Origin of the sequence: Dickeya chrysanthemi NCPPB 402 (genome assembly GCF_000406105.1) — a bacterium.
Lineage (GTDB): Bacteria > Pseudomonadota > Gammaproteobacteria > Enterobacterales > Enterobacteriaceae > Dickeya > Dickeya chrysanthemi.
In genome coordinates this window covers 2,324,270-2,381,940 of sequence record NZ_CM001974.1, presented here as the reverse complement: position 1 = coordinate 2,381,940, position 57,671 = coordinate 2,324,270, and the positions used below count along the sequence as shown (strand labels likewise).

Here is a 57,671-nt window from a genome sequence, read left to right as displayed (position 1 = left end):
ATCCTGATAAAGCAACGGTATATGTGGAAACGGAACGACGAATATTTATCGATTCATTAAAGGAGTAAAACCATGACATCAGCACAACAACAGGCGGCACGCTTGCTGCAACATTTCAGCCAGTTCAACAAAACCCGCCTGACGCTGAATAACGGTATCTGTGTCCTGAACGGCGCCGACGGGCAAGAGGCGGCGGTGATTGAAGTGCCGGCGCAGAGTGACAATCTGTTGCTGCACTGCCAGTTGGTCAACCTGAAAGGGGAAGACCGTGTTGCCATCTATCGGCTGATGCTGTTGCTCAATTTCGAGATGGCGGCGATGCGCGGGTGCTGGCTGGCGCTGGATGAGTTCGACAATCTGCGCCTGTGCAGTCAGTATCCGCTGGATAAGCTGGATGAACCGGGCTTTAGCGCACTGCTCAATGGTTATATTCGGCAGGTAGCGGAAACACGTTCATTTATCGAGCAGACGCTGACGGAAGTCAACGCCGCCTGAGTCGGGCTGTTGACGTAACGGCTCCACCGGTTTCAACAACGCACTGTGCGATGGGGTAAAAAACCTGTCGCTTGTGCGTTTTTTACGCGCGCTGGCGTGATGCCAGTGAAAATAACCGCCAGACAACCCGCCATTCTGCATCGGCACATGCCCACCGAATCCTCTTGAATGCTAAGATATTTGCTGACTGTACCGAAATTCGGTACACCGTTGCGGCAACGAGCAGAGATATCGATGAGCGAAAACAGGTTAAACCCCGGTTTGATGGCGATCCACGGCAACCATCCTGAAGATCTGCGCGACGTGCTGGTGTCGTGGATGGCGTCCAATCCACTGGACGGGCTGGAAAACGAGCTGATTCTGGTACAGAGCAACGGCATCGGGCAGTGGCTGAAGCTGGCGCTGGCGCGCGATCCCCGCGAAGGCGGATGCGGTGTGGCGGCGGCGCTGGACATCCAGTTACCGTCGCGTTTTTTCTGGCAGGCCTACCGTTCGGTGCTGGGTCACGATCAGGTGCCGGAAACCTCGCCGTTCGATAAATCCTTGTTGGTGTGGCGGCTGTTGCGCCTGTTACCTGATCTGCTCACGCAGCCGGAATTTGCCGCGCTGGCGCGCTTTCTGCATCAGGACACCGATCTGCGTAAACATTACCAACTGGCCGAGCGGCTGGCCGACCTGTTCGACCAATATCAGGTATATCGCGCCGACTGGCTGGCCGACTGGACCGCCGGGCGTGACGTGCTGACCAGCCACCGACGCGGCGAGGAGACGCTGCCGGAAGAGCAGCGCTGGCAGCCGTTGCTGTGGCGGGCATTGCTGGCGGATATCGGCGAGGCACTATCCGGCACCAGCCGTGCGGCGCTGCACCAGCGCTTTCTGGATGAGCTAAAACGGCGGGGCGATAGCGAACGTCCGGCCGGTTTACCTTCGCGTGTTGTCGTGTTCGGTATTTCGTCGTTGTCGCAACAGGCGCTGGAACTGCTGGCGGCCATCGGGCGTTGGACTCAGGTGTTCATGTGTGTGCATAACCCGTGCCGGCATTACTGGGGCGATATTATCGCCGATAAGGATCTGCTGCGCGCCGAGCGCGCCCGTCAGCGGCGCAAACCCGGTATGCCGGATGTCCTTGCACTGGAAGAATTGCATCAACACGCCCACCCGTTGCTGGCGGCGTGGGGTAAACAAGGGCGCGATTACATCGGGTTGTTGGATGAATACGACCAGCGCGAGCATTACGCCTCATTGATTGAGCGTAGCGACCTGTTTTTCAGCAACGACAACGACAGCCTGCTGCATCAGTTACAGGACGATATCCTGGAGTTGCGCCCGCTGGCGGAAAGCGGCGCGCGCTGGCCCGCCGTCGATCCGCAGCGTGATCGTTCGATCCGTTTTCATCTGGCGCACAGCCCGCAGCGTGAAGTGGAAGTGCTGCATGACCAACTGCTGGCGGCGTTTGCCGCCGACCCGACGTTGCGCCCGCGCGATGTGATCGTGATGGTGCCGGACATCAACGGCTATGCGCCGCATATTCAGGCGGTGTTCGGGCTGGTCGACCGGCAGGACCCGCGCTACATCCCGTTCAGTGTGGCGGATCGCGGGCCGCGCCAGAATAACCTGTTGCTGGCGGCGCTGGAAAAACTGCTACATCTGCCGCAATCGCGCGTGGCGGTCAGCGATGTGCTGGATTTGCTGGACGTACCGGCGGTACGTCGGCGTTTTGCCATCGACGACGAGCACCTGCCGTTGCTGCAACGCTGGATCCGGGCCGCCAACGTGCGCTGGGGGCTACACGCCCGCCAACGTCAAAGCCTCGACTTGCCTGATGCGCCGGAACAGAACAGCTGGTTTTTCGGGCTGCGCCGCATGTTGTTGGGGTACGCGGTGGGCGCCGGCAGCGCCTGGCGAGATATCGAGCCGCTGGATGAAGTCGGCGGGTTGGATGCGGTGCTGGCCGGCCAACTGGCGCTGCTGCTCGACCGGTTGGACTCTGGCTGGCAACAGCTTTGCCAGCCGGCGACGCCGTCGCAATGGGGCGAGCGGTTGCGGGCATTGCTAAGCACGTTCTTTGCAGCGGATGAGGGGGAAGACGGCTTTATGCTGCTGCAACTGGACGACGGGTTGCAGAGCTGGCTGGAGGCGTGCGAGTCGGTAGCGCTGGATCAGGCACTGCCGCTGTCGGTGGTACGGGAGCACTGGCTGGGATTATTCGAACAATCCAGCCTGACGCAACCGTTTTTTGCCGGCACCGTCATTTTCGCTACGCTGATGCCGATGCGCGCGATTCCGTTTCGCCACGTCTGCCTGCTGGGCATGAACGATGGCGATTATCCCCGCAACCGGGTGCCGCTGGATTTCGACCTGATGGGGCAGGACTATCGCCCCGGCGACCGTTCCCGTCGCGAAGACGATCGTTATCTGTTTCTGGAGGCGCTACTGTCGGCGCGTGATCAGTTCTACATCAGTTGGGTGGGGCGCAGCATCCACGACAACAGCGAACGTCCGCCCTCGGTGCTGGTGGCGCAATTACGTGACCATCTGAGCAATGGCTGGCGAGCCGTCGACGGGCAGGACGTGTTGCCCGCCTTGACGGTGGAACACCGGTTGCAGCCATTCAGTGCGGATTATTTTATCGCCGACAGCCCGTTGTTCAGCTATGCCCGCGAATGGCGCGCCGGATTGGTGGCGCAGGATGCTCCGGCGACGGAAGCCGCGCTGAGCGAGTATCAGCAGGATGGCGTGCTGACGCTGCGCCAACTGGCGGATTTTATCCGTGACCCGGTGCGCAGCTTTTTCCGGTTGCGGCTCAATGTCTGGTTCGAGTTGGAAGACCCCACCAGCCAGGATCAGGAGCCGTTTGCCATTGACGCGCTGGAAAACTGGCGGCTGCAACATGAGCTGATTCAGGAACAGAAAGCGGCGTTGAATCGGCAGATTCCCCGAGAGCAGGCGCTGGCGGCGCAACTGGATCGCATCGCCCGACGCGGCGAACTGGCGCCCGGCGGCTTTACCTCGGTGTTGGCGCAGGCGTTGGCGGAACCGATGGCGGATCTGTTCACCCGTTACGCGCAGGAGCAGGAAAAATGGCCGCGATCATTGCCTGACGAAGCGCTGTCGCCGCCCGATTTACCACTGGAAGACTGGCTGAACGAGCTACGCGCCGATGAGCAGGGTAACCGCTGCCGTCTGGTGCTGGAAAGCGGCGGATTGCTTCACCCTGTGCGCCGCAGTTACCGACTCGACAAGCTGTTGCCGTTCTGGGTGACGCACCTGGCCGGGCACCTCGACGGGCTGCCGCTGCACAGTACGTTGGTCAGCAAAAATGGTACTGTTCACCTGCCGGCGCTGGCGCCGCAACAGGCGACGGCATACTGGCAGGCGTTGATGGAGGCCTGGCAGGCAGGTATGCGTTACCCGCTGCCGCTGGCGGTGAAAACCGGATTTTGCTGGCTGGAGGCGGGCGGTGAGCCGGATCAGCCGCCGGACGGCGAGGCAGGCAAAGCGGCGCGCCAGTGCTATGAGGATCATGACCCGGACAACCGCAAGTTTGCCGAGTCGGCGTCTAACCCTTATCTGGCGCGGGCTTTCCCGACGTTCGAACACCTGTGGGCCGACGGCGAGTTTGCCCGCTGGACACAGCAGTTGCTGGCGCCGCTGTACCTGACGCTGAAAGCGGCATCGGCGAAACAGAAAAAATCAGGAGGCCAGTCATGACGGCGCATTCGTTACCTTCCCCGCTGGATGTGCTGCGTTTTCCGCTTTCCGGCAGCCGCCTGATCGAAGCCAGTGCCGGCACCGGCAAAACCTTCACCATCGCCATGCTGTATGTGCGGCTGGTGCTGGGGCACGGCGGCGAGCAGGCGTTTTCCCGGCCGCTCAACCCACCGGAGATTCTGGTGGTGACCTTTACCGACGCCGCCACGCGCGAGCTGCGCGACCGTATCCGTGCGCGGCTGGCGCAGGCGGCCGCCTACTTTCAGCCGGACGGCAACGATAAACAAGATGACCCGCTGCTGCATGAACTGCGCGCCGATTACCCGCCGGAGCAGTGGCCGGGCTGCGCACGCAAACTGCAACTGGCCGCCGAATGGATGGACGAAGCGGCGGTCTCCACGATTCACAGCTGGTGCAACCGGATGTTGGGCGAACACGCCTTTGACAGCGGCAGCCTGTTTAACCAGACGCTGGAAACCGACCAGAGCGACTTGCTGCTGGAGGTGGTGCGTGATTACTGGCGCACGTTCTTTTTCCCGCTCGATGCCCGCGATGTGCTGGAACTGCGCGACAACTGGTTATCGCCGGAAAGCTTTTATCGCAGCGTGACGCCGTTACTGGAGTATGCCGATGAGATTGGCATCGACGAGCTGCCCGCGCAGATTTTCAGCGCGGTCCGCGACGAAAAAACGCACCGGCTGGCGGCGCTGAAAGCACCCTGGCCGCAGTGGTGCGGCGAATTACGCGACGTGCTGCATGATGCGGTGGCGCAGAAAAAGGCGGACGGCCGCAAGCTGCAAGCCCGTTATTTCGAGGCATGGCTGGATAAACTGTACCACTGGGCCACCAGTGACGAGACGACGCTGGATATCGGCACCGGCTGGACGCGGCTGACCCCGCAAGGGTTACGAGAGTGCTGGAAAGTGCCGGAAGAGGCGCCGCAGCACCCGGCATTGACCGCAATGGAGACGCTGGCGCAGCAGTTGAGCGAATTGCCGGAACCGCGCAGCCGGCTGTTACGACATGCCTGCCGTTGGGTCAGCCAGCGTTTTCACCACGAGCAGGAAAGCCGGGCGCAAATGGGGTTTCAGGACTTGTTGACCCGGTTGGACGCCGCGTTGCGCGGCGATAACGGCGAACGGCTGGCGCAACGTATTCGCCGCCAGTTTCCGCTGGCGATGATCGACGAATTTCAGGACACCGACCCGCTGCAATACCGCATTTTCGATACCCTCTATCGGGTGGCGGACAACGACCCGCAGCAGGGATTGATCCTGATCGGCGACCCGAAACAGGCGATTTATGCATTTCGCGGTGCCGATATTTATACCTATTTGCGCGCCCGCCGCGATACCGATGGGCGACATTACACGCTGGGCACCAACTTCCGCTCCACGCAGGCGATGGTGGATGCGGTAAACCAGGTGTTTATGCAGGCGGAGAACCGCGCCGACGGCGCGGGGGCGTTTCTGTTTCGACAGCCGGACGGCGATAATCCGGTGCCGTTTTTGCCAGTGCAGGCCAACGGCCGCGATGAAGTCTGGATGCGGGAAGGCGCAAAGGCGGCGGCGCTGACCTGCTGGACGCTGGAAACGGATGAACCGATATCGTCGGCGGAATACCGCCAGCGGATGGCCGCGGGCTGCGCCCGTGAAATAGTGCGGCTGTTGCAACTCGGCGTACAGGGGCTGGCCGGTTTTGCCGCGCCGGGTCAGGCGCTGCGCCCGGTCAGGCCGGGGGATATGGCGGTGCTGGTGAATACCGGGCGTGAAGCGATGGCGGTGCGGGCGCAACTGTCCGCTCGCGGTGTGCGCAGCGTGTATTTGTCGGATCGGGAATCGGTTTTCGACAGCCCGCAAGCCGGTGAGTTGCGCTGTTGGCTGGCGGCTTGCGCCGACCCGGAGAACGATCGGTTACTGCGCGCCGCGCTGGCGACGCCATTACTGGGGCTGAGCTGGCAGGCGCTTGACTGTCTTAACCACGACGAGCGGGAGTGGGAACGCCGGGTGATGCAGTTTGTCGGCTACCAGAACTGCTGGCGACAGCAGGGGGTGCTGCCGATGTTACGGCGACTATTGTGGGAGTTCGATGTACCACGCCGGTTGCTGGCTGCCGACAATGCCCGCGCGCTGACCGATGTGTTGCACCTGTCGGAGTTATTGCAACAGGCCAGTGTGCATCTGGACGGCGAACACGCGCTGATCCGCTATCTGGCGGAGCAGTGTCAGGCAGAAAACCCTGGCGGCGACACGCTGAAACTACGGCTGGAAAGCGATGCCGATCGGGTAAAAGTGGTGACCGTTCACAAATCCAAAGGGCTGGAATATCCGCTGGTGTTTTTGCCGTTCGCCTGTGCGTTTCGCGCCGTCAGCCAGCGGGATGTGCCGCTGAAGTTTCATGATGATGACGGGCAGCCGCACCTTGAGCTGACCGCCAGCGACGCGGCGGTGCAGCGTGCCGACCATGAGCGGCTGGGCGAGGATTTGCGTAAGTTCTATGTGGCGTTGACCCGCGCCCGCTACGCGCTGTGGCTGGGCATCGCGCCGTTGAAAGAACTCGAAAAAAGCGCGCCCGGTTACCTGCTCGGCGCCGGCGAGCCGTTGGCGCCGGGACAACTGACGCAACAGTTGGCGGTCTGGTGCGGCGCGCACAGCCGGATAGCGCCGCTGCCGGAGACCGATGAGGCGAGGTATCGCGCTGTGCAGGCGTCGCCGTCGCTGGGTCAGGAACCACCGTTGCCGGATATCCGTCGCCATCGCTGGCGCATCACCAGTTACTCGGGATTGCAACGGGCGCCGGAAGGGCAATTCCAGGCGCAGCGCGAACCTTCTGAAAACGAGGCCGCCGAGGTACAGAGTGCGCGGCAGGAAACCTTCAGCGAACCGCAGGACGTTGCAGAACGTCTGCCGCCGTTGCCGGCCGGCTACGATATGTACAGTTTTCCACGCGGGGCGGTGCCGGGCAGCTTTCTGCATGGCTTGCTGGAGTGGGCGGGGGAGACGGGCTTTGCGGCGCTGGCGGCGGATCGCGACCGGGTGGAAGATCAGGTGGCGCGGCGTTGTAACCGACAAGGCTGGACGCCGTGGATACCGATGCTCACCGACTGGCTAATGGCCTTGCTCCGTCAGCCGCTGACCTTGCCGGGATCATCCGGCGGCGCGGTGTCGCTGGCCGGGTTGACGCAGTATCAGGTGGAAATGGAGTTTTGGTTTGCGCTCAATCAGGTTGATACCCAGGCGTTGGATAATCAGGTCCGGGCCGCCACGCTGGCGGGTGAGCCACGGGCAACACTGATGCGTGAGCAGCTTAACGGCATGCTGAAAGGGTTTATCGATTTGGTGTTTGAACATCAGGGGCGCTATTACGTGCTGGACTACAAATCCAACTGGCTGGGGGCGAATGCCGCTGACTATGACGGGTTACGGATGGCGCACGCCATGCTGGAGCACCGTTACGACCTGCAACTGGCATTGTACCTGTTTGCGCTGCACCGCTTACTCAAGTCCCGCCTGCCGGATTACGACTATGATCGTCATGTCGGCGGGGCATTGTACCTGTTTCTGCGTGGTAGTCAGGCACCGGGCGGCGGCGTATACGCCGAGCGGCCGGACCGATCGCTGATTGAGGCGCTGGATCGCCTGTTTAGCGGCGACACGGAGGCGATGGCATGAACATGACCCGTCATGACGAATTAACCCGGTTGCTGGACCAATGGGTTGACTGCGGCTGGCTGCGAGAGCTGGATCGGGCGCTGGTGCGCTTTCTGCATCAGGAGTGCCCGGAGGCGTCGCCTTTATTGTTGCTGGGTGCGGCGCTGGTCAGTTATCAGCTTGGGCGCGGACATGTGTGCCTCGATCTGGCCGCTACGCTGGCCGACAGCGGATTCTCGCTGGCGTTGCCGCCGGAAGGCGATCGCAGCGAAAACAGCAAAATAGCACGCCCGGCGGAGGTGCTGGCCGGGGTGACCCTGGCGGCCTGGCAGGCGGCGCTGCAACAGCCGGCGCTGGTATCGTCGGGGGAAGGCAATACGCCGCTGGTGCTGGTAGGCTCGCGTCTTTATCTGCGTCGCTACTGGCAGTACGAGCAGGATGTGCATCACGCCGTTATGCAGCGGTTGCAGCAAAATGCGGCGTTACGCGCGGCCATTGCGCCTGCGGCGCTGCGCCGACGGCTGGAGGCGCTGTTTCCTGCCGCCGGGAGTAACGCGACCAACTGGCAGAAACTGGCCTGTGCGCTGGCGGCGGGCAGTGCGTTCAGCATCATTACCGGCGGGCCGGGCACCGGGAAAACCACCACCGTGGTAAAACTGCTGGCGCTGTTGCAATCGCTGGCGCTGGAGCAGCAGGGCAAACCGCTGCGTATCCGGCTGGCGGCGCCCACCGGCAAGGCGGCGGCGCGGCTGAACGAGTCCATCGCCGGGGCGATTGCCGGTTTGTCGCTGGACGGGCTGGCGCAAGGCGATGCTATTCGTGCGCACATTAACAGTGAGGTGGTGACGCTGCACCGTTTACTCGGGAGCCGCCCGGACAGCCGACATTTCCGTCATCACGCCGATAACCCGCTGCTGCTGGATGTGCTGGTGGTGGATGAGGCCTCAATGGTGGATTTGGAGATGATGGCGGCGCTGCTGGCCGCCATGCCGGCGCGTTCCCGCCTGGTACTGCTGGGCGATAAAGACCAACTGGCGTCGGTTGAAGCGGGGGCGTTGATGGGCGAGCTGTGCCAGCGCGCCGCACAAGGGCACTACCTGCCGCTGACCTGTGACTGGCTGCGCGAGGTAGCGGGAGACGCGCCGGCCGATGACTTGCTCGATCCGTACGGCACCGCGCTGGATCAATCGATTGTTATGTTGCGCCACAGCTACCGTTTTGGCGCGGACAGCGGCATCGGCAAACTGGCTGACGCGGTGAATGCCGGTGATAGCGCGGCGCTGGCGTCTGTCTGGCAGCGTGGGTTTGCCGATTTGGCGCAATTAACCCTGAGCGCGAACGATGACAAGACGTTGCGCGAATGGGTGATCGACGGTGCCGCCGGCCGCTTCGGTACGCAGGTCGGTGCGGCGGCGCCGGTAGGCTACGGCGACTACCTGCGCCGGATGGTGGCGACGCAACCGGATCTGACGGCGCCGCAAAGCGAGTTTGATCACTGGGCGTCGCACATTCTGGCGGCGTTCGGTCGCTTCCAACTGCTGTGCGCCTTGCGCAACGGCCCCTGGGGTGTCGATAACATGAATACGCGCATCGCCCATCTGTTGCATCGCAATGGGTTGCTGGCGGCCTGGCAAGGCTGGTATCCGGGGCGACCGGTGATGGTGACCCGCAACGATTACGGCCAACGGCTGATGAACGGCGATATCGGTATTACGCTGGCGGTGCCGCAGCGCCAGCCGGACGGCGCCCTCAGTTGGGTGAGCCGGGTGGCGTTTCCCGCAGGGGATGGTACGTCCGGTATTCGCTGGGTTATGCCGGGGCGCTTATCGGCGGTGGAAACGGTGTTCGCCATGACGGTGCATAAATCGCAGGGGTCGGAATTCGCCCATACGGCGTTGCTGCTGCCGGATACCTTAAGCCCGATCCTGACGCGTGAGCTGATCTACACCGGCATCACCCGCGCTAAACACGCCTTCAGCCTCGGTTGCGCCGGAGAGCACAGTACGGTGTTGGCTGAGGCGGTCGGCCGGCGGGTGTTGCGGGTAAGCGGATTGTCAGGGTAAATCGCGGCGGGGCGGCAGGCGGCAGGGCAAGCTACCTGACGTCAACGCCCGGCAGGCCTGATGTGTCAGACGTGGCCACACAACGTATCTGTTGTCCTGGATATCACTAATTAGCCGGGCCAGAATAGTGAAGTGAAAACTCCTCACGGCGCGGCGGGAAAGGGATGGTATCATTGCCGACTTATTTCATCTGGAATTCTCACCGTGACCTCATTTGCTGAACTTAACGCGCTTCCTGCCGCACAACTCACCACGCTTAACGAACTGGGCTATCTGACGATGACCCCGATACAGGCCGCGGCGTTACCGGCGATCCTGGCCGGAAAAGATGTGCGTGCGCAGGCGAAAACCGGCAGCGGTAAAACCGCGGCTTTCGGTCTGGGGCTGTTACAGCACCTTGATGCCGGGCGGTTTAACACGCAGTCGCTGGTGCTGTGCCCGACCCGCGAACTCGCCGATCAGGTTGCCAATGAACTGCGCCGTCTGGCGCGCGGTATGCCGAACATCAAGGTGTTGACGCTGTGCGGCGGCGTACCGTTCGGTCTCCAGCGAGACTCGCTGACCCATGCGCCGCATGTGATTGTCGCCACACCGGGCCGACTGCTGGACCATCTGAAAAAAGAGACCGTCAGCCTTGATGACTTACGGACACTGGTGCTGGATGAAGCGGATCGGATGCTTGATATGGGGTTTGCCGACGCCATTGACGAGGTTATCGCCCAGGTGCCGACACCATGCCAGACGCTGCTGTTTTCCGCCACCTGGCCGGAGGCTATCGCCGCCATCAGCCGACGCATCCAGCGTGATCCGCTGATCATTGAAATCGACACGGTGGATGAACTGCCGGCGGTTGAACAACAGTTCTATGAAGTGTCTCGCAGCGGCAAACTCGATCTGCTGCAAAAGCTGCTCAGCCGCGAACAGCCGGCTTCCTGCGTGGTGTTCTGCAATACCAAAAAAGATTGTCAGGCGGTGTACGAGGCATTGACCAACAGCAATCAGAGCGTGCTGGCGCTGCATGGCGACATGGAACAGCGTGACCGCGACCAGACGCTGGTACGCTTCGCCAACGGCAGCAGCCGTGTGCTGGTGGCAACCGACGTTGCGGCGCGCGGGCTGGATATCAAAGCGCTGGAGATGGTGATTAACTACGAGCTGTCGTGGGATCCCGAGGTGCATGTTCACCGTATCGGCCGTACCGCGCGTGCCGGTGAAAGCGGGCTGGCCATCAGTCTTTGCGCGCCGGAAGAGGCCCAGCGTGCCAATGCGCTGGAAGAAATGTTGAAGATGAAACTCAACTGGCATCCGTTGCCCACCGGACTGCGCATCACCCCGCTGGAGGCCGTCATGGCAACGCTATGCATCGACGGCGGTAAAAAAGCCAAAATGCGCGCCGGCGATATTCTGGGGGCGTTAACCGGCGACATGGGGCTGGATGGGGCGGATATCGGTAAGATTGCGATTCATCCGATGCACGCCTATGTGGCGGTGAAGCAGGCGGTGGCGCGCCACGCGTGGAAACAGTTGCAACAGGGGAAAATCAAAGGAAAAACGGTGAAAGTCAGGCTGCTGAAGTAACTCCGGCCAGCAGCAGACCCGTCTGGCGCAATCGCAACCGGATGTCTTTGGATACTGACGGGCCATCCGGCCGTTAACAGAATACGCCGTCCCCAACGCCCGGCCGCGATGGGGACGGGATCATTTACTGGAGACTGGCCAGATCCCTGGCGATATCGCGGCGACGCCCGCTGTCGGCAATTTCACGTCCGGGGCGGGCGGGCGCTTTAAGCGCTTTTTCCAGATAGCGTTTCGCTTCGTCGGTTTTTTTCTCTTTCAGCAGAAAATCACCATAAAAGTAGTTGGGATCAATCCCCTCGGGATTGAGCGCCAGGGCCTTTTTCAACATTTGTTCCGCTTTTTCTTTATCGCCAAAACCAATCGGCCAGCCGGGGACTTGATAATACAGCGCGCCAAGACTGGTCCAGGCCGAACCCTGTAACGCGTTCGGATCCCGCTCAATCGCCTTTTCCAGGTTATCGCGCGCCTGTTTGACGAGGCTCAGCGCACCCAGGCCGCCTTTAGCGCCCGCCCAACTGCTGTCGATAATCGCCGACCAGATGAGCAGCGGCGCATCGGTATTGTTGCTCGCCTGGCTGGCGTCATGCGCCTGCTGGCTGAGCGTGCTGAAGCAGCGCTCTTTCGCGGATTCAAGCGTCTGGTACTGGCAGATGGACCAGCTTTGCTGCAAATTCTCCAGCGAGAGGTTCGCCAGCGCTGAAAAGGGGACGGCTGCGGTAAGGACAAGTGTGTACAGGATTTTCATTGATCTTCACCTTTGTTTGTGCCCCGGGCATATGCCTGAATGACGGATAATTTTTTACCTAATGCCCCATCGACAAGGGTGGGAAACCAGGCGTTGATCTTGACGAACAGACGTTCCATCACGCCGAAACGGTAGCGCTTTCGCTCTGTTTCAAGCTGGTGGACGAGCCGTGAGGCGACAAAAGCGGGAGAGTCGCTGCCGTTGCCGAGCTTGCGGTTCAGCGCGTATACCGCATCGCTGTTTAAGGTCGTTTCCGTGGCACGTGGGGCGGCATACAATACGTTGATGCCGCTGCCCTGTAATTCGCGCCCCAGCGCTTCGGAAAAGCGGTGCGCGGCGGCCTTGGTCGCGCTGTAGACGCTCCAGGCAGGGTGGCCGATTTCGCCGAAGATAGAACCAATATTGAGCACGATGCCTTGTGGATTAAACTTTTCGAGCAAGGTCCGCGTCAGCAGGACCGGTATTTCGATATTGGTTCGAATCTGCTCGCGAATGTCGTCAAAAGACTGTTGATCAAACAGCGAAAAGCGGCTGCTTCCGGCGTTGTTGATCAGCACATCCAGCCGGTTCTCATCGTTAAACTTGGCGGCAAGGGTGACGATTTCGTCGTCGGAATAGGTGTTCATCAGCACAATATGGTGCTGTTCCGGGTGCGGCAGGTTTTGTTTCAACTGCGCCATCGCCTGCTCATTGCGCCCGACAAGATAGAGCCGCGCCCCCTTTTGCGCCAGCGCGTGCGCCAGCGCCTGCCCAATACCGCCGCTGGCGCCGGTCAGCAGAATGGTTTTGTTATTCAGGTTCACGCGTGTTTTGCCCCAGTTGATTAAGCATCTCGCCGTACAGACGATAAACGCGACGGGCGGTATGGATAATAGCGGCCTGATCGCCTTCGTCAGTGACCGTATCCATTAGCGATGCGAAAAACTTCAGGTGTTCCTGGTCGAGCTCGCCGTGAGAACGCAGATAGGTTGTCGCCTGTTCCGGCAACCCCAGCGTACGCTCAACCTGCGCGGCGACGGCAGAGGCAATCGACACGCTGGTCCCTTCCAGTACCAGTACCATGCCGAAGATACTCATCGGGTTTACCCGCTCGATACGGTAGTAAAGGTAGGCGATCATCATCTCGATCGGCATGCCGGGCGTGCCGTCTCGGACTTTTTCCGCATCGCCGCCACCGGTGCGGATATCGTTGAGGATCCACTCCTGATGCCCGTATTCTTCATCAATATATTCCGCAATCGCGCCCCGAACCGCTTCATGCGAGGCGGGCAGACGACCGCCTGCACACATCAGCAGCGGCACGGTATGGCTGACGTGATAGTACGCCTGGGTCAGAAAATCGAGGTACATCTCGCGGGAGATGTCGCCTGCCTGGCAGCGGGCGATAACCGGGGAAGAGAGTAAGCGCTGGCGATCCACCGCAGTTTGACGTTGTAATTCCTGATAAAAACCCATGATTATTCCTCCTCACTGCTGGTGAGTATGTGTTGCTCCAGAGATTGCCAGATGGCATTCCGGCGTGGTCGTCCATTGGCTGTTAACATGCCGGGCGATGAGATTTCCGAGGTGAACAGCAAGCGGTGAAACTGCGCGTAGTCCGGCAGACGAGCGGAAAGGGCCTGTAGTTGTTCGCGTGCCTGTTCCTGTTGTCCTTCAAACGCATCGACCAGCGCAACATTGCGTCTCAACCCTTCACCGAAAATGACGATGCGGCGTACCGCCGGGCAGGCCATTGCCTCCGCTTCCGGCCATTCCGGCGAAAAATTGCGGCCAAAGGCGTTGATCTGCACATTTTTCAGCCGCCCCTGAATATGGAGAAAACCGTCTTCATCTATCCGGCCCAGATCCCCGGTCGCTACCGTCGGCGGCGCGGGTTCGGCACCCAGATAGCCCAGCGCGTTGGCCGGACTGGTCACGCACAACTGGTGGTGGTCATCGACCGTCACCCGAATACCGGGCAACGGCCTGCCGACACGGCTCTCTTTGGCGGCACCGGGAAGATTCAGCGCGACGACGGAGCCGCATTCAGACAAGCCGTAACCTTCAAATACGGGTAAACCGCTGTGCTCCGCCATTGTCAGCAGCGAGGCTGAAATTTTGCCGCCGCCGGCGGCGATAAAGCGCAGGGATTGCGTGCTTTCCGGCGCCTGTCGATGCAGCAGTAACAATACCCGTAGCAGTTCCGGCACCAGCACCAGACTGTGCGGACGCCAGTGGGTCAGCGCCTGGAGAAAGGGTCCGGGAGTAAACCGGCTGGAGCCTTCAAAACCAATACGAGAAGGCGGCAAAACTACCGTCTCTGCGCCGAGCAGGAGCGGGATATAGAGGCCGCACACATTCTCCAGCAGGATGCTGAGCGGAAGCAGAACCAAATGCTTATCCAGATTCAGCGTGTGCAGCGCGGTGGCCAGCGTTTGCGCCGTCCAGAACATGCCGCTCTGGCTCAGGCAAACACCTTTTGGCTCGCCGGTCGTGCCGGAAGTATAGGTGATTTTGGCCGTGCCGACGGGCAGGAGAACCGGGTCCGATATCGTACGCGTTTGCATTCTGCCGAACGGGAAGTGGTGTTCCTGCCAGCCCGCCAGTAACTCGCCGCCGATTTGCGCATCGATAGAGGCTGATGCCCGCACCCAGGTTTTTTGAGCCTCGGTGAAAAACGGCGGTACCGGGATAATCACCACCTCACCGGCCAGACAGGCGAGATCGATAATGGCCCACTCCGGGCTGTTATCCGCTTCAAGCGCCAGCCGTTTTACCCCGAGCGAGCGTAAGCGCGCCGCAACAGTGATGACGGCTTCATGGTATTGCTGCCAGCTCCATGTTCGGGTTTCCCCGTGCAGGGCAATGGCGTGGGGGCGGCGGCGAGCCTGTTGCTCAAGCATGTCCAGAAACATAGGGTTCTCCCGATGAGGTGATCCAGGGGGCGTCAGGCGAGGAGCTAAAAAGACTCAGTAGCAGGCTGGTGTGGCTTAACGTGGTGTGCCCGCCGATCAGTTCACCGGCCATCACCTGCGGGTCATGCTGGTAGTAATCACCCCATTCGAGGGCGGCGTCGCCCAGTTGTTCAGGCCGTGCCGACGTCAGTAATAGCGGTTGCAGGTTCAAACGATAAAAGATGTTGCGGATTTTTTTGGTACCGGTAAATACGATCCACGAAAAGCGGTATTGATTGAGAAGCTGACAAACAGCGGCATACATGACGCGGGCGGACGCACCGTCCTGCGCGGCAAAGTTACCGACTTCCACAATCGCGGCGCGTGACACCGGAGCGGCGAAACGTGACGACAATTCCGCTTCAACGGGGTTTTCGAGGTAATGCTCAAGGTAGAGTGGCCCGTGGGAGGCCGGCTGGATGCCGCAGGCTGCTTTCAACTCACCGTTTGCGTCGTACATACCGAGTAGCCAGGGCATACAACGAGAAAGCGTGGCGTGGTAAATCTGGTGATAACTGGAATGTATTAACGCGGAAATATCGCTAACTTCACTTCCACCGCGCGTCCATTCTAATGAGTAGGGTGACGTTATTCGCATAATTAACCTCATCTGTGATGAGGTTATCCTGATCTTTTATTATTATGCGAACCTTAAGACCGGGCGATTTTCTTCGCCCCTGGCATGAATTGCTTAATTTATTACTCTTTCCCATCAGGTGGTTGACGTAGTGCTGATTTGGTAGGCGCTTAAGCGGTTAATGCCGGATGCGCGGCCCGAGCCCCGTAACGCGGTTGCTTTTCATGCAACGACTCTCGCCTGCGCGGACGATGGAGAGGCGTTCGCGCGTCTCTCCATCGTGGTAATCCGTCAGGCTGCGACGCTTTCACCTTTCGCTTCCAGTTTCGCTTCCAGCAACGCAATTTGCTCGCGCCAGCGGGTCTGCTCGGGTTCGCCTTCACGGCGTCGGCCGTACAGTTGGGCTATCTGCGTGCCGTCGGCGGCATACAGTTCCAGGCTGGTGACCACCCCGTCTACCGTCGGTTTGCGGGTAATCCAGCTTTCGTCGATATCGCTGTCGTTCAGGTGCAGCGTGAAGTGACGGTTAAAAATATTCAGCCAGCCTTGCATCGGTTCTACGCGTTCCAGTACGCCGGTGAAGATCTGCACACAGCCACGATTACCGACAAACACCATAATTTCGTTGCCATCGACATGGGCCTGATGTAACAGCGCGGCCAGCGCCTGGTTATCCACCTTGCGCGCCAAATCGTCGCTGACCAGCTTAAACGCCTGTTGGCGCGACAGGTTATAACGATGCAGCAACAGATAGAACTGATGCACATCGGTCATCGCACGCCACTCGATTTCCAGCCGGGCGACATCAACGCTTTCGGCATAGAGAGCGGGAGTGGCTGCGGTGATTGTCGGGGCGGCCGTTTCATCGCTGGCAAAGCGCGCCACAATCTCGTGCCACACAGCCATATCGGTGGTGTCGGTGGCATAAACTTTGTGCACCGCGTCGCCCTGCGGATCGAAAAATTGCAGGCTGTGGCGCACGCCGCGTGCCGTCTCTTCTTCCAGTGCGAAAGCGCTGTGCCACTGATTCATAAACAGGCGCAAATCGATGCCGCCGGGGTTGAGGATAAGCCCCGCATGGCCTTCCAACTGTTGATTGCCGTACACCCCGACATGCTCATGTACCGCATGTTGATTACGGGTAATTGCCTTGAGTGTGCCGGCCTGTTGCAGCGCCGCCAGTAAGGCGCGCGGTTGATCCTGCAACCGGCGGGCATCATGGCCGACGCGCGCCGCGGTCAGTTCGGCTTCGCTAACGCCCAGATGCCCGGCGAGATCGCGTGCATAGAGCTTCGGATGGCTGGTTTTAGCCTCAAGATAACGATTGTACAGCGCATTCAGCATAATTATTTTCCCTTCGAGATGGTGGGCGCCAGTATGGACAAGCTGAATTCGCGCTAACAAGATAAATCCTGAAACATGAAATCAATTTAATTTTCCGGATAACGCGGATGAACGGGCTAAGCGGCGTAACCAAATAAATAAAAAGAAAATTGCGGATAACCATGCGCACTCTCGCAGAGGGGCTGGATTAAATTTTATTAAGGTTGCCGGCTTTTTCTTGTCAGCCGGTTTTTACTGTGCCGCGCCGGACAACGCGTCCCCGGCAGGGCGCAACGGAAAAGGCGTTGTAACCCTCTTGTAATCAAATGATAATGATTGTTATTATCTGTTAAGGCGAGGTGATGGAACCGGTTTGTCTTCCTTGGGATACGACGACGCGGTCACTGAGTGATGTGACTCAGCATCATGTGCATTCAAAAAATAACGCCAAAGACAGACTGACGATAACGTTTGCGAGCCGGCCTGAAAACCGCGATGGGTTGAAAACGGCTTGCCAACAATTTCAATAAGCGTGCATTTCAATCAGCGCGCATTTCAATAAGCGTGCATGAATTGAGTTCAGGGGAAGGGTTATGCGTGTTTTAGTGGTTGATGATGATTCCGCGCTGTGCCATTGGCTGGGTGCGAAGTTACATGCCCACGGACACTCTTGCCGGCTGATCCACGATGGGGCGGAGGCATTACAGGCGATTGAACAGGAAGTGTATGATGTGGTGCTGCTGGATCGGATGCTGCCCGGCATGGATGGTTTCAGCGTGTTGCGTGCGCTACAGGGGCGTCCGCATCCTCCAGTCATGTTGCTGTCCGCATTGGATCGCGACGTCGACCGCGTGATGGGGCTGGAGCTCGGCGCGGAAGATTATCTTGGAAAACCCTTTAATCTTAATGAATTGCGTCTGCGGCTGGATATTATTGTCGGGCGCGACAAACGTCGTCATGAACAACGCCAGGTGCTCACTTTCGCCGATCTGAAAGTCGATTGCCTGCAACGTTCCGTCTGGCGCGGCGGCAAACGCATCGAACTGACGGATAAAGAAATCAAACTGTTGATGATCCTGATGGAACATCCCGGCAAGGTGATCAGCCGCACGCTATTGCTGGAGCGGGTATGGGGTTATCAGTTTGATCCGCAGACTAACCTTATCGACGTACACCTTTCCAAACTACGCGCCAAGATTGATAAAGGCTTCTCGCTGCCGCTGATCAAAACACTGCGTTCGGTAGGTTATTGCCTCGGCGAGATTGAGAAGAGGTAGCGGCGTGTCAGCCAGGGTAAACGGTCTGCGCAGGTTGCTGCGTCAAATGCAGATAAAACTGCATCAGTGGCAGGCGATCGGCGTCAGTTATGACCCGGGTTTTCTCTCGAGTACCCATTTTCGTCAGTCGATCACCATCGTCTATCTGTTTATGATCGTAATGTTGGGATGCATCCTGGGATTCAGCGTGCTGAGTGAATCGCTGCTGCGTAGCCATGTACACGATATCATTATGAACGATATCTATAATTACGCGGCAAAATCCCGTCTGAAAGACAGTGCGGGTTTATCAGCGCACTTGCGTCAGGAATACCATGAACCGAGCGATGAATTACCGATGGTGATAGTGATGGCGGATGATGGTCGCCTGATTTATCACAACATGCCGTTCGTTCCTGCCGCCGGCCGGTGCCAGTTGAATGTCGAGTGTCTGAAAGGGTTGCTGGGTGTCGGCGGCAGCGACAACGTGATGGGTCTTGCGGTTCGTCTGGAAGACGGCGCTATCTTGTTTCGTGCCTATAACATCGTGCCGATGCTGGAACGGGTGCGGACCATTCCGCTGGTGGCCGGCGCAGGATTGTTTCTCGTGCTGATGTTTTGCCTGCTGGTCAGCCGCCACTTTAGCTTGCGCAGCCTGAACAGCGTGCGGCAGATCCGTGAAGCGCTGCATCGCTACAGTACCGGCGAGCAACATGTGCGTATGCCGGTTTCTCCCTATGGCAATGATTTCGACGGCCTGTGCGTCGATATTAACCAGAACCTGGAACGCATTGATCGCCTGATGACGCAAGTGCGTAGTACCGCCGGGCATGTCGCCCACGAGTTGCGCACGCCGCTGACGCATTTGCAGAATCGGCTCTATACGCTGGCGGAACGCGATGATCTCAGCGACGGCGTGCGCAGCGAGATCGATGGCGCATCAAGTGACGTGCAATCCGTGCTGACGTTGTTCCGCAATGTGATGCGCATCGGCGAAATTGAAAGCGGGCGTTGCGTCCATCAGTTTGACCATTTTTGCGCCCAGCGGTTGTTACACGACCTGGAAGAGTATTACCAGCCGCTGGCGGAAGCGCATCAGTGCTCGCTGGTGGTGGAGCTTAGTGCGCCCATCCCGATGTTCGGCGATCGCGCGCTGGTGTTTCAGGCGATGGCCAATCTGATTGAAAATGCATTGAAATATGCCGCAGGGACCGGACGCATTACCCTTGGCGTGCACCTGTATCACGGCTGGCTGGCGTTGTGCGTGCGCGACCACGGACCGGGGATTCCCCCCGCGTTACATCAGGCGGCGACGGAGCGTTTCGAACGTCTTGATCAGGCGCATAACCAGAGTGGTTATGGTCTTGGTTTATCGCTGGTGAAGGCGATTGCCGAACTGCACGGCGGAAAACTCGTTTTGGACTCCGCTGAACCGGGTCTGGCGGCGTATTTATGCCTTAATCGCAGCTAACTTAAATCGCAGTTAACTTAAATCGCAGTTAATTTACGTGCGTGCTGAAACCGCTATACCCGTCATACGTTAAGTCGCCGGAACGCCAATGGGGTGATTCGCCTTGAAACGCCGACGGACCAAAAACGGTTTGTCGGCCATCTCAGGATGTTAATGCTTTCCGTACTGCCGCTGTTAACCAATACGTACAAAAAAAGTAAGGTATTTGCAGCAAAAATAATGGCGAAAATTAACATATCTTAATCTTCCGCATCTTGTCGTTTATGATAATAAGTCTCATTATTATCACTTCCTGATGGTGCTGTGCGATGTGGCGCAGTCCACCCCTGTAACCTGATAGAGAGAGCGGATAATGAACCAATTGAAAGCAAAAATGCGTGCATTTTTCCAGGATGAAAGCGGTGTGACCGCGATCGAATACGGCATTCTGGCGGCGGCGATGGCGGCGGCTATCGGTGCGATTTTCGGCGGCGACGGTATCTTCGTGAGGGCGTTAAACGAGAAATTCAGTGATATCGCCAACCAGATTACCGGTTCCGGTACGACTGGTTCTTCTACTCCAGCCAAGTAATGGCCGGGCAGTTTGGCGTGCAGTATGCGTATAACCTGTTGCTGGTGGTGTGTCTGGTCTGGTGCATCGGCAGCGACCTGTTGCTAAGACGTATCCCGAATCGTGCGGTATTGGCGCTGTTGCTGGGCTGGCTGGCGTTGAGCGCGCTGGCGACAGTCGGGGTGACGGGGCCGTTGCCGCGCCTTTCCGGCTCCCTGTTGCAGGCATTGCCGGGGGCGCTGCTGGTGTTTGTGGTGGGGTTTCTGCTGTTTCTCACCGGACGTCTGGGGGCCGGCGACGTCAAACTGATGAGCGTGCTCTGTTTGTGGGTGGGCTACGGCCACCAGATCAGTTTTGTCATGATGACGGCTATTGCCGGCGGGATACTGGCATTATCGCTGCCGTTGCTCAATACCTGCTCGACAGGCGTGGCATTGCTGATTGAACGGATGAATCACCTGCTGAAAATAAATATTACGCCGCCGCCAATGCTCTCTGCCGAATTATCACAGGGTATTCCCTATGGCATCGCGATTGCCTTTGGGGCGGCTTATATCCTTATTTGGCCTCAGTTCTGAAATATAAAAGAATCTGGCCGGTAGAAATAAAAAATGAAAATAAACTCGACGCTTTTATTGTCCGTGGCGCTGATTGCCGCCGGGGTCGTGGCGCTGATTGTTCGCAGTCAACTCCCCGGCACGCCTGTTGCACAGCAGGCGCCGGCGGCGGCACCGACACCCGTGGAGAAAACGGCGGTGCTGGTGACCGCGCGGGATCTCTCGCCAGGCGATTTTATTGATGGTTCCGCCGTGCGCTGGCAGGAAACGGACCAACCGGTTTCACGAACCTTCTATTTTATTCGTGGTAAAGATCAGGAAAGTCAGTTATATGGCGCGACGCTACGGGGTAAAATCCCGGCGGGCACCCCGTTAAACAATAACAGCGTGGTTCGCCCCAATGAGCCGGGCTTTATTGCCGCCGTACTCCGTCCGGGGATGCGCGCCATCTCCATTCCTACCAGCGTGGTCGCCAGCAATGCGGGTCTGGTCAGCGCCGGCGATTATGTCGATATCATCCTCAGCCTGCGCCGTGATGATGAAGTCTCGCTGCAACCCACGTCTCAACAACCTGTCCCTCCGCCGGTGGTCGGCGCGCAGACCGTAGCGCGCAATCTGCGGGTTCTGGCGCTGAATAATCAAACGGATGCGATTACCTCTATGCGTCCGCGTCAGGACATCAACGGCGCTGAACCGGCACAGAATACTCCGCAGGGACGCCAGCGTACGCCTATCTATCAGTCTATCACGCTGGAAGCGACGCCCAAACAGGCGGAAGTGCTGACCGTCGCCAAAGAAGTGGGGCTGTTGCAGATGGCTCAGCGCAGCGCGCTTGAAACATCCGATGACGCCGAGGCGCAAACAACGGTGACCACCCTGAAAGATACCACCGGTATTTACAGCAAGATGGTCAGCAGTGGACATCAGGTGAAAATGTTCCGTGGCGACAGGGCCGAGGTGAAGCAATTCCCTGCCCGATGACAACGTCGCGCCACGCCTGCCCGCGCGGGTCGCGTGGATGAATCAATCCCAGTCATGGATACCCATAAATGAAGATGAGTTTTACGCCCGACTTCGGCTATCGCCTGGCCGCGAAACGCCTGTTGCTGGTCGCCTGTTGTCTGCTGTCGGCAACGACGCTACCTGTCGCCGCGGTGACGCAGATCGAAGCCACCAGCGAAATCCGCCTGAATATCAATCAGGGACGTATGCTGCAACTGGACCAAATCCCGGATAGCGTACTGATCGCCGACCCGGCGATCGCCAGTTTTGAATTGCCGTCGCCGGGCAATGTGTTCGTGTTTGCCAAAGGCGTGGGGAACACCACGCTGTATGCAATGGATGTTGACGGGCAGGTGGTCAGCGCCATTCACCTGGTGGTCGAGCATGATCTGGATGCGCTCAAAGAGCGCCTGCGTCGTGAATTCCCCGATGCGCAGATCCAACTGGAAGCCTCGGTGCCAAACGGTGTGATTGTCCGCGGCAGCGTGGAAACGCCGCAGGACGCGAAAAAAGTGATCGACAGCGTGCAGGCGTGGATTGGCGCGTCCGCTTCGTCACGCGGCGGCGCAGGCGGGGGCGGTGGGGGCGGGGGCGCTATGCCGGCGTCCAGCAGCACCTCGCCGAATGTGGTGAACCAACTGAAAGTGCGCACGCCATCGCAGATCAACATTCGTGTGCGGGTGGTGGAAGTGTCGCGCAAACTCACCCATGAGCTGGGCTTTAACTGGGATTCATCGCTGAACCGGGGCCGCAATACCATTGGTTTTGGTTCGGGGGCGCTGAGCAATTTCTTTAGCGCCACCAGCAACACCTTCAGTCGTGAGGCGGGCAGCGCCTCGCTGGGTTACAACTACACCGGCAGTGATGGTTCGCTGAGTACGCTGCTGTCCGCGCTGAATTCACAGGGGATGGCCTCGGTGCTGGCGGAGCCGAACCTGACGGCGATGTCCGGTGAAACGGCCGCCTTTGCTGCCGGCGGCGAAGTGCCGATTGTGTTGATTACCGGTAACAGCGTCAGCATCGATTACAAATCTTACGGCGTGATCCTGCGTATGACGCCAACCCTGCTGTCGGCGAACCGCATCAGTTTACATATCGCACCGGAAGTGAGTGAACTGACGTCGGTCGGCTCGGTACAACTGGAAGGCGGCTCCACCATTCCGGCGCTGACTGTACGCCGCGCCGATACCACGGTGGAACTGGCCAGCGGTCAGAGTTTCGCCCTGGCGGGCATGTTGCGCAGCAGCAACAGTCAGACGGTGGCCGGTGTACCGGGACTGTCGGGTATTCCTTTGCTGGGCCGCGCATTTGAGCGGGAATCCACCAGTTCGGAAGAGACTGAGCTGGTGATTATCGCTACCGCCTATGTGGTCGCGCCGGTGAGCGCCGGCACGCTGCAAACTCCAGGCCAGGGCGCGAAGATGCTCGATGCCAACACGCCTCGGTTCGGCGCGGCAGGCTACCTCTACTAACCGGCGAGATAATCATGAAAACCACACAACCTTACCTGATGCCTGCCCGCCTGACTGTCCTGGCGCTGGCGCTTATCGCGCTGGCAGGCTGTAGCGATCGCAAGATAAGCGCAGAGCGTATGACGCGTTTTAACCAGCCGGATGTCGAGCGCATCGAGGTGAAGCCCTCTTCGCTGGCGGTCAATTTACAGGTGGATCGCAACGGCCACGGCCTGGATGCCGACTCGCTGGCGTCGTTAAACCAGTTACTGAACCAGCAAGGACGCTTGTCGAAACAGACGCTGACCATCACCCCGTGGACGGCCCGCGGCGAGCAGATCGCCAGCCGTCTGGCTAACGCGCTGGAGAACGCCGGCGCGGATAAAAGCCGTATCCGCGTGATGACGCGCGTACCGGCGGTGAACCAGAGCGGCGATTTGCAGGTGCAGTCGCAGGCGCTGGCCGTCAAGGCGCCGGCCTGTCAGGTCAATGACGCGGGCTTGCTGATGGTTAAACCGTTTGAGGCCGTGGGTTACCTCGGCTGCGCCAACCAGAGCAATCTGGCGCAAATGGTGGCGGAGCCGCGTGATTTGATTCAGGCGCGCAGCCTTGATGCGGCGGACGGCGTGAACATGGTGAACAGCATTGAGCGCTACCAGCAAAACGAGGTGAAAGACCTCATCGATATTAACTTCGACGAAGACTAACGGAAGGTTAAGCGGATGAGTGACGCAACGGTATCTCCGGCTCAGGAAGCGGAAGAGTGGAGCGCGGGGCTGGCGGCGTTTGTGCAAGATGTCGGTCAGCAAACGCAGCTGCGTGAAGACCTGGCTCGCCTGCGACGCCCGGGCGTACAGGTCCATGCCGGCGGTCTGGCCGCCGCCAGACAATGGTGTGAGCTGAATCTGCCGCCGCAGATCTTGCTGGTGGATCTCGACGGCGAGCCGTGGCCGCTGCCGGAGATGGAAACGCTGCTGGCGATGTGCGGCCCCGGCACGCGGGTGATCGCCCTCGGCAAAACACAGGACGTTGATTTGTACCGTGCGCTGTTGCAACTGGGCGTGACGGATTATCTGGTCAAGCCCTGCACGCTGGATTTGCTCTCCGCCACGCTGGCGAAGTGTGATGGCCAGCAGTCCGGCCCGGAGTACGCGCGGATGGGGCGTACCGTGGCGGTGGTCGGCGCCAGCGGCGGCGTGGGAGCCAGCACCGTGGCGGCAAGTCTGGCGCGGTTGATGTCTCTGGAACGCCATCTGCCCGTCGCGTTGGTGGATTTCGACCGTCGGCATGGCGATCAACTGCTGTTGCAGGGGATGGATGACGACGCCGGACTAACGGCGGTGCTGGACAGCGAACAACTGGATACCCGGTTGTTGCAACGCGCCATGTTGCAGGTGGATACCCGCCTGCATTTGCTGGCGCAGAAGCCGCAACTGGGCGAATTGCCGGATGTCGATCCCGATGCGGTGCTGAATCTGGGCGGTACGCTGTGCCGTATGTTCAACCAGGTGATATGGGATTTGCCGGGCTATCTGCCCACCGGCGCGCTGGATGTGATCAGTTGCGCCGATCTGCGCATTCTGGTCACCGAACTGACGGTGCAGGATGCGCGTAACGTGCGTCGCCTGGTGCAGGCGATTGGCGATGAAAGCGAAGGCCAGCGCTTGTTGCTGGTGCATAACCAGAGCCACTTCAGCGGCAATGCGCCGTTAAGCCGCGCGCAATTCGAAAGCCTGATCGAACGACCGCTGGATGTGGTGTTGCCGCACGCCGGCACCGCGCTGGGGCAAAGCCTCAGCCTCGGCGCGCTGGATCTGGCCGCCAGTGCGCCGTTCCGGCAGGGGATGCGCCAACTGGTGGATAGCGCTTGCGGCGTGCGGCCGATGCCGGCGAAAAAGCGCTGGCTGAGTTTGTTAAAGCGTGCCTGAACCGTGTTAACCCGTAAGGAGAACCCCTGTGCTGATGCGTAAACCCCTTGCCCCGCGGCGTGAAGAAGCGGCCAGACAACCCGAACCCGCGCCGCAGGCCACGCCCGTCAAGGCAGCGGAAGCGGCGCCGACCGAGACGCGTCAGGCGATGGCCGCCGCCCGTCAGCCGGTGGAAAACCGTAACAGCCATCGTCGTCTGATTCGTACCCAACTGTACGACCTGATCGATGCCGGTCGTGCGGCGGCGATGTCGCGCGACAAACTGTTGTCGCAGATTCAGGCGGCAATCCGTCAGTTGTGCGACGAGCAGCGTTTACAACTGTCGCGCCAGGAAGAAGAGAACATCGCCGGCGAAATGCTGGATGAAATGACCGGTATCGGGCCGATTCAACCATTGCTGGCGGACGATACCGTCAACGACATCCTGGTGAATGGCGCAGGCCAGGTATTTGTCGAGCGCTTCGGCAAACTGGAACTGTCGCCGGTGACTTTTATTGATGAAGAGCATGTGTTTAATACCGCGCAGCGCATTGCCGCCGCGGTGGGGCGCCGTATCGACGAATCCAGCCCGATGGTGGATGCGCGTCTGCCGGACGGCAGCAGGGTGAATGTGATCACCTATCCGCTGGCGATCGACGGCACCACTATTTCGATCCGTAAATTTATGCGCCGCAACCTATCGCTGGAGACACTGGCGTCGCAGGGGTGTATCTCCCCGGCGATGGCGGAGGTGCTGACGCGCGCGATGCAAGCCCGCCTGAACGTGGTTGTTTCCGGCGGAACCGGTGCGGGTAAAACCACGCTGCTTAACGCGTTGTCGCAAAACATCGATACCCGCGAACGCATTATCACCATTGAAGACGCGGCTGAACTGCAATTACAGCAAACCCATGTGGTGCGGCTGGAAACCCGTCCGGTCAGCGCCGAGGGCGGCGGCAAAGTGGACCAGCGCGATCTGATGCGTAACGCCCTGCGTATGCGCCCGGACCGCATCATTCTCGGCGAGGTCCGCGGCGGCGAATGCTTCGATATGTTGCAGGCGATGAACACCGGACACGACGGTTCGCTGTGTACCGTGCACGCCAACACCACGCGCGATGCCATTCAGCGTCTGGAAAACATGGTGATGATGGCCAATATGCAACTGCCGCTGATGGCGATTCGTCGCCAAATCGCCAGTGCGGTACACCTGATTGTGCAGATTGAGCGTATGCGTGACGGCATACGTCGCGTGGTGGCGGTCAGCGAAGTGTGCGGCATGGAGAATGACGTTATCCAGATGCAGGATCTGTTTCATTTTCAGATCCGCGGCAGCGACGGCCAGGGGCGCATCACCGGCGACTATGTACAAACCATCCAGCGCCCGCAGTTCTATGCCGACAGATCCCATCTGTTTGAGCAGTGAATTTTTGAGCAGTGAATTAAGGAGCCGTTATGACGCCTTTCATGCTGAATCTGATCACCGCGCTGGTATTTGGCGTGGCGCTGTTGACGTTACTGGCGATTGCCTACTGGCGGCGTCAGCGCCAACTGGCGCGCCTGCGCACGCAACGCATGGCGCAAATTTTTGGTGAAGACGCCGCCACCGCCACGACGCAAGTGGATTCGATCCTGAAAAGCCACGCGTACACGCCGTTTGCCGGGGTGCCGGTGCTGGGTCGTCTGGCCGCCGTCTGGTGGCAGCAGTTGGAGTTTATCGGCTGGCAGCAGACGCTGCGCAAGCGGGTCATGATGCTGTTCGCCATTTGTCTGGTGGTAGGCATGGCGATAGGGCGCCGCACGCCGATGCCGTTAACCTCGGGTCTGCTGTTTTCGTTCGCGCTGACGGTCGCGATAGGGGCGGTGATGTTTCACAACACGCTGCAAAAACATCTGCATCAGTTGCGTGAAAGCCTGCCGGATGCGATTGACGCCATTACCCGTAGCTGCCGCGCCGGGGTCCCGGTGGCGAACACCTTTGGTCAGGTGGCGGCGCATCTGAGCGGCCCGCTGGCCAATGAGTTCCGTCTTATCGATCATTGGTTGAAGTTGGGCGTTCCGCTGCGTCAGGTGATCCAGACCTCTGCCGGGCGGGTGCCGATGGCTGAGTACCGTTTCTTTGTGGTGATCCTGATCATCAATCAGGAGGCGGGCGGCCGCCTGGGCGAAACGCTGGAACGCCTCTCCGCTACCTTGCGTCAGCGGCGTGAACTGGCGCTGAAAGTACAATCGAAAACCTCGGAAGCGCGCGCCTCCGCCAAGATTGTCGCCGCGCTGTTCCCCGGCTGTCTTGGCTATATGTACCTGAAATCGCCGGAAGATTTTGATTTTTTATTTAACGACCCGGTCGGTTCCACGGTGCTGGTCTATGCGCTATGCAGCGTCACGCTGGGCATAGTGATCACCCATCTGATGGTTAAACGCATCGCGTAAGGAGAGACGATTATGTTCAGGGACCCGGTGGTGTGGTTGGCGTTGCTGCTGATTGCGCTTGGCCTACGCATGGCGCTGAAAAGCCATGCTCACGCGCAAGTGCGGCGGCTGCGCGACCGTCTGGCGGCGCATGTGACGATGGAAGACACCGCTGCCGTCGGCGGCGCGCCGGACAGCATTCTGCGTAATCAGGGCAAGGCGTTGCCGCCGCGACTGGAAAAAATTCTGCAACCCATCGCCGCCTGGGGCGTGCAGTTAGCGGGGTCGGCGCGGGATCGCCAGCAGTTGCGTCGTTTACTCGATCTGGCGGGGATCCGCCGTACTGAAGCGCTGGGTTGGCTGATGGCGGGCAAACTGGGCGGCGGCCTGCTGCTGGCGCTGTTGCTGGTAGGGGGCGCATTGCCGCCGCAGGATCGTACCGGCCTGACCGGGTTGGCGGCGGCGCTGATCGGCTTTTTCGCCGGCAGCCTGTTGCCTGAAGCCTGGTTGAAAATGCGCGCTGCCGGCCGCGGTGAAAAGCTGGCGCGTGCGGTGCCGGATGCACTCGATCTGATGGTGGTGTGCGCCGAAGCGGGCTTATCCATCGGCCGTGTTTTGCAGGTGGTATCCAAAGAGCTCGGGCTCTCCTCGCCGGAGATGGCCGACGAACTGCGCTACACCGCCGCGGAGCTGCAAATTCTGGCGGATCGCAACACCGCCTTGCAGCACCTTGCCGAACGCACCCGCGTCAGTGAAATCGAAAGCATGGTGGCGACGTTGCTACAGGCGGAACGCTACGGCACGCCATTGTCGCAGGCGCTGCGCACCATTGCCGATGAGAGCCGTAAAACCCTGTTGCTGACCCTTGAAGAGAAGGCGGGCAAATTGCCGGCCCAACTGAGTGTGCCGCTGATGGCGCTTATCCTGCCGCCCATTATCGCCATTATGGCGTCGCCCGCGCTGTTGCGGGTGATCCGCCTGCTGGCTCATTAATTGCGAGCCGAGAATTGCGAACCGAGAATTACAAACCGAGAGAATACGACATGTCGATGAAAAACCACGCGTCACACTTTCTGCGTCATCTGTTGCTGGCCCTGGCAGGCTGCGCGCTGCTGGCGGGATGCAGCAGCCATACGTTGAAAGGCAACAAAGAAGAGGGGCTGAAACTGGCGCGTTTGTTGCGCGATCAGGGGCGGCAGGAAGCGGCGGCGGAGGTGTATGCACGTCTTGATGTGCGCGGCAAGCTGAACGGCGCCGAGATGCTGGAGTATGCCACGGTGGCCGGCCCGGTGCGTCAGCCGGCGGAAGCACTGACGTTGTATGGCCGCGCGCGTGATGCGCTGGGCGGTCATCTCGATGAGATGTCGGCGCCGCAAGCGACAGCCCTCTGCGTGGGAATGGGACGTGCGCAACTGGCGCTGGGCCGCACTGCCGCGGCGCAGCAGGATTTTGATTGCGCGTTGCGCCGCGATGCGCGTGACGCCACCGCCCTGAACGGCATGGGCGTGCTGCTGGATGCGCAAGGCCGCCATGACGAGGCGCGTCGCCGCTTTGAACAGGCGCTGAGCATTGAGCCGGGCAATATCGCGGTGATGAATAATCTGGCGCTTTCCTGGCTGGCCAGCGGTCAGTCGGAGAACGCCATTAACCAGTTGCGCCGCGCCGATCTGAATAACCCGTCGGTACGCCTCAATCTGGCGCTGGCCTGGTTGTATCAGGGCAACGAAGACAACGCGCGTAACGTATTGAGTCAAATGGCGGACGCCTCGCGTGTCGATGCGCTGATCGCCAATCTCGGCGCGCGGGTGGCGAAGTTAAAAAGCGGCAATGCCAGCGAAACCTTGCTGATGGCCAGCACTCAGCCGCTTGCTCTGAGCGATAGCACGCCATGATGCGGATGACTGGACGCGCCTGTCTCGCCGCCTGGCGCTCGGGGCGCGGCGTGATCTCCACTGAGCTGGCTTTTCTGGCGCCGGTGATGCTGGTCGGCGTGATGATGTTGTTTGAACTGGCGCGTATCGGTTTGGTGATTGGTATTGGCAGCGTCGCGCTGGATAAAGCGGTGCAGTCGTTCCGCCTTGACGCGCTGGATACGGGAAATGCCAACGAGGTGACCGAGCAACTGCGCCGTCGCATGGTGGACGCCGGGTATGGCTACATCCGCGAGGATGATTTGTCGGTCAACGTGTTGCATTTCGACAACCTCAGCGAACTGGGGGGGCTGGCCCTGTCGGGGCAGGACGAAGGGCAAGGCTCAAAAAATGTGCAAACCCTGCCGGTGTGGTCGGTCACCGTGCAGATCAAAAAAGCGTTCCTGTCACCGCTGCCGGAAATGCTCTCGCTGGGTAACGCCTTTCGCTATCAGTACAAGCATGTGTTTGGTACGGAGTTGCACGATGAGTAACTGGCTGCGCCGGGGCTGGCGACAACTTCAACCACTTCAACAACTGCGACAACAACAGCACGGCGTCGTGGCGGTGGAAACCGCGCTGGCATTCCCGATCCTGCTGGCGTCGGCGGCGCTGGTGGCGGATATCGTCACCGTCGAGCTGGAGCGCGAGCATCTGGAGCAGCGCGCCGGCGCCATCACCTCGGTGCTGGCGATGCAAAAAAATCTGACCGGGCAGGGATTACAGGGATTGCTGGAGGCCACCATTCCCGACAGCGGCGTGGGCAACTATCAGGTCACCATTACCAACGTGCTTCAGACCGGTGAGGTTTACTGGCAGCTTACCCGCGGTAACAACACCCGCATTTGTACTGACAATCAGGCGGTATCCGGCAGCCGTTATCCGGGGGAGTTACCGGAAGTGAATGCCGAAGAGGGCAAGGAGACGATTTCCATGATTGTGGTGGAACTGTGTCGCCAGGGCAACGATATCAACTTACTGGGCGGCCTGTCGCTGACCAATATGTTGCAGGCGTCGGCGGTCAATCGGGTAACGCGCAACACCCTGACGCTTGATGAGGCGCTGGCGGCAGAAGCCGGGCTGGAGCAGGATGATGAATAAACCACGCTCTCCTTTCGGTGATTCGCTGCGTCGTTTTTGGCGTCAGGAGCGCGGCGCAGGGTCGGCGTTTTATGTGCTGGGCATGATGGGGCTGCTGCTGACGGGCGCTTATGTCATCGATACCCTGCAAACCACCGGCGATGCCTCACAAATCAAACGCGCCGCCGATGCCGCCGCGCTGGCGGTAGGGCGCGAAGCTTTAAGCAAAAACAACAGCGATTTCAGCGCCGCCGATCGTCAACGGTTGGCATGGGAATATGTCAGAAGCAACCTCGGCATGAACAGCAAACTGGCGCAACAGTTGGAAGCCGCCGATATCTCGGTCACAGAAGGAAGCCGCAGCAACGCCCGCCGCACCTTTACCGTCAGCGTGAGTTTTGCCAGTCAGCCGGTGTTGCTGAAGGTGGCGCAGCGGCAACATGAGATTTACTCCACGGTAGAGGTTATCTATCGGCCCAGCGAAGTGGCGCTGGTTTTACCCAATACGGCATCAGAAACCCAGAGCGAACTGGCGGTGCTGCGCCGTCTGGGTAAAAATTTCGCCACGGATTTCCTGGCTGACTATCCTGATCGCCGCCTGGCACTGGTGCCTTACAGCCAGTCGGTGAGTGTGTATGACGACGCCAACTGGAGCAGCCGTATCCGCAACTGGTCGCTGAGCGGCGCGTTAAAACCGGTGGAGCTGTCTTCCTTGTTTCGCAATAACGATTACGGCATCGCCAACCTCGCCAGCCGGATGATGCCCGATTTACGATCGAGGCGTATGTGCTTGTATCGCGGGCTGAATCAGGGGGAAAACTACCTCTGGGAGCAAGCGCCCGCCAACAGCTTCTGGATCCACTATCGACACGACTTACCGATCAACGCCACCTGGATGCCGTTTATCCAGTGGGTCGGGCCAAATCCTGATTTTGGTCAGGCTACTGGCGTCAATGACACACGTTTTATCGTCGGGGATAAAGGCTGCCCGACGGCGGCACTGTTGCCGTTAACCGATGACCTCAACGCTATCTCCGCACGACTCGACCAGATGGAACCGCAGTTCAACGTCAACTACGCCATTGCGATGGGCTGGGGCGCGATGGCGCTAGCGCCGGCGTTTCGCGGCAGCGATGGCTGGGGTGACAGTGAATATCCGCTCGATTTCAACGACAACGGCAGCGGCAATATCAAAGCGATTGTCATGATGGCCAACACCATTGGCGACTGGTTTGATACCGACGCCTATAACGCTTACGTCGGCGAGGCGATTGATGGCGATGGTGAGCTGGGAACGTCAGGCTCAACCGAGGTGGCCGCGAAGCGTTTCCGATCGCTGTGCGAGAGCTTCCGCAGCCGCGACCTGTTGTTCTATTTCATTGGTGTCCGGCCGGGCGATCCGGAGGATTTCGGCCGCACGCTGTTCGGCAAGGTCGCGGTGCCGGGGTTGCAGGTCTGCGCGGCCAACGATGGCGGTTATATCCGGTTCGCCGACAGTTCCAGTTTTTCCGGGGCAGAAGGTCAGATCAGCGAGTTGCTGGATGGCATTCTGGAAGATATCGACAAGCACAGCAGCGCCGTTCGTTTGATTGAGTGATCGCTCAGCGCCGCCTGTTGCCATTTTTAGGTGAAGTTATGCAAAAATCATTCCCCCGTCCTGCCTGGAGCCAGACGCTGGCGCTGGAACCGCGCATGATGTTTGATGCCGCCGCCGGCGCTACCGCCATTGAGGTAGCCAACGCCCAGCTCAACGCCGCCGCGCCAGACGCCACCGCCACTCCGGTTAGCGGCGCGGTCTATGCCATTGATAAAAACGGCGGGCTCGGCGCAGACGTGCCGCTGTTCAGCAACGCCGATGTCTCCACCGATAACGCCGGGAATGAAATCACCAGACTGGTGATCACCGTCGGCACCACCGGGAGCAATCAGGCGCTGATGATTGATGGCACCGCGATTGCGCTGACCACCACGTCCGAGATGCAGGAAACCCGCACCAGTCACTATACCTATAATGTCGATGTCGCCGACGGCAACACCACCATTACGCTGTTTCTGGCCAACGGCGACACGGCGACGACGCCGGATGCGGTGGAAACACTGATTAACGGCATCAACTATCGTGCGCTCGACAGCAACGTCGCCAACGGCGAGGTGACGGTGACGCTGAAAAGCATTGCGGATGTTGATGGCGACAGCAGCGAGCTTGATATCAGCGCCCGCCTGCAGGTGGAGAACAACAAAAACCTCGCGCCGACCCTCGACCATACCGCCGATCTGGCCTTGCGTGACGATCTGACGGTGGCCGCGTTGGCCGATAGCGGGGCGGCGGTAGGTTATTCCCGCGATGGCCGCTTTGCCTATATCGCCGGCAGCAAAGGCACGCTGCTGGTGTATGCGGTGTCCGATACCGGCGGGCTGAACAAAGTCCAGTCCCTTACCGGGCTGATCCCCGAACCCGATCCTGATGCATACCAACCCGCAGTGATTAACGGCATCGTCGTTGGCGATAAAGCAGTATATCTGCTGTATGGCAGCGAAGTGATGACACTGAGCCGCGCCAGCGATGGTTCCGTCAGCCTGACCAGCACCGATGGCATCGGCGATACATCCGTTAATGCCATTCTCAGTGGCGATGGCAGAAATCTCTATATCAGTTCGCAGTGGAACGGCATTTATGTGTATGACATTGCCAGTGACGGTACGCTGACACCGGTTGAAGATTCACGCTTTACCGGCAATGCCGACCGTTCCGCCGGCATAGCGGTGGCGGGCGACTACCTGTTTACGATGATTCCGAGCGGTGATTTTCAGTCCATTTCGGTGCTAAGGCGCACCACCGTGGATGGCGTGACCACGCTGGTTCTGGTCGATAACACCACGGTGGCGTCTGACTGGAACTTCACCGCGCCTTTCCGACTAGCCGCCAGCCGCGACGGCAGCCAGGTTTACTCGCTGAATACCGAAGACGGTACGCTCATCACCTGGCGTTTCGACGGCGCTAAACTGACGCAAATAGACAGCCGCATTGTGGCATCCGCTGAGGCGATCGCCATCAGCGCCGACAACCGGCAACTGTTCGTCAGCACCCGCGACGGCACGCTGTATCGCTATAACATTGGCAGCGACGGCGCACTGACAGAAATCGCCCGCCAGAGCACCGGCGGCAGCCTGGCGCTGGCGGTTTCCGATGCGTCATTACTGGTGGTGGGCGGTAACAGCATCGAGCGTTACAGTTCTGAGCTGACGTATACCGTCGGAGCGGATGCGATTGCCGTGACGGAAACGCTGACGCTGGCAGACAGCAATGCCGATGTACTCAACAGCGGAGCAGGCAACTACGCTGGCACCACGATTACCATTACCGCCAGTGAGGGCAGCAATAACCAGTTTACGTTTCAGGCCGCTAACGGGCTCAGCGTCAATGGCAACCAGTTACTGTTAAACGATACCGTGATTGGCGGTTTTGTCACCAACGGCAACCGCGTAACCCTCAGTTTTACCGCCGATGTCAGCACCGCTACGGCAAATCCGGTATTGCATCAGATACTGTGGGCCAGCACCGGCGTCAGTAGCGCACGGGTGACGCTGACGGTGGTGGTGAATGATGGCGAACTGAACAGTCAGCCGCAGACGGTTGCCGTGCGAGTCAACCAGGGGCCGGTGCGTAATGACGGCGTGGCGGGCAGCTATACCTTGCCTGTCGCGACGTCGGAGACGGCTTACCGCGTCACCTTGCCTGCGCTGTTTAACGATGCCAACGGCGATAACCTCAACTGGTCGGTCACCGGGTTGCCGGACGGACTGCGTTTTGATCCCGAAACCCGCACCCTCTCCGGCTCAACTACCGTCACCGGCACGAGAACCCTGACCATCACCGTGACGGATACCTCGGGCGCAAGCGCCAGCACCACGCTGGAACTGACGGTGAATCAGATTGACAACCGTGCGCCGGCGGCGAGTGCAACCGCGCCGACGGCCTTTACCTCGGCGGTGATTAACGAAACCTATAGCCTGACGCTGGATGCCGGCATGTTCCATGATGCCGACAGTATCTATGGCGACAATCTGCGCTGGCAGGTCAGCGGGCTGCCGGCGGGGCTGCGTTTCGATGCCGACACGTTGACCATTAGCGGCACCGCCACGGCGCTGAGTAATGGCGCGGTCACCATTACGGTGACCGATGCGTCAAACGCAACCACCACATTATCCGTCACCTTGCGGGTGATTACCGCGGATGAAGCCGCGAATCGCGCGCCGGTACTGCAACCGGACGCCAGTTCTCTGAGCTATACCAGTCAGGGTGGTCTGAGCGGCTACAGCTATTATGTCGACAATATCGCGCTGTCGGCAGACGGCGGGATGCTGGCGGTGGTGGGCGGCACCGGCGCTAACTACACCGGGACGATTTACGTCAATTTGTATAGCCGTGATAGCCGTAGTGGTGAGCTGACGCTGTTAAAGTCTTACACCCAGGGCACCAGCAATGATGGTAACGACAATAACGGGATTGAAATCGATGGCCTGCGGGGCATGACCGCCGTGGCGTTCTCCGCCGATGGCAACACCCTGTATCTTTCCGGCAGCAACAGTCAAAACAACGCGGTATTGCAGGCATTCAGTATCGGCGCTGACGGCGCATTAACGCTGATTGATAGCGAGCTGGTCAGCGCCCCGGTGGTGAAAGTGGCGATCGCCGGCGACGGTAACAGCGTCTACGCCATGACGGCCACCGGCTTGTATCGCTACAGCCGCGATACTCAGGGGATGTTAACTGCACAGCAAAGCTTTACCGGGCTGAGTAACGCGCAGTCGATCTCGGTCGATCAGAACCAGGTTTATGTGTTGGGCGGCAGCGGCAATTTGTCTGTCTACGCCGTTGACGGCAATGGCGTATTGAGCGCACAAGGGACGTTATCGCGTTCCGGTACGGCACTGACCTGGACCGATAACCATGGCGTCGGCACCAGCGTGGGTACGCTTGCGGCAAGCGGCGGGCTAAACGCGGGCATCGTGATATCGATGGCGGTCTCCGAGGGTTACATCTACGTGGTGACCGGCAACAGTAACTATCTGACGGTGCTGCATTATGATGCGGGCAGTAACCGTGTCAGTCTGGTGTCGTCGCGCAATATTTCCAGTGAAATAGGCAACGTCTTCCCGATGTCCGCCACGCTGTCCGCCGATGGTTCTGCGTTATATGTGGGCAGTAACAGCGGTCGGTTTGCGGTTTACCAGGTGGGCGAGCAGGGCAACCTGACGCTGCGCTCCTCGTTAAACGGTGCTGGTGCCATGTTGGTGGTGGTCACCTCCGCGGATGGCAAATCGATTTATGGCGGCTCGCGTTACTATTCAACCGGCTTACGCCTGTTTAGCGGCGACGCCGGGCTCGTTCAGGCCGACTGGACGGAAGGAAGCCGTACCCAACTGGCCAGTCAGATAGTACTGTCCGATATGGATTATGACCGGCTGAACAATGGTGCCGGCAACTATAACGGTGCGAGCATCATCATCGCACGCGAGGGCAGCGCCAGTGCCGATGACACTTACAGCCTGGCGGAAGGCAACGGCCTGACCCTGAATAACGGTGTGATTGCGCTGAACGGCACGGCGATTGCCACCGTCACGCAGACCGACGGGCGACTGACCGTCACCTTCACTGCCGATGTCACCCGTGCCGTCGCCAGGCAGGTACTGCATCAGATCAGTTGGCGGAGTACCAGCCACACCCCACCGGCCAGCCTGAACATGGTGGTGAGTTTCCGTGATCAATACGTCACCACCGATCAGTTGATAACGGTAAACGTTACCCCGGTTAATGACGCGCCGACCCTCAACAGCCAGAGCACCAACCCGACCTGGCGCGATAACACCACCACCGTAAAGGTATTTAGCAACACCGTTATCGACACCGTTGAACCCGGCCAGAACATCCTCGGTTTGACGCTGACCGTTGCCGGGCTAGTGCGTGGTGAAAACGACTATCTGGTGATCGACGGTAAAACGGTCACGCTGGCAGACGGCGTGCGCGTGATCACCAACAATAGCCTGGTGATTAACGTCTCGGTCACGGATGGCGTGGCGACGGTATCGATTTCCAGCCTTAACGGCATGACCAGCACTGCGGCGCAAACGCTGGTGGAGGGCATCGCTTACGGCAACAGCGATGCGCATAGCGGCACGCGGCAGGTAACGCTAACCCAGGTACGCGACAGCGGCGGTACGGCGCAGGGCGGCAACGACAACAGCACGCTGGATATCCGCTCTACCATTACCTTGCAGGCGGAAAATATGCCGCCGCGGCTGACGGCGCCGGAAAACAATCTGCTGGAACAGGCCGACAGCCTGAGCGCCGTCAGCGGGCTGGGGGCGATAACGCACTCGATGCTCTCGGCCGACGGCACCACCCTGTATGTCACCGACGGTAGCGGCATGATCGCGCTGTTTAGCCGTGATCCGGCGACGGGGAAACTGAGCTGGGTGAGCAATATCGCCACCGGTCTGGGCGCTATCGGCAGCATTACCCTGACCGATGATGGCCTGATGATGCTGGTTGCGGGCGGCGACACGTTGTCGGTCTTCAGCCTAACCCGTGACGGTCAACCGACATTGCAAGGCAGTTATGAAGTATGGGGTGTTTCCGGGGTGCAGGTCTCGGCCGATGGCGCTACCGTTTATGCGCTTGATTCCGCCTTCGGAATCAAGGTGTTCAGCCGCGACGTCACCAGCGGCACGCTGAACGTGTTACAGGAGATTGGCTATGATGCCTGGGAAGAGCCGCGTCTGTTCTCGCCAGTGGCGCTGACGGCCAAAGGCGACTATCTCTACGTGATTACCGATCCGGTTTCCGGTCAGTTCCCGAATTCACTGATTGTCTATCAACGCCAGTCAGACGGCACACTGGCATTTGTCAGCGTGCTGCATGACGGCGAAGCTGATGCCAGCGGCGCCATCATGGATCTCCGCGCGCCGACCCGGATCACCGTCAGTGATGATGGCAGCCAAATCTATGTGGTTAACGGCGGCAATCTCAATATTTACGCTTTCAACCACACCACCGGCAAACTGCTGCACGTCGATACGCTGGAGAATATCGGCGCAGTCAATGCGCTGACGCTGTCTCCGGCGCAGGACCCACTGTATGTATTGCACAACGATGGCGACGTACAGGTCTACCGCATCAGCAGCGCGGGCGTGCTCTCGCTTGCGAACACCTACCGCAGCGCCGACTATGCGGCGCTCAGCGGCGCCACCGCCATTCAAGCCACCCGCGATGGGGCGCTGCTTGTCAGCGGCAGCCAGATCGTTAGTTTTATTCCGGCGTCCGATGAACTGCGCTACACCGTTGGCAGCGGCGCCGACCTCGCCTTTACCGGCGGGCTTGTCCTGTCTGATCAAGGGCTGGATGTCCTGAACAACGGACTGGGCAACTACGGCGGTGCCGGCATTACGGTGAAAGATAGCAGCGGGCTGGGCCGTTTTGCCTTGCGTGCAGACAGCCGGCTTACCTTCGGCGATGACGGCCAACTGCGGGATAACGGGGTCGTCGTCGGTCGCTTCACCCAGCAGGGCGGCGTGCTGAGCATCACCTTTGCTGATGGCGTTACCACCGCCACCGCCAATAATGTGCTCGCCAGCCTGACTTACAGCAATACCAACCTCGACACCGCCAACCCGGTTACGCTGTCGGTCAGCGCCAGCGACGGCCAACTGACCAGCGGCGACTGGCAACGCAGCCTGACCATCAACCATGCGCCGCAGGCGAGCGACGGCGCTCTCCAGCCGATCATCGCCACCGTCGGCGCGCCGATCAGTCTGACGTTGCCGGCGGGTCTGTTCAGCGATGCCGACGGCGACAATCTGAACTGGGCCATCAGCGGGTTGCCCGCCGGTTACCGCTTTGACGCCGCCAGCCGCACCCTCAGCGGCGTCGCCGACACCGCCGGACTTTACACCCTGACCATCACCGTGACCGACGGTGATAGCGCCAGTGCCGGTCGCACGTTGTCGCTTCGGGTTAATACTGCGCCGCAGGCGGGCGAGGGCGACACCACCTTCACGCGGACGGTCGGCGAACCGGTAAACATCACGCTGGCGGACAGCCTGTTTAACGATGCCGAGGGCGACGCGCTGAATTGGCAGGTAACCGGTCTGCCGGACGGTCTGCGTTTTGATGCGGATAACCATACGCTGAGCGGCAACCTGGCCGTTGGCCGTTATAGCCTGGTGATTACCGCCACCGACATCTGGGGCGCCGGCACCAGCCGTCAGCTAGTGCTGAACATAACCCCGCCCCCGACGGACGGCAACGCCGGCAGCAATAACGATAACGGCGATACCAATAGCAATAACAATAACAGTAACGGCCCAGATCCGGTGATTCTGCCGCTGACCGCGGCGTTTACCGGACAGGCAAGCCGCGACGACGAGCGTTTCTTGCCGATGGAGGCGTCGCCGTTGCGTCCCGACGCGATACCGGGCGTCTCCGGCGCACCTGCCGATACGCCGGATGGCGTCGCGTATAACACCGTTGCCGCCACCGGTGGCGCAGTGCTGGCCAGCGGCGCACTGAATTATCAGGAGGCACCGTGGGCGCTGGCGCCGGTGATGACGAACCTGATGCCGCCGCTGGAACGGCTGAGCGTCGCCGTAGCTTCAGCCGACGGCGAACGACTGACGCGCACCACCGCCTGGTCCGGCGTCTGGCAGGACAACGGCGACGGCCGGTTGGTGTTCCGCCTGCCGCAGGGGTTGCAGGCCGGCGTCGGTTTTGTCGCGGCGCAACTGGCGAACGGGCGACCATTACCGACATGGATTCAGTTCGACGCCCGGCAGGGCGAACTGCGCATCATCAGTGCCGATGCGGCGCGTAGCGGACAGATTCAACTGCGTTTGCAGCGTGCCGATGGCGCGCCGGCACTGGTGCTGACGCTGCGTGATGGCCGCCTGCTCACCACCGCCGAGGTGAACGGCACCACCGCGGATACCTCGGCAACAACCATAACGGAAAGCGCGACTGAACGCGCGGTGGCGGCGGGCGATGCCGCTGCCGTGACGCCGCGTGCTACGCCAGCCGATGCACCGGCCTTTAATCCGGGTCTTTCACACTCGCTGGCCGCGCTGCGCGGCGACAGTGACGATTTGCTTCAGGCGCTGACCGCACTGGCGCGCGATTAACAGGGATAACACTTTTTAAACATGACGACATTCAACATGACGACATTCAAAACGATGGGATTGACCCCGACACACGTTTCCCCGATGGGGGCCATTAGCGCGCCGCGTCGGCTTAGCCTGTCGATTGCGCTGGCCTGCGCCTTGCTGGCCGGGTGCGCGGTGGCGCCGGAACCGATGACGGCGCAGGAGCAGGTGGCGCAAGCGATGAGCGATCGCAGCCGGATGTTCGCCGATCAGGAACCGGTACGCGGCACTATCACGCTGGATGAAGCGATTGCCCGCGCGCTGAAATACAACTTGTCGCAGCGCGTGGCGTTGATGGAACAGGCGATGGAAGACGACCTGCACGACGTGGCGCGGCTGGATATGCTGCCGAAACTGGCGGCGCGCGCCGGATTACAAACCCGCGATAATGTCGCCGCGTCCAGCAGCCAGTCGATTACCACCGGACGACAGTCTCTGGAGGCATCGACCAGTCAGGATCAAAACTCGCGCAACGGTGATTTAACCCTGAGCTGGAACGTGCTCGACTTCGGCATTAGCTATGTGAATGCACGTATGCAGGCGAACAAAACCCTCGCCGCTGAAGAACGCCGCCGCAAAGTGGTGGCGGATATTACCCGGCAGGTCCGCACGGCCTACTGGGAAGCGGCGACCGCGCAACGCCTGAAACCGGAAGTGACCCGCGCCCTGAGTGAGGCGCGTCAGTCGCTGGAGTATGCGCGTCAGACCGAGCGCGAACGCCTGCTGGCACCGGTGGAAGCGCTGCGCTTCCAGAAAAACATGCTGGAAATGGTGCGTCAATTGGAGGTGGTCGACAGCGATTTGGCGCTGGCGAAATCGCGTCTGGCCGCGTTGATGAACCTGCCGCCCGCCAGCGACTTCAGCCTGGTGGTGCCGGACGAGAACAGCCTGAATACACCGAAAATGCGTTATACGCTGGGCGAGCTGGAAAATGTCTCGATGGTGCGCCGCCCGGAAATTCGTGAAGAAAGCTACCAGGCGCGCAACGCCGTGCTGGAAACCCGCCGTTCGCTGCTGCGTCTGTTGCCGGGCGTTAACCTGTTTGCCGGTATCAACGGCGACAGCAACAGCTATCTGGTCAACCACAGTTGGGCCAGCGCCGGGATGCAGGTCAGCGGCAACCTGTTGAATGTCTTCGCCTGGTCGTCGGTAAAACGCGCCGGTGAATCAGCACAGGCGCTGGCGGAAACCCGCCGTCAGGCGATGCGTATGGCCGTGCTGGCGCAGGTTAACATCGCCTGGCAGGAGTACCAGAGCAGCGTGCAGATGTTTAACCGTTATCAGGAACTGGCGCGTATTCAACAGGGAATTTATCGCCAGACCGCGCTCAACTACCACAATCAGGCGGCGACGCAAATGGAGCAGGTGCGCGTCAGCACCGAAACTATCCTCACCACCCGCGCCCGTGACCGCAGCTATGCGGCAATGCAGAATGCGCTGGGCAGCGTATATCAGGCGTCCGGTCTGGATATGTTGCCGGATCGCGTCGGCGATATCAGTCTGGCCGCGCTGAGCAACACCATTGCCCGCGCCAACCAGCAGATTGAAAGCGGTGCGGTGACGCTGCCGACACTCCCTGCCTCCACACCGCCCGCGCCGACACAGAGCGTGCCGACGGCACCCGTTCGTCAGGTCAGCGCCGTGCAGTCTGTTGTACCGAACGCTGTTGTACCGAACGCTGTTGTACCGAACGCTGCTGCGCTGAACGGCACTCCGCTTGCCGACACGGCACCGGTGAAACCGCTACCGGCGGCCGCGAAACCACAGCCGTATCAGGTATCATCCGATAACTGGAACAGCCTGAACTCGCTTTCCGGAGGCGTGCAATGAAGCGATGCAGGGTTGCCAAACCGCTGCTGCTGGCGCTGATGATGGTCTTTGCCGACCGTGCGCTGGCGCAGTCGGCGCAGCAAGAACCGGTGCGCGTGCAACTGAGCGCGGTGCGCCAGACCACGCTTTCCAGCGGTATTACGGCACGCATCACCCATCTGGCCGTCAAAGAGGGCGACCGCGTTAAGCAGGGGCAGGTACTGCTGAGTTTTGACTGTGCGGTGCTAAAAGAGAAACTGAATTACGCCAGCGCCAGCGAACAGGCGGCGCGCAAAAAACTGGAGATTGCCAACCGCCTCGACAAGCTGAACTCGATCAGCGTCTCTGATGTGGAACAGGCGCGTTCGGCAGTGAGCATGGCGCTGGCCGAAAGCGGCGTAAACCGCGCCATGCTGGAGCGCTGCGACATCAAAGCGCCGTTTTCCGGACGCGTGACCGAAACGCTGGTGCGTAACTGGGAAACGGTGCCGGAAGGCAAGCCGTTGCTGTCGCTTTACGACGACAGCGCCTTTGAACTGGAGATGATTGTGCCGTCGCGCTGGCTGCGCTGGTTGCGCGCCGATACGCCGTTTAGCGTGGCGCTGGATGAAACCGGGCAGCGCTACCCGGCGAAAATCTCCCGCCTTTCTTCATCGGTCGATGCGGTGAGCCAGTCGGTTAAAGTGTTTGGGCAAATCGCCGGTCACGACGACGGCTTGTTGCCGGGGATGAGCGGCGTGGCGCATTTCAGCGCGCCGGCGGCACCGGACAACCCCCTTCAGGACGACGCGGTTAATCATGCACAGTAATTCGCCTCCGCCGGATAATGACGCGCGCCTGCGCCTGCTTGGCGAACTGCTGCGTTTGCAGGCGCGCGCACGTGAGCAGGAGAGCGCTGACGAACTGGCGTTCTTTATGGTCAATGAAACCCATCGCCTGCTGCCATACCGTCAGGCGCTGTTGTGGCAGGGAGACGGCGACTTGCTGCGCGCCGCTTCCGGTCTCGTTACGCTGGATAGCCATGCGCCGTTGTGCCGTGAAATGGTGCGCTGGTGCCGACAGTGGCGGCAATACCGGCAACCGCAGCGGCTGGACGCCGACCAGCTTGATGCCGGGGACAGGGCGCTATGGCAGGAGTACCTGCCGCCGCATGGCCTGTGGTTGCCGCTGGCGGGCGCGGATGATCTGGCGCTGCTGCTGCTGCGCGACTCGCCGTGGCAAGAGAACGAATTACGGCTGCTAAACGAACTGGCAGGCGCTTACGGCCACGCCTGGCGCAGCCTGACCGCCAGCCGCCGCCTGCGTCGTCCGCGCCCTAACCGCCGTTGGGTCATGGCGGGGCTGGCATTGCTGGTCGCCATCATGTTGATCCCGGTGCGCCAGTCGGTGATTGCCCCGGCTGAAGTGGTGGCGCATCGCCCGGCGCTGGTGCGCGCCCCGCTGGCGGGGGTGATCGACGAGATTGTAGCGCGTCCTAATCAGCCGGTGACTCGCGGACAAGTGCTGCTGCGCCTCGATTCCCGTGAGTTGCAAAACCAACTGGAGAGTGCGCGTCAGCAATTCGCCGCCCGTGACGCCGAGTATCGTCAGGCGCAGCAGTTGGCGCTGAGCGACGCCGATGCCAAAGCGCAACTGGCGGTACTGGCCAGCCGCCGTGAACAGGGGCGTGCGGAGATGGCCTTCCTGCAAGCGCAACTGGCGCGTACTGAACTCAGCGCCCCGCGCGACGGCGTGGCTATTTTTGATGACGTCAGCGATCTGCTGGGGCGCCCGGTTTCAGTCGGGGAGCGCATTATGCAAGTAGCGGACCCGCAGGAAAGCGAGCTTGAAATCCTGTTGCCTGCGGCGGACGCCATTGCGTTGTCGCCCGGCGCAGAGGTGCGGCTGTTCCTGAATGTCGCGCCGGATAGATCGCAGCCAGCGGAACTGCAACAGATCGGTTACCGGGCGACATTAACGCCGGACAACATGATGGCGTACAAGCTGCGTGCGCGTTTTCAGCAACAGGAGGCGCTGGTGCAAATTGGCCTTAAAGGCAGCGCTAAGATTTATGGCGAACGCACCGTGCTGATTGCCTGGCTGTTGCGTAAACCGTGGTCAGCGCTGCGCGTCTGGCTGGGAGTGTAGGGAAGCATGGCCATGCCGGAGTCACAGGCGAACCGCCTGCTGCCGTTACGCGAGGAGTTGATCCTGCATCGCGGGCCTGCCAACTGGGATGGTTCACCCAGTTGGACGCTGGAAGATCCGCTACGCGGGCGCTTTTTCCGCCTCGGCTGGCTGGAGATGGCGCTGTTGTCGCGTTGGTCGGTCGGCGACCGGCAGCGATTGATTGCTGACGTCAATCGCCAGATGCCGCTGGAGATTAACGAGGCGGACGTGGACGGCTTCAGCCATTTTCTTCAGCAGCACGCTCTGACGCGCGCCGATGGCGATGCCGCGCTGCGCGACTTCATGCGCCAGAAAACGCAGGCCAGGCACGTCTGGTGGCGTTGGTTACTGCATAACTATCTGTTTTTACGTATTCCATTATTCCATCCGCATCGTGGATTGCAGCGTATGTTGCCCTGGGTAGCGTTTTTTTATCGCCGCCCCTTTTGGCTGGCGACGCTGGCGGCCGGCATCAGCGGGCTGGTGTTCGCCAGCCGCCAGTGGCAAACGTTTCTGCACACCTTTTTGCACTTCTTCACGCTGGAAGGCGCACTGCTGGCCGGGGCGACGCTGGTGTTCACCAAATGTCTGCACGAACTCGGTCATGCGTTCACCTGTACCCGCTATGGCGCGCGCGTCTCTACGCTGGGGGTGGCGTTTCTGGTGTTGATGCCGGTGCTCTATACCGACACGTCGGCGTCGTGGAAATTACCGCGCCGTCAGCCACGCCTGGCGATTGGGGCGGCCGGTATGCTGGTGGAACTGGCGCTGGCCGCCTGGGCGACGCTCGCCTGGAGCTTCCTGCCTGACGGCATGTGGCGCAGTGCGGCGTTTATGCTCGCCACCACCACCTGGATCATGACGTTGCTGATTAACCTCAGCCCGTTGATGCGCTTTGACGGCTATTTCCTGCTGTCTGATGTGCTTGGCGTACCGAACCTGCAACCCCGCGCCTTTGCGCTGGCACGCTGGAAACTGCGCGAGTGGTTGTTCGGGCTGGGCTCACCGCCGCCGGAGTGCTGGCCGCGCTGGTTGCAACGCACGCTGCTGGCGTACTCTTTCGCAACCTGGGTGTATCGCCTGTTTCTGTTTACCGGCATTGCGCTGCTGGTTTATCACATGGCGTTTAAGTTGCTGGGAATGTTGCTGTTCGCGGTCGAAATTGGCTGGTTTGTACTGTTGCCGGTCTGGAACGAACTGCGTGAATGGACCAAACGACGTAAGGATTACCGTATGAATCGTCATCTGACGATCACCCTCTGTGCCGTCACGCTGGCGCTGTCGGCGCTGCTGCTGCCGTGGCAACGCACGGTGTATGCGCCGGCGTTGCTGCGCGCAGATCAACAACACAGTTTCTATATGCCGCTGGCCGGGCGTGTGCAGCAGATGGCGGTACAACCGGGAGACGCGGTGAAGCAAGGGCAGATATTGTTTACCTTGCAGGCGGATAGCGAGGCGCATCAACGCCAGCAGTTGGCGCTGCAACTGAAAACGCTCGCCTGGCAACAAGAGTATCAACTGCTGAACCACCGTGCGGCACAGGAACACCAGCGTATTCGCCAGGAACGCGAAGCCGCCAGCCAGCGCTACCAGGTGCTGGATCAACAACAACAGGCATTGCTTGTGCGCGCGCCGTTTGACGGTGTGATGGCGGACCTGATGACGCCACTCTCGGCGGGAGACTGGCTGGCGCAAGGGGAGTGGTTAGGCACCCTGACCGGCCCGCGCGGCGGGCTGGTGGAAGCGCTGGTGTCTGAACAGGACTGGCGGCGTTTGCGCGCAGGCGATAGCGGCACGTTCTACCCACGCGACGCCTCACGCGCCGGCGTCGCGGTGACGGTGACGGATATCGAACGCACCGCGCTGCACGATATGCGCCCGCTGGCGGAACTGGCGTCGCTGTATGGCGGGCCGGTAGCGACGTTAAACGATAGACAACAGAAACTACCGCCGGAACAAGCGGTATACCGTGTGGTACTGGCAGTCGCGCCGGACAGCGCGGCACCGGCGCAGGTGCTGACGGGAACCGTGACCTTGCAAGGGGAGGCGCAAAGCCCACTCGCGCGCCTGTGGCAACGGGTGAGGGCGGTGTTGATTCGGGAATTGTCGTTTTAGGTAAAGGCGAATAGCCGGTTAGCAGTTCAAGACTGCTGGTTGGCGGAGGAACAGAGGCGAGACATTATGCATAAAACCCCCGCGCTTGCGCTGAGATATCCGATATCCCCACAAAATCAGCGCTAATAAGCCAACACCATCAAACATGCTGGATTTGCCGTTGCGCCTTCACGGCATCAACTGAGACGCCATGAAAAAAATCCACGCAACTGCGTGGATTTTATAGGTTTTTGTAGCTTTCATGAGATTCGATGAAACCTCATGAGACAACACATTTTATTTAGACGTTAAACAAGAAATTCATAATATCGCCGTCTTTAACGATATATTCTTTCCCTTCTGAACGCATTTTGCCGGCTTCTTTGGCGCCTTGTTCACCTTTGTACGTGATGAAATCGTCAAAGGCGATGGTCTGGGCGCGGATAAAGCCTTTCTCGAAGTCGGTGTGAATTTTACCGGCCGCCTGCGGCGCCGTGGCACCGACCGGGATGGTCCAGGCGCGGACTTCTTTTACTCCAGCGGTGAAGTAGGTTTGCAGGTTCAGCAATTCATAACCCGCGCGGATTACGCGGTTTAAGCCTGGCTCTTCCAGACCCAGCTCCGCCATGAACTCATCGCGCTCTTCATCATCAAGTTCGGCAATGTCAGATTCAACGGCGGCACATACCGGCACGACCACGGAACCTTCTTTAGCTGCGATTTCGCGAACCTGATCCAGATAAGGGTTGTTCTCGAAGCCGTCTTCATTAACGTTGGCGATGTACATGGTCGGTTTCAGCGTCAGGAAGCTGAGATAGCGGATCGCCGCTTTCTCTTCCGCGCTGAGATCCAGCGCGCGCAGCATACCGGCGTTTTCCAACTGCGGCAGGCATTTTTCCAGCGCGGCTTGTTCAACTTTTGCATCTTTATCGCCACCTTTGGCTTTCTTCTGTACGCGATGCAACGCGCGCTCACAGGTGTCCAGATCCGACAACGCCAGCTCAGTGTTGATGGTATCAATATCATCGGCAGGGTTGACCTTGCCCGAAACGTGAATGATGTTGTCGTTTTCAAAGCAACGCACCACATGGCCGATAGCTTCGGTTTCACGGATGTTGGTCAGGAACTGGTTGCCCAGGCCTTCGCCTTTGGAGGCGCCTTTCACCAACCCGGCGATATCCACGAATTCCATGGTGGTGGGGACGGTACGCTGCGGCTTGACGATCTCGGCCAACTGGTCGAGGCGCGGGTCCGGCATCGGCACTACGCCGGTGTTGGGTTCGATAGTACAAAACGGAAAGTTGGCCGCTTCGATACCGGCTTTGGTCAGCGCGTTGAACAGCGTGGATTTACCCACATTAGGCAGCCCAACGATACCGCATTTAAATCCCATGTTTATGTCACCTTAAAAATCACTAATCATCAGGCTTTGCTGAAAAAAGCCTGTCAGAATGGAAAAAATCAGTCTTGATGCCAATTATACACATAATGTGGCATGAACTCGATCCGCCGATCGTCAATCATGACGCTTTGAAAGCATGCAGGTGGTTCATGGCTTTAATCATGTCTTCTTTCATCAGGATATCCGTACAGCGCAACGATTCATCGATGGCTTGATCGATCAGGGTCTGTTCGCTGGCGGGCGGTTTACCGAGTACGAATCCCACCACTTTGTTTTTATCGCCCGGATGGCCGATGCCGATGCGTAAACGGTGAAAATTGGGATTGTTGCCGAGTTTGCTGACGATATCTTTCAGCCCGTTGTGGCCGCCGTGACCACCGCCGAGTTTCAGTTTGGCGACGCCGGGCGGCAGGTCAAGTTCGTCGTGCGCCACCAGAATTTCATCGGGCTGGATGCGATAGAAGGTTGCCATCGCCGCAACGGCTTTACCGCTGAGATTCATGAATGTTGTAGGCACCAGCAGGCGCACATCGTTACCCGCCAGCGACAGGCGTGCGGTATAGCCGAAAAATTTACTCTCTTCTTTCAGCGGTTGCCGATAGGCTTCCGCCAGGCGGTCAACGTACCAGGCGCCGGCGTTATGACGGGTGGCGGCGTATTCCGCGCCGGGGTTCGCCAGACCTACAATTAATTTGATACCACTCACAATTTGATACCACTCACAATTTGATACCACTCATTATTTGAGACGAATAGGCGATACGTTTGCGGCACTCAGGCACCGACGCATCAGGATAATCGGCAAAGGCGTTAGTGTAACGCAGGGCAAGTTGATCACCAACATGTGATCCTTCACGCAACCCTATCGGAAAGTGCTGCTTATACTGTGAATAAATCAGAAAAATACGCAGCAAGATTTTAGTTATTTCCACTGGATATTTCTGGAGGCGAAATATGAAACATAGGAATGCTGTGAGGGTGGGCAACGGATTTATGGGATTAGGTATGTTGCTGATGGTTGCCGGAATAGCCTATTCGGTTGCTAATCAACTGCCTGAATTAAACTTGCCTGGCTCTCTTTATTATGTGGAATTACTGGCTATTTTTGTCGGCGCCATTTTATGGCTGGCCGGTGCGCGTATTAGCGGGCGTGAAGCCGTGGCGGACAGGTATTGGTGGCTGAAGCATTTTGATAAACGCTGCTGCCGTGAACGGCATCGGAATCCATAAGCCTGTAGCCGAAGCGATACAATAAATATCGGCTGGAAAAGGGTGTCGAGGGTATTGGTCTGTTTATACCCGTCATATTCAAGTCGCCGGTGGGATGGCTGTATTACTCGGCCCATCCCATGGCTCGTTTTTTCAGGGTCACAGCGAGCTGGGTTCAACGCTGAACCCTGCAGAGTTGTCGTTCACACGAATAAGCTCATCGGCATTCACTCTATTGTGGCCTTTCTGCAACCCGAATTATTTAGGGTATATATTTCGCTACCAATAAAAACGCCACCGAATTAATAATTATTCGGTGGCGCAGTCATTGTCATTACAGCCGAAATATCGATTAGTGCTCGAACATCGCAGAAATAGATTCTTCGTTGCTGATACGGCGGATGGCTTCAGCCAGCATGCCAGATAACGTCAACGTGCGTACATTCGGCAGCGATTTAATGTTTTCCGACAGTGGAATGGTATCGCAGACAATCACTTCATCAATCACGGAGTTCTTGATGTTCTCGTAAGCGTTGCCGGAGAAAATCGGGTGGGTGGCATAAGCGAAGACACGTTTGGCGCCACGTTCTTTCAGCGCTTCCGCGGCCTTACACAAGGTGCCGCCGGTATCGATCATGTCATCGACCAGCACGCAATCGCGGCCTGCCACGTCACCGATGATATGCATCACCTGAGAAACGTTGGCGCGCGGGCGGCGTTTGTCGATGATTGCCATATCGGTGTCGTTTAACAGCTTGGCGATGGCACGGGCGCGAACCACGCCGCCGATATCCGGGGAAACCACAATCGGGTTATCCAGATTCTGCTGCAACATGTCTTCCAGCAGGATCGGGCTGCCGAACACGTTGTCTACCGGTACGTCGAAGAACCCCTGAATCTGTTCGGCATGCAGGTCCACCGTCAGGACACGGTCAACACCGACGCTGGAGAGAAAATCAGCCACGACTTTGGCGGTAATCGGTACACGGGCGGAACGCACACGGCGATCCTGACGGGCGTAGCCGAAATAGGGGATGACTGCGGTAATACGTCCTGCGGAAGCGCGGCGCAGGGCATCAACCATAACGACCAGCTCCATCAGGTTGTCGTTGGTGGGAGCACAGGTCGATTGGATGATGAAAATATCACCACCGCGTACATTTTCGTTGATTTGTACGCTGACTTCGCCGTCGCTAAAACGACCAACAGCAGCGTCGCCCAGACTGGTGTACAAACGGTTGGCAATACGTTGTGCTAGTTCCGGCGTAGCGTTACCAGCAAAAAGCTTCATATCAGGCACGAGAAGAACCTCAAGCTTGCGTCCAGAGAAATATCCGCCTGCGGAATGCCGTGTGTCGTACCGCAAGCAGGATATACATACGGGTGTATGGAAAAGATCGTTAGAGCACCACGGTCGGCGGTGGTGTTTTAGCAACCCTTAAATCGCCCGGAAAGCCGTTGTTGCAACGGAGACACGTTCACTCCACGCGCAACAAAACCCTGTAAGCCTTCCGGGGCCCGGTCTAACACCTGACGAGCGGCGGACTCGGTGTCGAATTCGGCAAACACGCAAGCGCCGGTGCCGGTCAGGCGCGACGGTGCGTATTCTAACAGCCATAAAAGTCGCTCTTCAACCTTACGAAAACGTTTTCTTGCGACGGCTTCACAATCGTTGCTGAAAGTTTGTGTCAGTAATTGTGACAGTGGGCGTGCCGGTGTGTCACGCGTCAAATCCGGATCGGCAAAGATAAGCGGGGTGGGAATGCTGACGCCGGGATGCACCACCAGATACCATTTTTCCGGCGGCGAGACCGGCGTCAACCGCTCTCCCACGCCTTCGGCGAACGCCGCGTGACCCCGCACAAACACCGGCACATCCGCGCCCAGTTTGAGGCCCAGTGCGGCCAGGGCGTCGACGGGGACCTGGCTGTGCCACAACTGGTTTAGCGCCACCAGCACGGTGGCGGCGTTGGACGAACCGCCGCCCAGACCACCGCCCATCGGCAGACGTTTGTCGATGCCGATGTCGGCGCCGGCAAACGGCAGCCCGGATTCGCGACACCACTCCTGCAACAGACGGGCGGCGCGAATGGCCAGATTTTGCTCATCGGGAACGCCGGGTAATGGTGTCAGCAAGACGATCCGTTGATCCCGGCGCGGCGTGATGGTCAGGGTGTCGCCATAATCCAGGAACTGAAACAACGTTTGCAGGTTATGGTAACCGTCTGGCCGGCGACCGGTGATATACAAAAACAGGTTCAGCTTGGCCGGGGAGGGCCAGCGGTTGCATGCAGTCGCCATGATTTATTGCGTTGTCCAGTTGTCCATTTTCAGTTTGATACGTTGCTCGCCCTGCGTCAGCTCCAGATTCTGCGGCAGCGGCAATGCGCCTTCGATATAAGAGAGATAGGACACATTCCAGTGCTGGTCGCCTTGTTGATAGTTCACGCTGCGCAGCAGGGCACGATCATCCAGCGTGAAATCCTGCGCGTCGCCCGGCAAGCCGAGCATCCACTGGCGTAAATTGTCGAGCGGAATCGCCATACCGGTGAGTTGCTGAACCATGTGCTGCGCGTCTTTCCCCATGTAGCGTTTGCCCTGATTGTCGGTAATCTGCACCAAATCAGGGCTGACCTGCAGTTCCAGCTCGGTGCCGCCTAACGGGTTGCTGAGCAGCAAACGGTAGCGCTGTGGCGAGGGTTGTTGCCAGAAGAACCGGGCGTACAGTTTTTTCCTATCGGAAATATAGGCGAACGAACCGCGAGTCTGATACGTGGTCAAGTTTTGTACTTTTTGCTCGTGCTCGCGCCACTCGGGAGAGGTCGGTTTTTTACCCGGCAGGGAGGGCTGAGTCAGAGTACAGGCTGTCAGTAACACACTCGCCAAAGGCAGTAACCGTAAGGCGCGGGTGGGTTTATTGGGCATGTCGAAAAGATCCTGTTACTAGCATCATGGGTTCATAACAAGGCGTCACGCTAGCGGGGTTGACCGGCAGCGTCAATCCTTGCGCTATTGTCCAACAAGGCGTTAATAGCGTGAGCGCGTTCAATCGGGGTTACTTTTCTTGCCCGCAGGCTTCAAGTAGAATGCCCCTCAGATGAAACCCATACTAACACCGGGATTACTCTGTAGACCATGACCCTGCTTGCGCTTGGTATCAATCATAAAACGGCACCAGTCTCTCTGCGGGAGCGCGTCGCGTTCTCGCCGGACAGGCAGGGGCAGGCGCTGCACAGTCTGTTACAGCAACCATTGGTTCAGGGCGGCGTGTTGCTTTCCACCTGTAACCGCACCGAGCTCTACCTCAGTGTGGAAGAACAGGACAATCGGCATGAGCAGTTAATCGCCTGGTTGTGTGATTATCACCGCCTCAATCCTGATGAAATCCGCAAAAATCTCTACTGGCATGAAGGCAACGCGGCGGTCAGCCATCTGATGCGTGTTGCCAGCGGGCTGGATTCGCTGGTGTTGGGCGAGCCGCAGATTCTGGGGCAAGTCAAAAAAGCGTTTGCGGATTCTCAGCGTGAGCGTTCGTTGTCAGGCGATCTGGAGCGCCTGTTCCAGAAGTCGTTTACCGTCGCCAAGCGGGTGCGAACCGAAACGGATATCGGCGCCAGTGCGGTGTCGGTAGCGTTCGCCGCCTGTACGCTGGCGCGGCAAATTTTCGAATCGCTGGCTGACGTCAACGTGCTGTTGGTCGGTGCCGGCGAAACCATCGAACTGGTGGCGCGTCATCTGCGCGAGCACCGTGTGAAGCGTATGGTGATTGCCAACAGAACGCGCGAACGCGCGCAGGTGCTGGCTGAAGAGGTGGGTGCCGAGGTGATTACGCTTTCGGAGCTGGATGCCCATCTGCCGCAGGCGGATATCGTCATCAGTTCCACGGCCAGCACGTTGCCGATTATCGGTAAAGGGATGATGGAGCGCACAATGAAAGCACGCCGCAACCAGCCGATGCTGATGGTGGATATCGCCGTGCCGCGTGACATCGAGCCGGAAGTCGGGCGGTTACCCAATATTTACCTGTATAGCGTGGATGACCTGCACGCAATCATTCAGCACAATCTGGCGCAGCGCAAGGCGGCGGCGATTCAGGCTGAATCCATCGTGCAGCAGGAGTGCTCGGAATTCATGGCATGGTTGCGGTCGCAGTCGGCGGTAGAGACTATCCGCGATTATCGTTCCCAGGCGGACCGCCTGCGCGAAGATATGACGGCCAGAGCATTGGCTGCAATACAGAACGGCGGTGATGTCGATGCTATCGTGCAGGAACTGACGCACCGCCTGACCAACCGCTTGATTCATGCGCCTACCCGTTCGTTACAGCAGGCCGCCCGCGACGGTGATCTGGAGCGTTTGCAGATTTTACGTGACAGTCTCGGCCTGAACTAGCATTCTTCTTCCCCCATAATGATTCGACACAGGATTGAACTGCCCGCATGAAGTCTTCTATTGTTGCTAAACTGGAAGCGTTACAAGAGCGCCACGAAGAAGTGCAGGCGCTGCTGGGAGAACCCAGCGTGATTGCCGATATGGACCGTTTCCGGGCGTTGTCCCGCGAGTACGCGCAACTTACCGACATTACCCGTTGCTTTCAGCGCTGGCAGCAGACGCAGGATGACCTCGCCACGGCTGAACTAATGCTGGATGACCCGGAGATGCGTGATCTGGCGCAGGAGGAACTCAAAGCGGCGAAAGCGGCCAGTGAAACACTGGAACAGCAACTGCAAGTGCTGCTGTTGCCGAAAGATCCTGATGATGAGCGTGGCTGTTTTCTGGAGATCCGCGCCGGTACGGGCGGTGACGAAGCCGCGTTATTTGCCGGCGACTTGTTCCGTATGTACAGCCGTTATGCCGAATCCCGCCGCTGGAAGGTAGAAATCATGAGCGCGAGCGACGGCGAGCACGGCGGCTACAAAGAGATGATTGCCAAAGTCGTGGGCGACGGCGCTTACGGTCAGTTGAAATTCGAGTCCGGCGGGCACCGGGTGCAGCGCGTACCCGCCACCGAATCGCAAGGGCGTATTCATACCTCCGCCTGCACCGTGGCGGTCATGCCGGAAGTGCCGGAAGCGGAACTGCCGGACATCAACCCTGCCGATCTGCGAATCGATACTTTCCGTTCCTCCGGCGCCGGCGGACAACACGTTAACACCACCGATTCCGCTATCCGTATTACTCATTTGCCGACGGGCATTGTGGTGGAGTGTCAGGATGAGCGTTCGCAGCACAAGAATAAAGCTAAGGCGTTATCGGTGCTGGCGGCGCGTATTCGTGCGGCGGAAATGCAAAAACGCCAGCAGGAAGAGGCATCCACCCGCCGTAATCTGTTGGGCAGCGGCGACCGCTCCGATCGTATCCGCACTTACAACTTTCCGCAGGGAAGGGTGACCGATCATCGTATCAACCTGACGCTCTACCGCCTGGACGAGGCGATTGAAGGTAAGCTGGATATGCTGATCCAACCCATCGTACAGGAATATCAGGCCGACCAGTTGGCGGCGCTGGCTGAGCAGGAATAATGAATTATCAGGACTGGTTGAAACAGGCGATAACCCGGCTTCAGGCCAGTGAGAGCCCGAAACGGGACGCCGAGATCCTGCTGGAGCACATCACCGGTAAGGGCCGCACGTTTCTACTGGCTTTTGGTGAAACCGAGTTGACCGACAGTGAGTACCAGACACTGGAATCGCTGTTGGCACGGCGCGTAACCGGAGAACCAATCGCGTATTTAATCGGATATCGGGAGTTCTGGTCGCTGCCGTTGGCGGTATCGCCCGCGACGCTTATCCCGCGACCGGATACTGAATGTCTGGTTGAGCATGCACTGGCGCACCTGCCTGCCGGCGCATCATCGGTAGTCGATTTAGGAACCGGTACCGGCGCGATCGCGTTGGCGATCGCCCATGAACGCCCCGATTGCCGGGTTGTTGGTATCGACAGTCAACATGATGCGGTGGCGCTGGCCGACCATAATGCCCACCGGTTGGGAATTAATAATGCTCAATTTTTACCGGGAGACTGGTTTTCGCCATTGGCTGGACAACGGTTTTCACTGATTGTCAGCAATCCGCCGTATATTGATGAGCATGACCCACATTTGTCGCGTGGCGATGTGCGTTTCGAGCCGGTCAGCGCACTGGTGGCGGCAGAGGACGGATTAGCCGACTTACGGCAGATTATCCGGCAGGCCGGCGCATTTTTACTGGATGACGGTTGGCTGCTGTTGGAGCACGGTTGGCAGCAAGGGCAAGCGGTACGGGCATTGTTGTCGCAATACGGTTTTGCGCAGGTAAAAACCTACCGCGATTATGGCGATAATGACCGTGTAACGTTGGGACAATGGCCTGCCGAAGCGACCAACCGACGCTGAATGTATGGTAGAACGCCGTGCACTACAGCTTGAGCAGGATCACATTGATAATGATTAGCGGTTATTATCGCTTGAGGTTCCGGACAGATCTGCTGACGAACTCTCGATTTGGCATTATTATCGATTCGCTGGCGACCGGGCACGCGCGGCGTGCGGGTAGCGAATATAAAATGTGCTGTTTCAGGTTCAGGCGCGTAGCTGACGTTATCTTTGCTTTGATGGAATAACTATGAGTTCTATTGCTGATTTTGAATTTAACCAGTCATCCTTAAGCGAAGGTGTGATCCTGGTTTCCCAGTCAATACGCCGCGATTTTTCCGTGCAGGAAGTGAAGCAAAATCTGCAGCAACTTGTTGAAGAAGCGCGTGCGACCATTTCCGCCGATTTGGATCAAGACCAACAGCTGGAGCAGTTGATTGAACTCTTTTTCCACACCTGGGGCTTCGGCGGCGCCAGCGGCGTTTACCATTTATCTGACGTACTCTGGTTGGACAAAGTCCTGGCTACCCGACAGGGGATGCCGGTATCGTTGGGTATTATCTTTTTGCATATCGCACATCAGTTGGATTTACCGCTGATGCCGGTGATTTTCCCCACTCAATTGATTCTGCGCGCCGACTGGCTCGATGACGAAATGTGGCTGATTAACCCGTTGAATGGCGATACGCTGAGCGAACATGTGCTTGAGGTGTGGCTGAAGGGCAACATCAGCCCTTCCGCCAGGCTGCTGGACAGCGATCTGGATGAAGCGGAAAACGTCATGATTGTCCGTAAACTGCTGGATACGCTCAAGGTGGCGCTGATGGAAGAAAAACAGATGGAGCTGGCTTTACGCGCCAGTGAGGCCGTGTTGCAGTTTGACCCGGAAGATCCGTATGAAATTCGCGACCGCGGTTTGATTTATGCACAACTGGACTGCGACCATATCGCGTTGTCAGATTTGAGTTATTTTGTAGAGCAGTGCCCGGAAGATCCGGTCAGCGAAATGATCAAAGTGCAGATCCATTCCATTGAACAGAAGCAGATTGTGCTGCACTAGTTCGGGAAATTACCTGAAACCCGAGCATCTGGTTTATCCGACAATAAGGTAAGGTTATGAATAATAAAGTGGTTAACATCGGGACGATCCCGGTTGCCAACCATCTGCCGTTTGTGCTGTTCGGCGGCATGAACGTGCTTGAATCCCGTGAGATGGCGATGCGGATTTGCGAACACTATGTCACGGTGACGCAGAAACTGGACATCCCCTATGTTTTTAAGGCTTCCTTTGACAAAGCCAACCGTTCTTCCATCCATTCTTACCGTGGTCCGGGTCTGGAAGAAGGGATGAAGATTTTTCAGGAGCTGAAACAGTCTTTCGGCGTGAAAATCATTACTGATGTGCACGAACCCCAGCAGGCTCAAGCGGTATCTGAAGTGGTTGACGTTATTCAGTTGCCGGCATTCCTTGCTCGCCAGACTGATCTGGTGGAAGCGATGGCGAAAACTGGCGCGGTCATCAACATCAAAAAACCGCAGTTCATCAGCCCCGGACAGGTCGGGAATATCGTGGATAAATTCCGCGAAGGCGGCAATGAACAGGTGATTTTGTGCGATCGCGGCAGCAACTTCGGCTACGACAATCTGGTTGTGGATATGCTGGGCTTCAATGTCATGAAGCAGGTTTCCCATGGCGCACCGGTGATTTTCGACGTCACACATGCGTTGCAATGCCGCGATCCGTTCGGCGCTGCCTCTGGCGGCCGTCGTGCTCAGGTGGCGGAACTGGCGCGCGCGGGGATGGCGGTCGGTATCGCCGGGTTGTTTATTGAAGCCCATCCAGAGCCGAACAGCGCCAAATGTGACGGGCCTTCTGCGTTGCCGCTGGATAAACTGGAACCGTTCCTGCAACAAATGAAAGCGATTGACGAACTGGTTAAAAGTTTTCCGGAATTAGATACCAGCAATTAAGCTGCTCGCCAGATAAAAAAACCGCCGGTCGGCGGTTTTTTATGCATCAGGTTGCGATTATTTGTACAGATCGGCGCTGATGGTGTAATGGTCGCCTTTTTCCTGCCACTCTTTGGTGATGTGGTAGAACTTGGCGCCTTTTTTCGCAGCCTGTTTGGCAACGGCTTCAGAAATGTCCGTCGGGCTGCTGAAGCTGCCGCGGAAGGTAATGGAATCAAACGGCGCCATTTGTGCGGCTGTGGCGTTGTTCAGTTCCTGAATTTTTGTACCGTCAGGCATGGTGACACTGTAACGTGAACCAACGGATGACGATTGAGTCTGGAAGAAGTTACCGACTTTGTCGCTCAGGCTGGAAGAGGTCGCCACGCCGGGGATTTCCACTTTTGAAGCGGCTTCGCCACCCGCGGCAATAGCCGCTTTGCCGGCTTCTGAGTCGGCAGGAATGGCATCAGGGCTTTGTACCTGACGCTTCGGCGCATCTTTCTTATAAACAAAGGCGGTAATTGACTGGGTTGCACCGCTGGAATTAATGTCAACCTGGCGAACAATGTAGAAGAAATAGGCATTTTTCTGTTTGGCGGCTTTGCCGATCGCTTCGTTGACTTCCGGTTGGTTGGCAAAGAAACCGGTAATGGTCACGGTGTCATAAGGTTCCAGACGAACGGCTTCATCCTTCGGTAATTCTTTGACGCCGCTGAATTCACGGTGAGAAGTATCCTTGACGGCTGCAGGCGCGTCTTTCTTATACAAATCAACGGTGACCTGCCAACGACCGCCATTGACTTCAGATGTGCTCTGAATGTAAAAAGCGACGGCG

45 protein-coding genes (2 of these 45 running past the window's edge) are annotated in these 57,671 nt (G+C 58.9%); 32 read left to right on the top strand and 13 right to left on the bottom strand.

Features of this window, described 5'->3' with window-relative positions:
• From DCH402_RS10595 to dbpA, 6 genes are all read left to right on the top strand, one after another.
• Positions 1-7 carry the 3' portion of an AvrE-family type 3 secretion system effector gene (locus DCH402_RS10595; protein ID WP_040001060.1) on the top strand. 4,868 nt of this gene lie to the left of the window's left edge, so 7 of the gene's 4,875 nt are visible here — the last part of the coding sequence; the start codon falls outside the window, past its left edge; the stop codon is at positions 5-7.
• Between the two features lie 65 nt (positions 8-72).
• A complete protein-coding gene (locus tag DCH402_RS10590; RefSeq protein ID WP_040001059.1) occupies positions 73-495 on the top strand; it encodes a type III secretion system chaperone in 423 nt (140 codons plus the stop codon).
• A 234-nt stretch (positions 496-729) separates the two neighbouring features.
• Positions 730-4,206, top strand: coding sequence for an exodeoxyribonuclease V subunit gamma (recC, locus tag DCH402_RS10585; protein ID WP_040001058.1), 3,477 nt, complete (start codon positions 730-732; stop codon positions 4,204-4,206).
• Positions 4,203-7,877, top strand: coding sequence for an exodeoxyribonuclease V subunit beta (gene recB, locus DCH402_RS10580; protein ID WP_040001057.1), 3,675 nt, complete (start codon positions 4,203-4,205; stop codon positions 7,875-7,877). The genes recC and recB overlap by 4 nt, the downstream gene beginning before the upstream one ends.
• Positions 7,874-9,919, top strand: a complete 2,046-nt coding sequence (recD, locus tag DCH402_RS10575) for an exodeoxyribonuclease V subunit alpha (protein WP_040001056.1) — start codon at positions 7,874-7,876, stop codon at positions 9,917-9,919. The genes recB and recD overlap by 4 nt, the downstream gene beginning before the upstream one ends.
• 204 nt (positions 9,920-10,123) lie before the next feature.
• The gene (dbpA, locus tag DCH402_RS10570) at positions 10,124-11,497 is read left to right on the top strand and encodes an ATP-dependent RNA helicase DbpA (protein ID WP_040001055.1); all 1,374 of its coding nucleotides are present in this window, start codon (positions 10,124-10,126) and stop codon (positions 11,495-11,497) included.
• A gap of 124 nt (positions 11,498-11,621) precedes the next feature.
• On the opposite strand, the gene DCH402_RS10565 is transcribed toward dbpA, so the two are convergent.
• The 6 genes from DCH402_RS10565 to DCH402_RS10540 all read right to left on the bottom strand — a co-directional run bounded on the left by DCH402_RS10565 (position 11,622) and on the right by DCH402_RS10540 (position 17,096).
• Positions 11,622-12,242 carry a TRAP transporter TatT component family protein gene (locus DCH402_RS10565; protein ID WP_040001054.1) on the bottom strand — a complete coding sequence of 207 codons (621 nt, stop codon included), beginning with the start codon at positions 12,240-12,242 and terminating at the stop codon, positions 11,622-11,624.
• A complete protein-coding gene (locus DCH402_RS10560) occupies positions 12,239-13,045 on the bottom strand; it encodes an SDR family oxidoreductase (RefSeq protein ID WP_040001053.1) in 807 nt (268 codons plus the stop codon). The genes DCH402_RS10565 and DCH402_RS10560 overlap by 4 nt, the downstream gene beginning before the upstream one ends.
• Positions 13,032-13,697 (bottom strand): TenA family transcriptional regulator, encoded by a 666-nt coding sequence (locus tag DCH402_RS10555; RefSeq protein ID WP_040001051.1) that lies wholly within the window; start codon positions 13,695-13,697, stop codon positions 13,032-13,034. The genes DCH402_RS10560 and DCH402_RS10555 overlap by 14 nt, the downstream gene beginning before the upstream one ends.
• 2 nt (positions 13,698-13,699) lie before the next feature.
• Complete coding sequence (locus DCH402_RS10550) at positions 13,700-15,136, bottom strand: AMP-dependent synthetase/ligase (RefSeq protein ID WP_040001050.1); 1,437 nt, start codon at positions 15,134-15,136, stop codon at positions 13,700-13,702.
• On the bottom strand, positions 15,117-15,773 hold the full coding sequence (locus DCH402_RS10545) for a thermostable hemolysin (protein WP_040001049.1): 657 nt from the start codon (positions 15,771-15,773) through the stop codon (positions 15,117-15,119). The genes DCH402_RS10550 and DCH402_RS10545 overlap by 20 nt, the downstream gene beginning before the upstream one ends.
• 270 nt (positions 15,774-16,043) lie before the next feature.
• Positions 16,044-17,096 (bottom strand): hemin-degrading factor, encoded by a 1,053-nt coding sequence (locus DCH402_RS10540; protein WP_040001047.1) that lies wholly within the window; start codon positions 17,094-17,096, stop codon positions 16,044-16,046.
• 572 nt (positions 17,097-17,668) lie between these two features.
• Here DCH402_RS10540 and DCH402_RS10535 point away from each other — a divergent pair.
• The 20 genes from DCH402_RS10535 (at position 17,669) to DCH402_RS10440 (ending at position 45,941) form a co-directional block, all read left to right on the top strand.
• A complete protein-coding gene (locus DCH402_RS10535; RefSeq protein ID WP_012769749.1) occupies positions 17,669-18,352 on the top strand; it encodes a response regulator transcription factor in 684 nt (227 codons plus the stop codon).
• 46 nt (positions 18,353-18,398) lie between these two features.
• Positions 18,399-19,802, top strand: coding sequence for a sensor histidine kinase (locus DCH402_RS10530; RefSeq protein ID WP_050583295.1), 1,404 nt, complete (start codon positions 18,399-18,401; stop codon positions 19,800-19,802).
• Positions 19,803-20,154: 352 nt separating this feature from the next.
• A complete protein-coding gene (locus tag DCH402_RS10525; RefSeq protein WP_040001044.1) occupies positions 20,155-20,373 on the top strand; it encodes a Flp family type IVb pilin in 219 nt (72 codons plus the stop codon).
• Entirely contained in the window at positions 20,373-20,930 is a 558-nt protein-coding gene (locus DCH402_RS10520) for an A24 family peptidase (protein WP_040001043.1), read from the top strand. The genes DCH402_RS10525 and DCH402_RS10520 overlap by 1 nt, the downstream gene beginning before the upstream one ends.
• 33 nt (positions 20,931-20,963) lie before the next feature.
• Positions 20,964-21,890, top strand: coding sequence for a Flp pilus assembly protein CpaB (gene cpaB / locus DCH402_RS10515; RefSeq protein WP_040001042.1), 927 nt, complete (start codon positions 20,964-20,966; stop codon positions 21,888-21,890).
• Positions 21,891-21,958: 68 nt separating this feature from the next.
• The gene (locus DCH402_RS10510) at positions 21,959-23,383 is read left to right on the top strand and encodes a type II and III secretion system protein family protein (protein WP_040001040.1); all 1,425 of its coding nucleotides are present in this window, start codon (positions 21,959-21,961) and stop codon (positions 23,381-23,383) included.
• A gap of 14 nt (positions 23,384-23,397) precedes the next feature.
• On the top strand, positions 23,398-24,069 hold the full coding sequence (locus DCH402_RS10505) for a CpaD family pilus assembly lipoprotein (RefSeq protein ID WP_040001039.1): 672 nt from the start codon (positions 23,398-23,400) through the stop codon (positions 24,067-24,069).
• Between the two features lie 15 nt (positions 24,070-24,084).
• Positions 24,085-25,290 carry an AAA family ATPase gene (locus DCH402_RS10500; protein WP_040001038.1) on the top strand — a complete coding sequence of 402 codons (1,206 nt, stop codon included), beginning with the start codon at positions 24,085-24,087 and terminating at the stop codon, positions 25,288-25,290.
• A gap of 34 nt (positions 25,291-25,324) precedes the next feature.
• Positions 25,325-26,695, top strand: a complete 1,371-nt coding sequence (locus tag DCH402_RS10495) for a CpaF family protein (RefSeq protein WP_236887011.1) — start codon at positions 25,325-25,327, stop codon at positions 26,693-26,695.
• Between the two features lie 29 nt (positions 26,696-26,724).
• On the top strand, positions 26,725-27,702 hold the full coding sequence (locus tag DCH402_RS10490) for a type II secretion system F family protein (protein ID WP_040001036.1): 978 nt from the start codon (positions 26,725-26,727) through the stop codon (positions 27,700-27,702).
• A 12-nt stretch (positions 27,703-27,714) separates the two neighbouring features.
• A complete protein-coding gene (locus tag DCH402_RS10485; RefSeq protein WP_040001035.1) occupies positions 27,715-28,674 on the top strand; it encodes a type II secretion system F family protein in 960 nt (319 codons plus the stop codon).
• A gap of 50 nt (positions 28,675-28,724) precedes the next feature.
• Entirely contained in the window at positions 28,725-29,573 is an 849-nt protein-coding gene (locus DCH402_RS10480; protein WP_040001034.1) for a tetratricopeptide repeat protein, read from the top strand.
• Positions 29,570-30,085, top strand: coding sequence for a TadE/TadG family type IV pilus assembly protein (locus DCH402_RS10475; RefSeq protein WP_050583294.1), 516 nt, complete (start codon positions 29,570-29,572; stop codon positions 30,083-30,085). The genes DCH402_RS10480 and DCH402_RS10475 overlap by 4 nt, the downstream gene beginning before the upstream one ends.
• Entirely contained in the window at positions 30,078-30,692 is a 615-nt protein-coding gene (locus DCH402_RS10470) for an aminotransferase class IV (protein ID WP_040001033.1), read from the top strand. Before DCH402_RS10475 ends, DCH402_RS10470 begins: the two co-directional genes overlap by 8 nt.
• Positions 30,682-32,268, top strand: a complete 1,587-nt coding sequence (locus DCH402_RS10465; RefSeq protein WP_233276270.1) for a hypothetical protein — start codon at positions 30,682-30,684, stop codon at positions 32,266-32,268. The genes DCH402_RS10470 and DCH402_RS10465 overlap by 11 nt, the downstream gene beginning before the upstream one ends.
• A 38-nt stretch (positions 32,269-32,306) precedes the next feature.
• Complete coding sequence (locus DCH402_RS10460; RefSeq protein ID WP_152486914.1) at positions 32,307-39,845, top strand: putative Ig domain-containing protein; 7,539 nt, start codon at positions 32,307-32,309, stop codon at positions 39,843-39,845.
• Between the two features lie 54 nt (positions 39,846-39,899).
• Positions 39,900-41,699: a TolC family protein gene (locus tag DCH402_RS10455; protein ID WP_050583364.1), complete on the top strand. Its 1,800-nt coding sequence runs from the start codon at positions 39,900-39,902 to the stop codon at positions 41,697-41,699.
• Entirely contained in the window at positions 41,696-42,487 is a 792-nt protein-coding gene (locus tag DCH402_RS10450; RefSeq protein ID WP_040001028.1) for an efflux RND transporter periplasmic adaptor subunit, read from the top strand. The genes DCH402_RS10455 and DCH402_RS10450 overlap by 4 nt, the downstream gene beginning before the upstream one ends.
• Entirely contained in the window at positions 42,477-43,805 is a 1,329-nt protein-coding gene (locus DCH402_RS10445; RefSeq protein ID WP_040001027.1) for an efflux RND transporter periplasmic adaptor subunit, read from the top strand. The genes DCH402_RS10450 and DCH402_RS10445 overlap by 11 nt, the downstream gene beginning before the upstream one ends.
• A 6-nt stretch (positions 43,806-43,811) precedes the next feature.
• Positions 43,812-45,941: an HlyD family efflux transporter periplasmic adaptor subunit gene (locus DCH402_RS10440; RefSeq protein WP_050583292.1), complete on the top strand. Its 2,130-nt coding sequence runs from the start codon at positions 43,812-43,814 to the stop codon at positions 45,939-45,941.
• A 280-nt stretch (positions 45,942-46,221) separates the two neighbouring features.
• On the opposite strand, the gene ychF is transcribed toward DCH402_RS10440, so the two are convergent.
• The 3 genes from ychF to DCH402_RS10425 form a co-directional block, all read right to left on the bottom strand.
• Positions 46,222-47,313: a redox-regulated ATPase YchF gene (ychF, locus tag DCH402_RS10435; protein WP_012769775.1), complete on the bottom strand. Its 1,092-nt coding sequence runs from the start codon at positions 47,311-47,313 to the stop codon at positions 46,222-46,224.
• Positions 47,314-47,440: 127 nt separating this feature from the next.
• Positions 47,441-48,028: an aminoacyl-tRNA hydrolase gene (gene pth, locus DCH402_RS10430; protein ID WP_040001026.1), complete on the bottom strand. Its 588-nt coding sequence runs from the start codon at positions 48,026-48,028 to the stop codon at positions 47,441-47,443.
• A gap of 13 nt (positions 48,029-48,041) precedes the next feature.
• A complete protein-coding gene (locus DCH402_RS10425) occupies positions 48,042-48,254 on the bottom strand; it encodes a hypothetical protein (protein ID WP_040001025.1) in 213 nt (70 codons plus the stop codon).
• A gap of 22 nt (positions 48,255-48,276) precedes the next feature.
• Here DCH402_RS10425 and ychH point away from each other — a divergent pair, with 22 nt between their 5' ends.
• Positions 48,277-48,552, top strand: a complete 276-nt coding sequence (ychH, locus tag DCH402_RS10420) for a stress-induced protein YchH (RefSeq protein ID WP_040001024.1) — start codon at positions 48,277-48,279, stop codon at positions 48,550-48,552.
• Between the two features lie 331 nt (positions 48,553-48,883).
• On the opposite strand, the gene prs is transcribed toward ychH, so the two are convergent.
• The 3 genes from prs to lolB all read right to left on the bottom strand — a co-directional run bounded on the left by prs (position 48,884) and on the right by lolB (position 51,456).
• A complete protein-coding gene (gene prs, locus DCH402_RS10415; protein WP_012769780.1) occupies positions 48,884-49,831 on the bottom strand; it encodes a ribose-phosphate diphosphokinase in 948 nt (315 codons plus the stop codon).
• A 128-nt stretch (positions 49,832-49,959) separates the two neighbouring features.
• Positions 49,960-50,832: a 4-(cytidine 5'-diphospho)-2-C-methyl-D-erythritol kinase gene (ispE, locus tag DCH402_RS10410; protein ID WP_040001020.1), complete on the bottom strand. Its 873-nt coding sequence runs from the start codon at positions 50,830-50,832 to the stop codon at positions 49,960-49,962.
• Positions 50,833-50,835: 3 nt separating this feature from the next.
• Positions 50,836-51,456, bottom strand: a complete 621-nt coding sequence (lolB, locus tag DCH402_RS10405; protein ID WP_040001019.1) for a lipoprotein insertase outer membrane protein LolB — start codon at positions 51,454-51,456, stop codon at positions 50,836-50,838.
• Positions 51,457-51,666: 210 nt separating this feature from the next.
• Here lolB and hemA point away from each other — a divergent pair, with 210 nt between their 5' ends.
• The 5 genes from hemA (at position 51,667) to kdsA (ending at position 56,854) form a co-directional block, all read left to right on the top strand.
• Positions 51,667-52,923 (top strand): glutamyl-tRNA reductase, encoded by a 1,257-nt coding sequence (gene hemA / locus DCH402_RS10400; protein WP_040001018.1) that lies wholly within the window; start codon positions 51,667-51,669, stop codon positions 52,921-52,923.
• Between the two features lie 47 nt (positions 52,924-52,970).
• A complete protein-coding gene (gene prfA / locus DCH402_RS10395; RefSeq protein WP_027712038.1) occupies positions 52,971-54,053 on the top strand; it encodes a peptide chain release factor 1 in 1,083 nt (360 codons plus the stop codon).
• Positions 54,053-54,904: a peptide chain release factor N(5)-glutamine methyltransferase gene (gene prmC / locus DCH402_RS10390; RefSeq protein WP_040001016.1), complete on the top strand. Its 852-nt coding sequence runs from the start codon at positions 54,053-54,055 to the stop codon at positions 54,902-54,904. The genes prfA and prmC overlap by 1 nt, the downstream gene beginning before the upstream one ends.
• A 229-nt stretch (positions 54,905-55,133) precedes the next feature.
• The gene (sirB1, locus tag DCH402_RS10385; protein WP_040001014.1) at positions 55,134-55,943 is read left to right on the top strand and encodes an invasion regulator SirB1; all 810 of its coding nucleotides are present in this window, start codon (positions 55,134-55,136) and stop codon (positions 55,941-55,943) included.
• 56 nt (positions 55,944-55,999) lie between these two features.
• Positions 56,000-56,854 (top strand): 3-deoxy-8-phosphooctulonate synthase, encoded by an 855-nt coding sequence (gene kdsA / locus DCH402_RS10380; protein WP_040001013.1) that lies wholly within the window; start codon positions 56,000-56,002, stop codon positions 56,852-56,854.
• Between the two features lie 57 nt (positions 56,855-56,911).
• On the opposite strand, the gene ydgH is transcribed toward kdsA, so the two are convergent.
• Positions 56,912-57,671 carry the 3' portion of a DUF1471 family protein YdgH gene (gene ydgH, locus DCH402_RS10375; protein ID WP_040001012.1) on the bottom strand. It continues 191 nt past the right edge of the window, so the window shows 760 of its 951 coding nt (coding positions 192-951); its start codon lies off the right edge, out of view — the gene reads right to left on this strand; it ends in the stop codon at positions 56,912-56,914.

What these genes read in the sequence shown, in the direction of transcription:
- DCH402_RS10590 (WP_040001059.1), top strand. Translation starts at nt 73, where the DNA reads ATGACATCAGCACAACAACAGGCGGCACGCTTGCTGCAACATTTCAGC.
- recC (WP_040001058.1), top strand. Translation starts at nt 730, where the DNA reads ATGAGCGAAAACAGGTTAAACCCCGGTTTGATGGCGATCCACGGCAAC.
- recB (WP_040001057.1), top strand. Translation starts at nt 4,203, where the DNA reads ATGACGGCGCATTCGTTACCTTCCCCGCTGGATGTGCTGCGTTTTCCG.
- recD (WP_040001056.1), top strand. Translation starts at nt 7,874, where the DNA reads ATGAACATGACCCGTCATGACGAATTAACCCGGTTGCTGGACCAATGG.
- DCH402_RS10565 (WP_040001054.1), bottom strand. Translation starts at nt 12,242, where the DNA reads ATGAAAATCCTGTACACACTTGTCCTTACCGCAGCCGTCCCCTTTTCA.
- DCH402_RS10555 (WP_040001051.1), bottom strand. Translation starts at nt 13,697, where the DNA reads ATGGGTTTTTATCAGGAATTACAACGTCAAACTGCGGTGGATCGCCAG.
- DCH402_RS10550 (WP_040001050.1), bottom strand. Translation starts at nt 15,136, where the DNA reads ATGTTTCTGGACATGCTTGAGCAACAGGCTCGCCGCCGCCCCCACGCC.
- DCH402_RS10545 (WP_040001049.1), bottom strand. Translation starts at nt 15,773, where the DNA reads ATGCGAATAACGTCACCCTACTCATTAGAATGGACGCGCGGTGGAAGT.
- DCH402_RS10540 (WP_040001047.1), bottom strand. Translation starts at nt 17,096, where the DNA reads ATGCTGAATGCGCTGTACAATCGTTATCTTGAGGCTAAAACCAGCCAT.
- DCH402_RS10535 (WP_012769749.1), top strand. Translation starts at nt 17,669, where the DNA reads ATGCGTGTTTTAGTGGTTGATGATGATTCCGCGCTGTGCCATTGGCTG.
- DCH402_RS10530 (WP_050583295.1), top strand. Translation starts at nt 18,399, where the DNA reads ATGCAGATAAAACTGCATCAGTGGCAGGCGATCGGCGTCAGTTATGAC.
- DCH402_RS10525 (WP_040001044.1), top strand. Translation starts at nt 20,155, where the DNA reads ATGAACCAATTGAAAGCAAAAATGCGTGCATTTTTCCAGGATGAAAGC.
- DCH402_RS10520 (WP_040001043.1), top strand. Translation starts at nt 20,373, where the DNA reads ATGGCCGGGCAGTTTGGCGTGCAGTATGCGTATAACCTGTTGCTGGTG.
- cpaB (WP_040001042.1), top strand. Translation starts at nt 20,964, where the DNA reads ATGAAAATAAACTCGACGCTTTTATTGTCCGTGGCGCTGATTGCCGCC.
- DCH402_RS10510 (WP_040001040.1), top strand. Translation starts at nt 21,959, where the DNA reads ATGAAGATGAGTTTTACGCCCGACTTCGGCTATCGCCTGGCCGCGAAA.
- DCH402_RS10505 (WP_040001039.1), top strand. Translation starts at nt 23,398, where the DNA reads ATGAAAACCACACAACCTTACCTGATGCCTGCCCGCCTGACTGTCCTG.
- DCH402_RS10500 (WP_040001038.1), top strand. Translation starts at nt 24,085, where the DNA reads ATGAGTGACGCAACGGTATCTCCGGCTCAGGAAGCGGAAGAGTGGAGC.
- DCH402_RS10495 (WP_236887011.1), top strand. Translation starts at nt 25,325, where the DNA reads ATGCGTAAACCCCTTGCCCCGCGGCGTGAAGAAGCGGCCAGACAACCC.
- DCH402_RS10490 (WP_040001036.1), top strand. Translation starts at nt 26,725, where the DNA reads ATGACGCCTTTCATGCTGAATCTGATCACCGCGCTGGTATTTGGCGTG.
- DCH402_RS10485 (WP_040001035.1), top strand. Translation starts at nt 27,715, where the DNA reads ATGTTCAGGGACCCGGTGGTGTGGTTGGCGTTGCTGCTGATTGCGCTT.
- DCH402_RS10480 (WP_040001034.1), top strand. Translation starts at nt 28,725, where the DNA reads ATGTCGATGAAAAACCACGCGTCACACTTTCTGCGTCATCTGTTGCTG.
- DCH402_RS10475 (WP_050583294.1), top strand. Translation starts at nt 29,570, where the DNA reads ATGATGCGGATGACTGGACGCGCCTGTCTCGCCGCCTGGCGCTCGGGG.
- DCH402_RS10470 (WP_040001033.1), top strand. Translation starts at nt 30,078, where the DNA reads ATGAGTAACTGGCTGCGCCGGGGCTGGCGACAACTTCAACCACTTCAA.
- DCH402_RS10465 (WP_233276270.1), top strand. Translation starts at nt 30,682, where the DNA reads ATGATGAATAAACCACGCTCTCCTTTCGGTGATTCGCTGCGTCGTTTT.
- DCH402_RS10460 (WP_152486914.1), top strand. Translation starts at nt 32,307, where the DNA reads ATGCAAAAATCATTCCCCCGTCCTGCCTGGAGCCAGACGCTGGCGCTG.
- DCH402_RS10455 (WP_050583364.1), top strand. Translation starts at nt 39,900, where the DNA reads ATGGGATTGACCCCGACACACGTTTCCCCGATGGGGGCCATTAGCGCG.
- DCH402_RS10450 (WP_040001028.1), top strand. Translation starts at nt 41,696, where the DNA reads ATGAAGCGATGCAGGGTTGCCAAACCGCTGCTGCTGGCGCTGATGATG.
- DCH402_RS10445 (WP_040001027.1), top strand. Translation starts at nt 42,477, where the DNA reads ATGCACAGTAATTCGCCTCCGCCGGATAATGACGCGCGCCTGCGCCTG.
- DCH402_RS10440 (WP_050583292.1), top strand. Translation starts at nt 43,812, where the DNA reads ATGGCCATGCCGGAGTCACAGGCGAACCGCCTGCTGCCGTTACGCGAG.
- ychF (WP_012769775.1), bottom strand. Translation starts at nt 47,313, where the DNA reads ATGGGATTTAAATGCGGTATCGTTGGGCTGCCTAATGTGGGTAAATCC.
- ychH (WP_040001024.1), top strand. Translation starts at nt 48,277, where the DNA reads ATGAAACATAGGAATGCTGTGAGGGTGGGCAACGGATTTATGGGATTA.
- ispE (WP_040001020.1), bottom strand. Translation starts at nt 50,832, where the DNA reads ATGGCGACTGCATGCAACCGCTGGCCCTCCCCGGCCAAGCTGAACCTG.
- lolB (WP_040001019.1), bottom strand. Translation starts at nt 51,456, where the DNA reads ATGCCCAATAAACCCACCCGCGCCTTACGGTTACTGCCTTTGGCGAGT.
- hemA (WP_040001018.1), top strand. Translation starts at nt 51,667, where the DNA reads ATGACCCTGCTTGCGCTTGGTATCAATCATAAAACGGCACCAGTCTCT.
- prfA (WP_027712038.1), top strand. Translation starts at nt 52,971, where the DNA reads ATGAAGTCTTCTATTGTTGCTAAACTGGAAGCGTTACAAGAGCGCCAC.
- prmC (WP_040001016.1), top strand. Translation starts at nt 54,053, where the DNA reads ATGAATTATCAGGACTGGTTGAAACAGGCGATAACCCGGCTTCAGGCC.
- sirB1 (WP_040001014.1), top strand. Translation starts at nt 55,134, where the DNA reads ATGAGTTCTATTGCTGATTTTGAATTTAACCAGTCATCCTTAAGCGAA.
- kdsA (WP_040001013.1), top strand. Translation starts at nt 56,000, where the DNA reads ATGAATAATAAAGTGGTTAACATCGGGACGATCCCGGTTGCCAACCAT.